The sequence below is a fragment of the Lewinella sp. genome, from assembly GCF_050633125.1.
In the GTDB taxonomy this organism is placed as follows: domain Bacteria; phylum Bacteroidota; class Bacteroidia; order Chitinophagales; family Saprospiraceae; genus Lewinella.
The window spans coordinates 1-49,829 of sequence record NZ_JBOEFX010000044.1 but is presented as its reverse complement, the minus strand read 5'-3'; the positions used below and the strand labels follow the sequence as shown (position 1 = coordinate 49,829).

The window sequence follows — 49,829 nt, the reverse complement described above, 5'->3', positions numbered from 1 at the left end:
ATTTAGCCGTAGTGGTGGAATAGAACTAGGTTGGACTGTTGGATCGTTAGCTGGTTCGATAGTACGATATAGAAAAACAAAAGCGGCAGTTCCTGGAGGAAATGGGGACTGCCGTTTTTTATTGAACCATCAGACAATTGAACTATCAAGCACTGAAGGTTTTTTGAACCATATAAGGGATTATAAGGGATTATAAGGGCATTTAAGGAGGGGTAATCAGATGGCGTAGGCGAAGCCGATGTCGAATAGGAAAAGGGAAATTAGATGAGCTAAATTCGCGAATTTAACTCATCTATTAACGATCCAGTAGAAAATCGACCAATTCTGACATCCTTCCTAGTTCTGTATAGGTGTAATCGGCTAGTTTGTGCTCGCTTACTTTCTCCAATTCCCAGGTTGTGTGATAGGGGATATGGATGGCTTGGGCGCCGGCCTGAAGCACCGGGAGTACATCGGATTTGAGGCTATTGCCGACCATAAGGAATTGTTCTGCAGGGATGTTGTGTCGTTGGAGGAGGCTGCGATAGGTGACCTCGTTTTTTTCACTGACGACTTCCACAATTTGAAAGTAATCAGCGATCCCAGATCGAGCGAGTTTATTTTCCTGGTCGAATAAGTCGCCCTTGGTGACGACCATGAGAACAAAGTGTTCACTGAGGGTTTTAACGCTTTTCTCTACGGTTTCCAGGAGATGCACCGGGTGTTCGAGCATTTCCTTGCCGAGATCAATGATCTGCTGAATTTCAGTGCCGTTTACTTTGCCGCTGCTAAGCTCTATCACTGTTTCTATCATCGACAGCATAAAGCCCTTAATGCCGTAGCCAAAAAGCCGCAGGTTTTTCTTCTCGTACTCGTAGAGTTTGCTGTCCATCTCCTTAGGGTCAGCCAAGTATTTGCCGATGATTTTCCTACAGGCATCCTGGGTGCGAACGAAGATAGGCTCATTCATCCAGAGGGTGTCATCGGCGTCGAGGGCGAGGTATTTGATAGTCGCGGAATCAAACATAAACCTTATTTTAGACGACCATCCTCCATCACCAAGCGGCGGTCACTAAGTTTAGCAAGTTCTTCGTTGTGGGTGACAATGACGAAGGATTGCTTGAAGTCTTTGCGGAGTTGGAAGATAAGCTCGTGCAATTCTTCGGAAGTTCCAGAGTCGAGGTTCCCTGTTGGTTCATCGGCGAAGACGATGGCAGGCTGATTCATGAGGGCCCGAGCTACGGCTACACGTTGTTGTTCTCCACCGGAAAGCTGGTTAGGCTTATGTGTCAACCGGTCTTTGAGGCCAAGGTAATCTAATAATTCTTTGGCTCTATTTTGAGCTATGCTTTGGTCCTTCTGTTGGATAAAAGCAGGAATACAAACGTTTTCCAGTGCGGTGAATTCAGGCAGCAAATGATGGAATTGAAAGATAAAGCCGATCTGCTGATTGCGAAAAGCGGCCAGTTTTTTTGTGGAGAGATCAAAAACAGATTCTCCCTTGATGAGCAGTTGCCCTTGGTCTGGGCTGTCGAGGGTGCCGAGAATATGGAGCAGTGTGCTTTTTCCAGCACCTGAGCGCCCCACGATGCTAACGATTTCTCCCTCGTCAATGCTAAGATTGACGCCTTTGAGTACCTCCAGACTTCCGTAGGATTTGCGAATATCCTTTGCTTCGATCACGTGTTTCCATTTTTGCGAGTCCAAAAGTAGGGATAATTAGTGGAAAGTAACAGATGAAGAGGAGGAGCTATAATCAATTGGTATAAAAGGAGTGTGCCCAAATGTTTTAACATCTGGGCACACTGGATTAATACGCTTTATATGTTTGCTTACTTCTTACCAGAAGTAACCCACTACAAAGAGTGTAATGATCAAAAGAATGACAGCTAGGTAACGATAGTTCTGGTACCATGGAAGGTCTTTCAATTCTTCGGTTTCTTCAGCAATGAGTGCTGGTGACCAGATCATGCCTTTTAGTTTGTTGGCAGCAGGTGGAGCCGTCGCTAAACTTACTACGATATGCACGATAAGACAAAGGAAGAACAAGACAGTAGTACGGAGTAAGAAGTGCATTTGGAAGAACCAGTGGTCAACCTCTCCGATGATTCCTGTTACCCAAATAATAGCCATGATCACACCAAACATGAGGCTGTAAAAACTTCCTTGACTATTACCTCTTTTCCAGAATAGTCCTAGGAGGAATGCCGAAACTATCGGCGGTGCAATGTAACCGAGTACATCTTGAAGGTATTTGAAAAGATCACCGTATTTGCCAATTTGGGGAGCCCACAGTGAAGCTAGAATTACGAGTACAAGCGTTGCGATCTGACCAGAGCGAACCAGCTGTTGACTGGTCATGTTAGGACGGAACTTATTGACAAAGTCCATCGTGATTAAGGTAGAAGCAGAGTTAAATGTGGCAGAAATACTACTCATCATTGCTGCGAGTAAACCGGCAACTACTAAGCCCAGTAGGCCAGTAGGGAGAAGACCGAACAAGAGGGAAGGATAGGTGAAGTCGGTACAATTGGCCAGGTCTGCACATGGGCCAGCGGCGGTTTGGTAAGCAAACTCCTGATCTTTGAAAATCAGAAACGCAATGGTGCCCGGAATAACCATGATGAGGATAACCGGTAATTTGAGGAAACCAGCAAACAGCGCACCCCAGCGGCCGTGGTTAAGGCTCTTGGAACTGAGTACCCGCTGAACCATAAACTGGTTGTTGGCCCAGAAGTAGAAACCCAGTAAGGGGACACCGGTAATGAGACCCCACCAAGGAACAATAGGACTGTCGTATTGACGCCACCATTCGCCGGAATTATCCCTTACAATACTTAATGCTTCCTTTGCATCTTTATCAATTACGCCAGCAGCTTTTAGGTTGTCAAGTTGCTCAACCATACCGCCCCAGCCGCCTACTTTTTGGAGGCCGTAATAGGTGAGGACGATCGAACCAAAAATAAGTACAATAGCTTGGATAACCTCCGTTTTTACTACGGAGTTTAGCCCTCCTGGTATCGTGTACGCAGCAGCTGAAGCAGCAAGAATAATTATGACTACCCATGGTGGCAGCGTTGGGAAAATTAGCCCCAGTACAATTGTTCCTACATACAGCGAAGCTGCGGTGTCAATCAGTACATTACCTACTACAGTAATAAAGGAAAAGTAGTAGCGTGACCGAGCATCATACCTCTTTTCCATAAACTCAGGCATGGTATAAACCCCGCTTTTTAGGTAGAATGGCAGGAAGAAAATGGCGAAGAATACCAAGACCAGCACCGCATACCACTCATAGTTATACACCGTCATGTCCAGCAAGTAGGCAGAACCCGCCAAGCCAATTAAGGTAGAACTTGAAATATTAGCCGCAAATAAGGAAATACCTACTACCGGCCAGGTAAGGCTACGCCCCCCAAGGAAATATTCTTCAGAAGTGGCTCTTTTGGATTGAGAAATCCCGTAAACGATAATGCCCACGAAGTAGACTATGATTACCAGGAAGTCAGTAATTGTAAGTGTAGTATTCATAAAACGAGGATAGTGTTAGAAAGTAGGTTCTTCATTCAATAAAGCCAAACAAGTCAGCGATAATGGGTTGTGCTAAACAGTAAATAGCCAAGCTAAAAAAAAGAGCGACTACCCGCAATGGATATCGCTCTCAAAAGAAATCACCCGACTGTTATAAAGTTATAATTCTTGTGGTCATTCGTCGTTCCTTGTAATCAGAGGAAACAATATAGTATCCTCAAGGAAGCGCCAAAATAGGGAATTCTGTGTTTTTACAGCAATTAAAGGTATTATTTTTGAAAAACGCCTTTATGCGGGGCTTTATTTCAATGTTGGTACGAATGAAAATGTCGTGGTACTTACTCTCGCCATTGCTTGTAAGTATTGATCAGCCCATTGGTTGAGCTGTCGTGGGCAGCAATAGGGGTGTCTCCTTTTAGCTCTGGCTGAATAGCTTTGGCGAGCTGCTTGCCTAGTTCTACTCCCCATTGGTCGAAACTGAAGATATTCCAGATGTGACCCTGAGCGAATATTTTATGCTCATACAGTGCGGTGATCAACCCTAGTGTGTAAGGCGTCAAGGCTTTTAGCATAATAGAATTAGTGGGCTTGTTGCCTTTAAATACTTTGAAGGGTAGGAGCTTTTCAATGGCTGCATCATCCATTCCCTGGTCTTTGAGTTCTTGACGTACCTCATCAGCTGTTTTACCTTTCATCAATGCTTCGGTTTGGGCAAAGAAGTTGGAAAGAAGAATAGGGTGGTGGTCGCCCATCGGGTTATGGGTGATGGCAGAAGCTATAAAGTCGCAAGGGATCAATTTTGTACCCTGGTGGATAAGTTGGTAGAAGGCATGCTGGCCATTGGTGCCAGGCTCTCCCCAGATGATGGGGCCAGTTTCGTAATCGACGGGGTTTCCCTCGCGATCAACGTATTTACCATTGCTTTCCATGTTGCCTTGCTGGAAATAAGCAGGGAAGCGGTGCAGGTATTGTTCGTAAGGCAAAATAGCCTCGGTAGCGGCCCCGAAGAAGTTGTTGTACCAGATGCCGATTAATGCTAAGAGGGTTGGCATGTTACGCTCAAACGGTGCTGTACGAAAGTGCTCGTCCATGGCGTGAAAACCATCGAGGAGCTGGCGGAAATTTGTAAAACCTACTGTACAGGCAATAGATAAACCAATGGCAGAGGTGAGCGAATAGCGGCCGCCGACCCAGTCCCAAAACTCAAACATATTGACGGGATCAATACCGAATTTGGCCACCCCGTCGGCGTTGGTAGAGACAGCCACGAAGTGTTTAGCTACATCTTCTTCCTGCGCAGGATGTTCCAGAAACCAGTTTCTAGCCGAATGTGCATTCGACATGGTTTCCTGGGTCGTAAAGGTTTTAGATGCAATGATGAAGAGGGTCTGCTCGTGATCTACTTTACGTAAAACTTCGGCCAGATGGGTACTGTCTACATTGGAAACAAAATGAACCTGGCGGCCTTCTTGCCAGAAAGGGCGCAGCGCTTCGGTGACCATAACGGGCCCCAAATCTGAGCCGCCGATACCTATATTTACCACATCAGTGATGGGCTTGCCGGTGTAGCCAACCCACTCGCCAGTAATGATCCGCCGGCTAAAATCTTCCATCTGATCCAGTACCCTGTTTACATCCGGCATAACATTCTCTCCATCTACCATCACGGGAGTATTGGAGCTGTTACGCAATGCCGTATGGAGTACAGCTCGGCCTTCGGTTTCATTAATCTTTTCACCAGCAAACAATTGCTCGATGCCTTTTTCCAACCCACATTCGCGGGCTAGATCCGTTAGTAATTTAAGTGTTTCATCAGTGATGATGTTTTTACTGTAATCCAGTAGGAGAATGCTTTCAAAATCCTGTGAAAAACGTTCAAACCGTTGCGGGTCTTTGGCAAAAAGGGTGGTCATTTGCTGGTCTTTCATCTGCTGGAAATGAGCAGTGAGTTTTTGCCAGGCTTGGGTCTTGGTCGGATTAATGTGCGGAAGCATAAGCGTAGATTGATCTATAATTTAGACCACAAGGTTAGCGCATTTTTGGTAGCTATACAAATAGGAAGAAGGCTAGGAGCGAAAAATTAAAGTAGGTTTTACGTTCTCCGAGGTTTACGGATTACAGGAACATAACGATCCGCAAAACGCTGAATAAAGCCTTGTCGAGACTTGGTGATCGAAGAAGTATCTTTTGTGTTGTCAAAATGAGCACCTCTGTATTCATTCTCCCACTGCTGGATACCCCAACAATTTGGACAATCAAAAGAAGTGTTGACAGGTATTGACTGGTTTTTTCTTAATAAAGATTGGAGGAATTGGAAAAAGGTCATGATGGGAATTTTTGATCAAAAAAAAGCTGCCTGTTCGTAATGAAAACCAACAGACAGCTCGATGTTAAGGCTACTGTCTCGTTAGTTTGCTATTAACTGTAGTTGCTTAAATTTACCTTCCAAAACGGTGGCGGATTGGTAGCCGACCATTTTATCTTGGATAGCCTGGTCACGCACCAGGAATAAAGCCGGGATACTTCTTACCCCGTACGCTTGGGCCAGTCCTGGATATTTGTCAACGTCAATTTTCAAGACCTCTAGTTGGTCGGCATATTTTTCAGAAAGCTGATCAACGACCGGTAACTGCATTTGACAAGGCCCACACCAGTCGGCATAGAAATCCAGTAAGACCGTTTTGTCTTGTGCCAGGATAGTGTTGAATTCGTCGGTAGATTGAATGATCTTTGCCATGATTTATCGTGTATTAAAGTTTTGATTACTGATTAATTACACAACAAAGATGCAGGCGAAATACTCCGAAAGGAATGGACAGCTTTCCCAACAGACAGGACAAATTTCCTTTTGCCGCCGTATTAAAGCTTAATGAGCTTACCCATAGCCATCTTAAGCCTAGCTTTGATTGAGGAAATGATCAATTAAAGCTAGACTTACTTCGTCTGGTAGCTTGAGTTATGTGAATAGAAAGATGTGCGTGGGCAAGAATAGAGTAAGTCTATTGCTTTAATAATTTGCCGCTGTCAACTTTTACTCCTTTCTGGTCAAGGATATGATAGAAATAAGTACCACTGGGAAAATTAGTAAGGTCAATAGCCTGGGGAGCTTCTTGCGTAATGAGTTTCCGACCAAATAGATCAAAAAATACGATTTGCAGGCCCTCCGCAGGTGATTTTACGTACACAAGGCCGCTGCTTGGATTCGGATAAAGCTCAATAGCTTGCAGTTGTGCCTCTTCCGTTTGGTCAATGATATCTCCGGAACAGTTTTCGTACGAAGGATTTCGATAAATCGGCTCCTCCTCATAATCATCATAGAAGCACAACAGTTGACTGGTGACAATATCGTAATAAGGACTTAGGTATTCCTCTGGGAATAGTGGATTTCGGATATCTCCAATGCCTTCCACCCATTGCACATTTTCCTGCCAGGGAGCCTGTGGTTCCGGATTGAAAAGGAACAAAGAGTTACGCTCTTCTCCGTTGTCTAAAACAAAAGGCGACGATCCGATGTGATAGTATTGTTCCGAAAAATCCATCGGGTAATTGCTTTCAAAGGTGTACGATAGATTCATTGGTAGCTCAAAGTCAAACAGTAGTTTTACGTCTTCGTCGTACATTGGATGATAACGATAAACCTTGGAGCCGACCTGTCGGTAGTAAATGTCTTCACTGATGGAGGGGCCGCTCAGTTTCCAAAATACCTTTTCATCGAAATGCACGGTGTCCTGAAAACGGTAGGAGAGGATAGCCGTTTCCCAGGGACCTTCAATATTAGGTATGAGGTAGCGCAGCGTAATCTGCCTCCGGTTATTCACCAGCCCATCTACCGCCACATGGCAATCCATTGCGGGGCGATTACAAAACTGGTACAGCTCAACGTAACCACCACTGATCAGGATTGTTATGCCTTCAAAAGGACCAGAGTTGGAGCCGATACCTTCCGTGATGGTTTGGCCATCATCCAGCGACCAAATGCGGCGGGATGCACCGTGTGAAAATTCAGTAGTAACCTGTACTACCTGATAGGGACCAGCGCCTACAAGGGAATCAAATACCATATCTCCCACCTCAAGATTGAAGTCATAAAGCAGAAATTCCCGGTCATTGATCCACGCGTCTTCGGAACGGAAATAGACTCGCTGTAGCGTGGTGTCTTCTCTAACAAAACCGACGAGTTCATCTTGAAAGCCAGGTTCAAAAGGCTGGATAATGGTCTCAAAGCCACCAATTTCACCGGTACGCGCATAGTAATTGCGCCAAACCATGGTGTAGGTGGTGTCGTTGATGAGGGTGTCTGCCCCGAAAACATTTTCGTAGAAATTATCGAAATCCCACAGGGTATTATCCAAGTCCCAGCTCACCATCCAGCGATGGTTGTCTTGAATAAATGGTTGATAAGCTTGAGTAAATAGAGAGCTTGAGAACAAAACAAGCATTAGTGTTGTGAAAGAGCGCATAGTAGATAGGTTTTGTGTATTCTGCTAAAATAGAGGAAAACGAGGTCGCGAGTAGCGTGTTTCCTTACCGTTATCTACCTTTGTAATTGCAATGACAAAAAAGCCTGGCATGAGTAATGTAAAAATTGAAGCATCTTGGAAAGTAGCTCTAACCAACGAATTTGAGCAGCCTTATTTTCAAACGGTAGCCCGGTATTTACGCCAAGCCAAGGCTGAGAATAAGCTGGTTTACCCTCCGGGTTCACTGATTTTTAATGCATTTGATACCACCCCCATTGATAAGGTAAAGGTGGTCATCCTTGGTCAAGACCCTTACCACAATCCGGGGCAAGCTATGGGGCTCAGTTTTAGCGTTCCCAAAGGCGTGAGTGTCCCTCCGAGCCTGCGTAATATGTACAAAGAATTGAGTGAGAGTACTGATTTTACTACCCCCCGCCACGGTGATCTTACTACTTGGGCTGAGCAGGGCGTCTTTTTACTGAATGCTATGCTCACCGTTGAGAAAAATAAACCTGGAAGCCATCGGGATATCGGCTGGCAAAATTTCACCGACGCAGTAATTCAGACTTTGTCTACACAAAAAGAACACCTGGTCTTCCTTCTTTGGGGGGCTTTCGCCCAAAAAAAGCGATCACTGATTGATGAAACCAAGCATTTGGTGTTAGCCTCTGCCCACCCTAGTCCTTTTTCCGCCCACCGTGGATTTCTTGGAAACGGACATTTTGTAAAAACCAATGAATATTTGAAAGCCAACGGTAAAGAGGCGATTCATTGGCAGTTGCCTCAGTAAGTACCCCAAACAAGCGCTAAAATGACAAAGCATCGCTAAATCAAATTCCATAGAGCAGGGAATTGTGTTTTACCTTCTGATTTACGGGGTTAATAATTTTATCGACATTGCCTTAAAGGAACAGCACGAAAACAAAATGCGATTCTGTTTTTCATAATAGCTGAATAAACGATTCATTTCCCCGAAGGGATGCCTATGGCAAAAGAGTTTTAACTATTTGAAAAACCTGAAAAGACCTCGCAGAAGCAGCGAAGCTAATCGCATTTTATTTTCTGCGCAATANNAAGTTGAGCCCCAGGCATATTTACCCAGGCTTGAAAAAACAGGAAAGGAACTGTTCCCTCTCCTCTATTTAGGGTAACCGGGCGAGCGGCTTCGCAAGCGTTGGACACTCACTGCCTATTTTTAGGTAAATGGTCATAAGCCTTGGGTTTTGCTTCTTTTTGCCAAGCAAAAGAAGATACAACACACTTTACTATTGGGTAACTTCCCAATAAGTTCTTAAATTTGATCTTTCTCTGATATTTATTGTGGTCAAGCTAAAGCCAAAATTATAAGCGACTGTTATAAGGAGCGTCATTGGGGCTTTACGATGGACTTTAAACACAGAAATATCAGAGAATTAATTGACGAGTGTTTCCCAAAAACAAAGGTCTCATGACGAATCGCTATCTACTATCGATCATAATTCTGCTATTTACCAATAGCATCCTTTCTGCTCAAATGCAATCAGGGGGGCTGCCACTAGGTCTTTCACAACCTGAATTGCTACTACCTGCACCATTACTAAGTGTTGCTGGCCCGGATGTAGCAGCGTTGAGAAAAGCAGACGAACGCAATCCTTCCAATCGTTTCGCTGCTCCCGTCGAGGTCGATGTTGATATCAATAGCCATGGTAATTGGACGTTACTCGACGATGGAACCCAAGTATGGCAACTCCGCCTCCGAGTTCCTGAAGCACAGGGATTACTCTTGTTTTACGAAGACTTCAATTTGCCTCTAGGCGCAAAAATGTTTGTGTACTCCCCATCCACCAACCAAGTTATGGGAGCTTATACCGGGCAGACGCGCCACCGTACCGATCGCTTGTTTACGGGTATTATCTATGGTGAAGAAGTGATTGTGGAATACCAGGCACCTGCCGACAATTTTACCGTTCCTTTTCATATCTGGCGGGTAGATGTTGTTTACAAAGATGACGGCCCAGATAAAGATTTACTGAATTTTGGCTTTGGCAGCTCTAGTGACTGTCACGATAATGTAGCCTGCCCCGAAGCAGATGAATGGCAAAATGAGCGCAATGCTGCTGCCCGTATTATTGTTGTGGTAGAGGAGGGAAGTGGTTACTGCACGGGCACCCTTGTCAACAATACTGCCCAGGATGGTCGCCTGCTGTTTTTGTCAGCTTTTCACTGTATGGATACCTATACCCCCATTTATGACCTCTGGCGTTTCGACTTTTACTATGCTTCCTCGGATTGTGAAAATCCAGCAGAAGAACCCGAGTTTCGGTCTGTCTTAGGTTGTGATTCCTTGGCGGGCCGTCGGGCAATGGATTTTCTGTTGTTGGATTTGTACACCGAGACGACCATCGGCATGGAGTTCCATTTTGCGGGTTGGGACCGCTCAGGCGTAGCACCTGATTCTAGTGCTATTATTCACCATCCTCGTGGTGATATTCAAAAAATTGGGCAGGCAAATACCACTGCTACCATTTTTCCCAACCAGATCACTTGGAGCAATGGAGTTGTCACTCCTCCTAACCACCATTACCGGGTTACCTACACCAACGGTACGACGGAAGTGGGTTCTTCCGGAGGTGCACTGTTAGACAAGCACCACCGTATTGTTGGGCAGTTGCATGGCGATGCGGGCACCACTACCTGCGACGGAACCATTGCTTATTTTGGTCGTCTATCAATGGCTTGGGAAGGCCCCGATATGGGCAGCCGACTCAAAGAATGGCTCGATCCATTGGGCCTTCTCCCTATGCAGTTGGATGCATTAGGTGGCTTGCGTTCAGCGCTGGTTACAACAGATGACAATGAACCGGTAGCCAACGTTGGGGTAGATTTCTACGTCGATGATCAATTCATCGCTACGACCTACACGGGCACAGATGGACGTCTTGCCATCCCGCAAGATATGCCTACCTCCGGAAATTTGCGGATGGAATTTGCGAAAGAAGGTAGCTACAGCAACGGCGTCACGATCACAGATCTCATCAAAATGCAGAAACATATTCTTGGTACAGAGTTGATGTCGTCCTACAAGTTACTGGCCTGTGATGTCAATAATAGCAACTCTTTGACGACCCTGGATATGATCCGTATTCGCAAACTCATACTTACGCTTACCCCCGATTTCGGCAGCGGGAGTGTAGCTTCTTGGCAATTCTTCTCAGCAGATCATACCTTTCCAGACCCCCTCAACCCCTGGTTTCCGGCACCGCGCAACAATATCTTTAATTTCAATATGGAGACAGGCTTCAGGCTGCCGGATTTCATTGCCGTAAAATCGGGTGATGCCAATGGAAATGCTTCGGTAGACTAAAGAAGGAAGTATTTCGATATTTTTAAATAGGGGCCTCCCCGCCCTTTGGGACGGGGCGCTACGCTACGCAGTTCGCTCTTCGCTCAGCCCTGCGGGCCTGCCCGTTATTCGGGCAGCTACTTCACATCGCTAGTCCGGGGGGCACTTTGGGTGATCGTACCATCTGCTTTCAAGAGTGAAATCATATCAAGTCAGCGTGAAATTGATACGGTACTAGAGCGGCACCTGGAACTTTATGAAAAGCTTGAAAATGGCTTTTTAGAAAATGAGCAAACGATTGGTGAATTCGTATCAAATTCAGGTGGATTTCAAGTTGCATCTGTCAAGAATATAAGCTTAAGGTTTTTTGTTGCTAATAAGGCGGAACTGTTGGAGTTTGAACTAATATCACAATTGTTGGACATTGAGTTAAAGACAACACTTCTTGCGACTAAAATGGAAAGGTTCGCCGATTTCGCCTACGAAAATGTTAACGAAAATGATGAAAAGGTTATGCTGAAATTCGCCTATTTACTAGTAGATGTCATTGACGGAGAACAAACGCTTTTGGAGTCCTACTCAGATTTATTAGATGAGAATAAAAAGTATTTGAATAGCAGGATGAAATAAGACCTATTATCCAATGGTGGTTATGGTGTATGGGAGATAAAGTGTTGAAAAACAATAGATTATCTGTCGTGAATTAGTCGCTCAACGGAAAGGGGAGTGCCTTGGGCTTCCTTACTTGTCGTAGGGTAGAAGTGCGATTGTACTTTTCAGCACCCCGCAGCTAAAGTCAGAAGCCGGAACTATTTTCGCACTTCGCACTCCGCACTTCGCACTCCGCACCTTCTCGCACTCCGCACCCCTAATCGTACCAGTGCGATCATACGATTGAGGCAGGAAACCTCCCCAAAAAAGAAAACGACCGCCACTGGCAGTCGTCTCGTGTGTGGTAGAAGTTCAATTCTCTTCTAAATTTAAGGATAATGTTGACTTTAGGTATTCCAACCTTTTCACCACGCTATTGTCCAGGGTTTCAAGCGCGTTTTTCGGACGTTGTGGTGGTGATCAGGATGAGTATTACCCTAATAATCGTCCTTTTTCTTTTTTAGTTCCTGTTGTTTCGATAAAAGGATAAAAAAACAAGACGGAAAACAAGACTACTCACATGAGTAGGTGAGAATGCGCTCGATAAAGGCAACTCCTTTAACCATCTGCTCTATGCTTACAAACTCGTTAGCACGGTGAGCTTGTGCAATCGAGCCGGGACCACAGATGACACTTTGATAGCCGCCTTCCGAGAACTGCCCGGCTTCGGCGGCATAAGCAACAGTCTGTAATTGGTCAACACCACTTAGTTGCTGAATCAATGGAACAATATCAAGGTGTTCGGGGGTGTCTAATGCCGGCACCAGTGGGTGGTACATTTCAGTTTTGATCTTTGCACCGGCAAACCGTTCTCTGAGCGAGGGTAGCACCTTGGCGCAATGCGCTTCAAAATCGAGATGGATATCCTCAATTTTGTCTCGGGGGATATTACGCACATCCCAAAGGAAAGAACATTCATCTGCGATGACATTATGTGCAATGCCACCGTTGAACATCCCTACGTGCAAAGAGGTATGGTTGGGGATGAAGCGATCGTCGGTATGGCCAGCATCAACGAGGGCATTCATCTTGTCTTCAAGCCAGATGACTAAACGTGCAGCTTCATGAATAGCACTTACTTCGTTGCGAATTCTGGAACTATGCCCAGCTGAACCATAAACGGTTGTTTTGTAAACACAGATGCCTTTTTGCCCCACAACAGGCTGCAATTCTGAAGGCTCACCGATGATCGCATACTTCGGTTGCTCTTCATAAAAATCCGTGATCGCCTGAATGAGTTCAGGTGCAGCTACACAGCCTACTTCTTCATCATAAGAAAACGCAAGGTAGATCGGTCGCTTGAGTTTGGCTTTTACCATTTTGGGAACTATAGCCAAGACACAAGCCAGGTAAGCTTTCATATCACAACTGCCGCGGCCGTAGAGTTTTCCATCTTTTTCTGTCAGCACAAAAGGATCGGTATGCCAATCCTGTCCTTCAACCGGCACAACATCCATGTGCCCGGAGAGGATGATGCCATCATTTACTGCCGGACCAATCCGGGCGTGTAAAGAGGCTTTGTTCCCTTCTTCGTTTGGCACAAGTTGGTAACTAACCCCATATTTGTCGAGGTAGTCAGTGATCCATTTAAGTATCGTAAGGTTGCTTTCTCCTCCCAGTACAGGAAAGGATACAAGTTGTGCGAGTATTTCTTGAGCGTTCATAAATAGTCAATTTTGGGCAAAAGTAAGTTGGCAAAAAGTAATAGCAATAAGCTTGGTCTGTTATTAAGCGTATCCAAACCAAACCGCTCCCATCAAAAACAACCATGACAAAATCAGCAACATCCCGGTTAAGGGGAGAATAAAGCGTAGCCAGCGATCAAAAGGCACACGGCACAGACTGAGCATAGCGATGAGTCCTCCTAAAGCGGGGTTGAAAAGGTTAGTAACACCGTCGCCAATCTGAAAGGCCAGGATGGTCGTTTGGCGCGTGAGGCCGAGCACTTCCCCCAAGGGCACCATAATAGGCAAGGTAGCAAGGGCCTGCCCACTTCCCGAAGGGATGAGGAGATTAATAACGCTTTGGCAGATACTCATTCCCCAGGCGGAAACAGTGGTGGGAAGATCCGTCAGTAGAAGAGATAACTGGTAGGAGATAGTATCATTGATTTGCCCCAGTTCCAGTACTTCTTTGATCGTAGTGGCATAGCCAACCATGAAGGCACCAGGAGCTACGACACCAATCGAGCGTAGCGCTGTTTCGCTAAACGCTTGTCCCGACATACGGTTGGCCACTCCTGCGGCAATGGCGATCATGATGAAGATGGCAGAAATTTCAGTAAAGTACCAATGGTGGACAAAAATGCCATAAAGCATAATGCCAATACCAGCCAGAAAAACACCACCGACCAGTGCGTTGTTTGGACTGATAGTGTAGTCCTCTAACTGTTTGGATAGCTTTAAGCCGGCTTCATCTAACCCATTTCCCAGACCATTTTCTGGCTGAGTAACCAGTTTACGGAAGTACCGGACATTGTACCAAGCCATCAACGTGAGGGCTAGAAAACATAAGGCCGTCCGTAGAGGAGCACCCGAAAAAAGGGGCAACTCTGCGATCTGGTGGCCAATGCCAACGGTATAAGGATTGACGGGTGACAATCCAAAACCTACGGTAATGGCGCCTACGGATAGGCCTGCCGCCAGTATCAGGTCTCCACCCAGCGCAAGTGCCACTACGGCAGCAATGGGAACCATCGCTATATTGTTTTCGTAACCAATAATAACCCCTAGTAAACCAAAAAGATAGGTGAGCAGGAAAACGAGCAGATAACGGCGCTTAAGTCCTAGTTTTTTGATGGCGGTACCCACCATGTTTTCAATAGTGCCGGTTTTTTCCAGGATACCAAACATGATACCGCTTGTCAGCACTACAAAAATGATAGATGAGGCTGTTTTGAAGCCTTCAGGAAAAGCTTTAAATAAGCCAAAGAAGCCCACCGGTGTGGACGCTACTGTGTGATAAGACCCAGGAATAACCCTGGTGCGTTCGCCAAATACCTCGCGCTCGTACAAGCCTGCTGGTAAAATATGTGTAAGAATGGCCGCTAAAACCAGAATGCCAAAAAGCATTACTACGGGATGGGGAATATAATTGTACCACTTTTTTTTATCCTTCAAAATTGTCATATAGTTAGTTCTTCTTTTAGGATGTTGACCAACATCTGGCCGTTGTTGCAAGTGCCTTTCAAGCCAAGAATGTTGGCTGCTTTTTGGAATAATTCATCTGGTTTGCGCCCTTGTTCGCGCCAGCTTTGCAGAGCGGTTGCTTTTTCGCTTTTGGATAGTTTTTTGCCTTGTTCATCAAGGATCATACCGTGGTGGTAAAAATAGGTGTTGAGAAAACCAGTTTTACCCATCAAATGAGCCAGATAAAGTTGATAATAGGTGGAGTCAAGGAGGTCTAAGCCTCGGATGATGGTGTTGATTGCAAAGTGTTCGTCATCAATAATAGAACCGAGTTGGTAGGCAGGAAAGCCATCTTTTTGTTTTACAATAAAAGCGTCAATTCCTTTTAGCTCCAGAGAGGTGTTGGTTTCTACGAGCTGATGAATAGGAAGTTGTAGTGGTTCCTGTGGAGGATGGACACGCCAGGCAATGTTTTTTTGATCAAAATCTAACTGCTGCTTGGTACAGGTGCCTGGGTAACGGCCATCTTTGGAAATTGCCTGGATGTCTTTCCGGCTGCATTTACAAGCGAATAAATGCCCCTGTTCTTTAAGTTCTAGGAGCGCCTTCTCATAAAGCTCCTGACGTAGATGTTGCGACCACTTTTTTTTAAAATCTTCGACACCTTGTGGGCCATCGTCGTAATCCAACCCCAACCAATCAATCGTTTGAAAAATATCTTTGATATACTTGTCCCTTCGGCGAGCTTTGTCGAGATCATCAATGCGTAGCAGAAGGTGTCCATTCTGTGCCCTTGTGATTGACCAAGTAAGGATAAAATTCAAAGCATTACCCGCGTGGAGCAACCCACTGGGCGTAGGAGCAAGGCGCGACCGAATTGGAATGGGCAACAATTTAAGTAACATGCGGCTAAAGATAGGAAGTTGCAGCACAAATTGGTAAGGGATTCAATTATGCTGTAGTTACACTGAAATTAATGGGGATATGCAGGTTTATTAAGCTAATTTTCCGACCTTCAAATTCCTAAAGGTGCTTTTAGGAATATATCGCAAAATTGCCCTTGCTATATTATCAACCAAAAAAACAACCATATTATGATTCGCTGGACCATCTGCTGTTTATTTCTATTGAGTACGGTTTCTTGCCAGACGCCTGCTCAGCCTAGTCCTCAATCGGAGGTAGCGACGACTGAACCTTTGACGGTCTTTTTAGTGCGTCACGCGGAAAAAGAGGCGGGCGATAATCCTGGCCTTACTTCTGAAGGGCAATTGCGCGCCCGTCAACTTGCTGATCTATTGGAGGCAGTACCGCTAGATGCTGTATTTAGCACCAAGTACCGTCGTACCGAACTTACGGCTGATCCTGTAGCTGTTTCAAAAGGCCTCCCTGTTATGGATTACGATCCAAGTGATTTACCGGCTTTCGCCAAAAAGTTGCAAAAGGAATATCAAGGTAAAACGGTACTGGTGGTAGGGCACTCCAATACGACGCCTACCTTGGCTGGATTGCTAGATGGCACCCAGGCTTATCCTGCTTTTGATGAATCAGAATATGGAAATATTATGATGGTAACCTTGCCATTGGTCGGGAAACACAAGACCATGTGTTTGAAGTATTAGGCTCGTTTTGTTGAGGGCATCGAAGAGCGTCGTTGGGCCTCATGGAGCAAGTTGTTCGAAAGATAAGAAGTCACCAAGCTCTGCTTGAGTGGCTTCTTGTATTTTAAGACCGTACGAGTACCAGCAAGTACAACGCTCTTTAGAAATTTAACATAAAATACAAGAACCCACAGGCAATAAGTTTCATTACTGAAACGCTTATTGAAGGATTTGATTTTTAAATAAAAGCGCTCTTATAATGCGAAACAATCTATTTTTAACACTGCTTTTGCTGTGTACGACTTCTCTATTATTTCTTGGTTGTAATGAAGATGACGGCCCTTCTATAAGTGGCACGATGACCGCTACTGTCAACGGTGAAAGCTGGGAAGCAGAGATGCCCGCAGGCTCCTATCAGCAAAGTCGAATGGGAATAGCTGGCACCTCTACTGATGACATGACCATCGTTATTTCACTCGATTATCCTACGTTAGAAGCTACTTCTTTTCAACTCAATCAAGGCTCTCTGTCTGCTATCGCCTATACCGAAAGTACGGGAGCTACTGCACACACCTCTAATGGCAGTGCCCAAGCAGGTGGTAATGTTGTAATTACCAGTGTAGATACTGCGAATATGCTCATCAGTGGTACTTTTGAGTCGCTCTGTTTTCGTGCTGTAGATCAATCGGAAGTAGATATTACCGATGGTGTATTTACGGATATCACCTATACTGAAACACTAAACCCGACTGATGATAGTATGCTAAGCGTTGACATAGATGGCCAACCCTGGACCGCCGTTTCTGTAACAGGAGGCGTATCTTTTGGGCGGCTAAGTATTTCTGCTAGTGATCAAGCCGTTGATCAAACCGTTGGTTTTAGTTTACCAGAGGATATCAGTGCAGGGACTTATTCATTTCAGCTGTTTGGTACAGTGACCGGGCTTTACAATATCAATAATCCAACACTTGTGACCTACGGTGCTACTAGTGGAACATTGACGATAAGTTCACATGATCTTGCGAATAAGACGATTAGCGGAACATTCGATTTTGAGGCTGCTGACGATGGTGGAACGGGCACCAATACGGTAAGTTTGACCAATGGAGAATTTAGCTTGGCCTACTAATTTGCCCCATCTATAACCAGTGACTAGTCATTAAATAGCTGAAAAGAGTGATTTATCTGACTATTTGTACGAAACCCCATGATTTCACTAATAGAAATCATGGGGTTTCGTTTCTAATTATAACGTGAGGTTTTTCGGTTGGTCAGCACGGTTTTTGATGACAATCAAAATTCGGGATGACTCATGTTTCTTTTGCCTAGGAATAATTTCGGAGCCTCTGTGGACAATTATTTTCAAAGTGAGAACAGCCCGTCTAATCCATAACAATCGGCGCTGCAATAAGTGACTCCGGAATGCCAAAAGCTTCCACCAGCGCTACCGCTTCGGGACGGAGTTCGCCACAGAGTTGATCTACCTGCTTACGGATGGCTTTACTTTTAGTGCCTGCAAGGTAATCTTGTTCCAGGTACCAGGCCGCGTGTTTTTCAATCGTATGCAGAGCGTAAAGTGAACGCAGTTTGCGAAGGATATTGTAAATAGAAGTTCCTTCCGCCTCACTTACGGCTTTAGCGGTAGCTTCCAGGGTTATACGTTCGACAAAGGCTTCGGCCAAGGCCAGCATATGGGTCTGACAAATAAGGCCAGCCTCGTAGGCGCTTTTACCCTCTTTGATGTGGCCGCGCAGACGCTGAGCGAGGGAGAAAAGCAGTCGTCTCTCACGGAATTGGAAAGCCGCTAATTGAAATTCAGTACTACGCAAGTGGCCTTCGTCGGTATTGCGGATGGCAAAGGGGTTGGTCTCGGAGAAGGCCGTGTTGACCCTTTGGCCTAGCATCCTCAAGATGGCCATGTTGCCATCTTCATGGAAAGACTGTTTGTAGTCGGTCAGCAAGCCCTTGGCTACAAGCTGCATCAATACGGTATTGTCACCTTCGAAGGTGGTGAAAATGTCGGTATCCCCTTTGAGTGCGGCAAATTGATTTTCGGCGAGATAGCCTTTCCCTCCACATGCTTCACGACATTCCTGGATGGCGGCGGTCGTAAACCATGTCGCGTAGGACTTCATACCTGCTGCTAGCGTTTCTATTTCACGCATTTCTCCTTCTTCCCGATGTAGGTAGCGATGAGCCAGGTGGTCTAAACCAAACTGCAAAGCGTATGTCTTTGCCAGCAAAGGCAAAAGTCGCCGTTGGTGACTAGGGTAGTCCAAAATCGGCGTTTCGGCAGCCATCGCAGACGGTGCAAACTGACGCCGTTGGGCAGCGTAACGAATGGCGATGGCGAGTGCTTTTTTGGTGGCACTCAATCCTGCCCTTGGGACACAAACTCGTCCGCCAACCAGTGTGCCCAACATGGTAAAGAAGCGCCTTGACGGGTTTTCGATGGGACTAGTGTACTGCCCCTCATCCGTTATTTTTCCAAAGCGATCCAATAGGTTCTCGCGAGGTACACGTATTTGATCAAACCAGATTCGGCCATTATCTACGCCGTTTAATCCTAGTTTGTAGCCATTGTCCATCACACGAATGCCCGGTAGCAATTCGTGCTGCTCATCCCGAAGAGGGACGACGATGGCATGAACGCCATGGTTTTCGCCATTCACAATCAGCTGAGCAAAAACGCTGGCTACCCGGCTGTGCAGCGCGTTACCAATGTATTCTTTACCCGCTTCTTCGCGAGGACTATGAACAATGAGTTCATCTGTGGTAGAATCGTAGGTGGCGGTAGTTTCCAAGCCACGTACATTTGAACCGTGGCCAGTTTCGGTCATCGCAAAACATCCGGCTAGTTCCAGTGTGCCGGTAGTCCGTAAGTACTTGGTGTGGTGCTTTTCGGTGCCTAGGTTGAGCACGCTACCTCCCCAAAGTCCAAACTGCACCCCAAATTTGATCGACAAGCTGAGGCTGTGATAACCGAGCGTTTCAAAAACAGCAGCGTAGAGGCCCATATCGCCTTTTCCGCCTTGTGCTTCAGGGTAGGAGAGGGCACCCATGCCTTGGTTGGCCAGGAGTTGGCACCATTGTAGAACCTGTTCGCGGTGGTCTTCCTTAACGGGGATATGTCTTAGCTGGAACTCAGGATCTTGGAGAATGGTGAGTGTTTGGGCTTTGGTAGCCGCAAAATCACCATCGAGTAGGGCGGCGAGTTCACTTACAGAGAAGGTAGCTTTGTCAGTCTCTTCTTGATGTACTACGCTGGTGTCAGGAAGGAACAGGTTGCGGAAAGTAGCAACATTGAGTTGCCCAAGTGATTGTTCGAGCTGTTGCAGATGCTTTTCATCTTGCTCATTTAACCAGCTGGGGCGAGTCGTGTTTTCTTCTGCCAACATAAGCCCCAAACTGACCAGGTTTTGCGCATCACCTTGTAGTTGGGTCGCGGCTTCTTGGCAACTTATTTCCCAGAATTTGAATAAATCTCGGGCAGGTGGCCGCCGCGGATTACTCCATTGCAATAGCTGCACCTTGTCTTTGTCTGTTAAGAAATTGAGCTGGGCAGCTTCTTCCTGGAGCGTTTTTACTTCCGATGGCGTAAGTACTCGGTCAGACCAGGCAGCATACAATAAGGGGATCATTACTCGAATACCGGGAGAAAAAGATAATTTGACTTGGGGGTTACGGCTCATCTGGTTAGGGAATTTCTTTCCAATATAAGGAGTAGGAACGTACTTTTGTTGTCATGAATAAAAAGTTGTTGTTGGATCAATTGGGGCGAACGGTTAGTTTAACCGTGTATCCTCCACAGCGGATTGTATCCTTGGTGCCTTCGCAGACGGAGCTATTGGCTGATCTTGGATTGGGGGATAGCGTGGTAGGTATAACCAAGTTTTGTGTTCACCCCTCCTCTTGGAGGCAAGAGAAAACAATAATTGGTGGAACAAAGCAGCTGCACCTCGACCGTATTCGTAGCTTAAAGCCTGATCTTATTATTGCCAATCAAGAAGAAAATGACCGCGAACAAGTAGAAGCGCTAGCTGTCGATTTTCCTGTATGGGTGAGTAAAGTTGTTGATTTACCAACTGCTTTGAATATGATCACCGGTATAGGCGAAGCAACGGACACAAGGACCTTGGTAGGGGATTTAATGCTAAAGATAAAAGCCTCTTTTGCTGATTTAAGAAGTTTTTCCATCCGCTCTTGTGCTTATCTGATTTGGCGGAAGCCTTATATGGCCAGTGGTGGAGATACTTTTATCCAGGCGATGCTGGAAGTTGCAGGCTTTGAAAATGTTTTTGGTCATCAAAATCGCTATCCAGAAGTTACTATGGAGGAACTAGCTGCTGCTGATCCTGAATGGATATTACTCTCCTCTGAACCATTTCCTTTTAAGGAGAAACACTTGGCTGAATTGTCAGTGGTGTGTCCAAATGCGAAAATTCGTCTTGTAGACGGCGAAATGTTTTCCTGGTATGGTAGCCGCCTGTTGCGTTCGGCAGACTATTTCCGTATTTTGCGAGAAGCAAATTGAATTGCCATCTCTGACGTTTTTTTGGCAGACTATAAATTAAGTATTGAATTTTACCACATGGATACGAAGCGCTTTTTCACTACACTATTATTGGTTACTACCCTTTTTTCTTTGTCAGCACAAATTGATCACCCGGATCGAATTAGAGGAGAACTCATCGTTCGATTGACAGATAACACCAATGTCGAGGATTGGGTCAAAGAAAACCTTTTACAAGATGGAGGAACCAGTTCTTTGAGTATGGTTAAGGAGCTAGGAATTCGCCACCCATTGATTTTATTGGCATTTGATGAAAGTCAAGTTGCTTCGGAAAAAGTACTTTTAGAAGTACAGAACTTAGCATCTGTAGATGCTGTACAATATAATTATGTTGTAGATTTTCGTACTGAACCAGATGATAATCAGTTTTTTAGGCAATGGGATATGGATGTTATTAATGCACCTTCAGCCTGGGCCCATACCACTGGAGGTACTACCGAAGGAGGAACAAACATTGTAGTAGCCGTTATGGATAGTGGTTTTGAGATAAGCCATGAAGACCTTGCGTCCAACCTTTGGGTAAATCCTGCTGAGGTTCCTGGTGATGGTATTGATAACGATGGCAATGGTTATGTAGACGATCTCATGGGCTGGGATTATTATTCAGATACACCCAATATAGCACCTGGAAATCATGGTTTGTCAACAGCGTCTATCATTGGTGCTCAAGGAGATAATGGCATCGGCGTTAGCGGTGTCAATTGGGATGTTGACCTGATGCTTTTTAGTTTTAGTAGTGTTGCCGATCTGGTAAGTGCCTATGAATATGTGATCGATCAACGTCAGCGTTTTAATGAGTCCAATGGTGCCTCAGGTTCATTTGTCGTAACGACCAACAATAGCTTTGGTCAAGGACGAATCTGGTGTGATCAACAGCCCGTTTGGGGCAGTATGTATGACCTTTTGGGGGAAGTTGGTATTCTGTCCAGTGCTGGTGTTGATAATAGCCGGTACAACGTAGATAGTGTAGGAGATATGCCAGCGACTTGTGCATCTGATTATTTACTGATTTCTTGTAATACGGATGAAGATGATAATCTGTATAACAACTCTGCTTATGGCGAGACTTCGGTAGATATTGGTGCGCCAGGGGAAGGGACTTTTACGACAAAACCAGGGAATAGCTACGGCGTTTTTGGTGGTAATAGCGCCGCTACACCGCATGTGACCGGGGCCATCGCCCTTATGTATAGCGGCCCTGTTGTGGGCTTGGAAGTAAACGCTATTAACCAACCGGCAGCGACTGCTCGCCTCGTTAAAGATCTACTTGTACAAAGCGGGGATTTACTCCCTTCTTTGGAAAATCGCACCCTTAGCGGTCGTCGCCTCAACCTGGGCATCGCCATGGAACAGTTAATTGCCACCTACAGCAATCAATTGGAGCCTTTGGCGATCAATAAAGTCTACCCTAATCCAGTGCAAGGGAACCTGACCGTTAATTATGATGCCCCGGAAAATGGAACCTATCGCGCAGAAATCTACAATGCACTCGGTCAGTTGGTACAACATCAAGAAGAGGAAGTAGGAGAGGGGGGCTTACGTGTTTTTACGATTGATACCGCCCCGCTACCCGCCGGGGTCTATTTTCTAAATTTTGGCCGAGGAGGAGAATGGGTGACGGAAAGGGTGATTGTGCTTTAACCCAGTATATCTTTTGCTGTGATGGATATAGGCAAATCAGTCATTATTTTTTCTTCACCATTAAATGAGTGCATCTTTTTGAATCCTTCTTCCAGGGGTTCTTGATAGACAATTACGCGTTCCTTTGCTAAGTCAATAATCCATACCTCTGGTATTTTTGCCAATGCGTAAAGCGGAAGTTTGATTTCTTGGTCTTTTTCTAAAGAAGAATCGGCGACTTCAATAAGTACTAAAATATCCTGGGGCTGAGGATGCCCTGATGCGTAGAAGTCTGTTTTGAATTTTAGAATAGCAAGATCAGGTTCAGGTTCTGAATTTTCGTTGAGAAGGACAGGGTTTTGAACACTAATAAGCAGATCATCAGTAACAATTGCGGAAAAAAAATGATTCAAGCGATTCACACAGGCAGCGTGAAATCTTTCAATAGGGCTCATACGTACTATTTGACCATCCAATAATTCAACATTATGATCGGTGGTGATAATACCCGTCTCTATCATCCGATGATAATCTTCAACGGAAAATGAGTGTGTTGCTACTCCTGGATAAATCTGCTTCGTCATTTTTCAAAATTAAGCAAATAGGATTACTTTCTCAAGTTCTGACCCATACTTCAATGAATTTGTTTTTATCGATTTTCCAAGGAGGAGTGGTTGATAAGCTTTATTTTTAGGACAAAATACGCAGCTCATGAAAAATCTTGTAGCCTTACTTTTTCTGTCAATTTTTGTTTTTTCGAACCTCAATGCTCAGCGCATCAGCTTACGGAATCCGAGTTTTGAGGATACTCCTGCTCACAGTACTACTCCAAAGCATTGGATCAATTGTGGTACACGGGGAGAATCACCTCCTGATGTTTTTCCTGAAAGATCGCCTATGTTTGGAGTGAATTATCGCCCTTACGCAGGCAATACCTACCTGGGTTTAGTGACGCGTGACAATGAAACCTGGGAGTCCGTAGCTGCCAACCTCACCTCGCCCTTGGAGGCTAATGTTTGTTATCGTTTTAGTCTTGCACTGGCACGTTCTACGACCTATATGTCGATGAGTAGAGCTACTGGCCGCCCTGCCAACTATACCGACCCTGCCCGCCTAAGAATCTGGGGTTCTAATGGCAATTGCCGACAAGAAGAGTTATTGGCCGAATCACCGCTTGTTGAGCATGAAGACTGGCGGTTGTATACCTTTATTTTAAAACCACAGCAGAACAGTTACGCGTCGATCATTTTGGAAGTGTATTATCCAGACAATATTCTGAAAGCTACAAATGGTAATTTGTTGTTAGATGCCGCCTCGGCCTTTGACCGCTTGCCCAATTGTGAATTGGAAGGGTTTACGATGCCGGAATTGTCAACAACTTCGGAAGTGGTTAATATTTCTGACGATAATACAAGGGACAGTCGTTCCAATTCAGAAATAGTTGCGCTAAAATTACCGACGGCTACTTATTTCAATAATGAAGAAACACTCCGTTCTTTTGCTGCCAATGCTTTAAATGACCTAGCTTTTGATGATAGTAACCAACTGGCTATCCGCCAATTTCAGCTGGCTGGCGAACAACAAGTTCGTAATGGCCATCCAGCTTGGTATGCTTTGCAGCATGGGCTACAGTTTTACCCTGGTAGGAAATGGGAGTTGGTGGTCTATGCTGATGATGGATTGGGAAGTGATATGCGGGTACTTGAGCTTGGCCGACAATTGGCAGGTGTTGGTAATATCAGTTTGGCCGTAAGTGCTTACGATGCAGAAAAACACGATGGGGTGTCCTGGTTCTGTATGTCAGTGGCCAATGGCTTGTATCTTCGTTCGCTATAAAAAATAAATAAATAGAAATTATTGATAATCAAATTGTATTTATGTTACGCGCTTCTTTACTGACAACGGCTCTCTTGGCCACATTTTTGCTCTCTGGGCAAGTGATTACGATGCTGAACCCTGGATTTGAGGATATGCCTAGGCATAGCCACGTACCTCGGTTTTGGACTAATTGTGGACCACCTGGAGAAAGTCCCCCTGATATTCAACCCGAACTTACGTTTCAAGTAAACCTACCTGCTTATGAGGGCAATACCTACCTTGGTTTAGTGACCAGGGATAATGATACTTGGGAAGGAGTAGGAACAACACTTAGCCAGCCTTTGGAAAAGGGGAAATGTTATGCTTTTAGTATTTCTTTAGCTCGTTCCTTGAGTTACTATTCCGTGAGCCGCGAAAAGAATGTGCCCGCAAATTTTATTGCACCAACTCGTCTGAGAATCTGGGGCGGCAATGACCTTTGTGAAAGGAGCGAATTACTGGCTACATCTTCTGTTTCTGACCGTGGGCTATGGGCTGTTTATACCTTTATCTTATCACCATTAGAAGAGAGCTATTCTAATATCGTATTTGAAGTGTTCTACGAAGAGAATATTCTTTTTCCTACCAATGGCAATCTATTGTTAGATGATGCTTCTGCGTTTGTGTTTTTACCTGACTGTGGTGCAGAAGCATATGGTATTCAAGAGGATACCAATATTGCAAAAGAGGTGACAACTACCCCAGCAAAAGTCTTTTCGGTGCGAGAGGATAACACGCTTAATTTAATATTACCGAGCCTGGACTACTTTTCTGGCCCCGAGTCATTGAAAGGTTTTATATCAAATGTATTTGCTGAGATAGAGTTTAATGCTAAGGGGGAATTGGTGGAGGAATTTTATCAGGTAGAGGGAGAAAAGGAACTGCGCAGCGGCTATCCAGCCACCCACGCACTAGCTTATGCATTGAATGCTTACCCTGGCGAGGAGTGGGAATTAGTGGTGTTTGATCAGGATAAAGAACGCCAACAACAACGGGTAACTTCCCTGAAAGCAGTGATGGATGATTGGCTGTTTAGCTATATCTTTGACTGTCAAGTTACTGGTTATGATACTGCTTTGGATGATGATACAGGCTGGTTCTACAGATCTATGGCCAATGGTTTGTACCTCCGGATGCTGTAGGGGTGAATTGAAATTATTCATTATCAACTCTTATTTATGTTACGCGCTTTTTTACTGACAACTGCCGTCCTTGCCACATTTGTGCTCTCTGGCCAAGTGATTACGATGCTGAACCCTGGCTTTGAAGGGGAACCCAAATTTAGTACGATTCCACCCAGTTGGATGAACTGTGGACCTGTAAATGAGTCTCCTCCTGATACAGGGCCAGTGGCGGCTTTCCAGGTATCGACCGTTCCATACGAGGGGAACTCTTATATGGGTATGGTGACGCGAGATAATAATACTACAGAATCGGCATGTACTTACCTGACGGAGGTATTGAAACAAGGTCAATGTTATCAATTTAGTCTCGCTGTAGCGAAATCGGGTACTTATTATTCAGTGAGTAGGACAAGAAAGACGCCTGCCCGTTATAATAATCCTACGCGGCTTAAAATTTGGGGCGGGGTAGGCCAGTGTGGGAGGGAAGAATTATTGGCAGAATCTCCAATCATTAATCACGAGGACTGGCAAGTGTATACATTTATTATCAAGCCAGAGATGGCGAGCTATTCGGTGATAACACTGGAGGCTTGCTACCCAAAAGATGATCCTGCTTTTTTTACCAATGGGAATATGCTTTTGGATGAGGCCTCTGCTTTCATCATGTTGCCTGACTGCGGAAAAGAGGCGTTTGGGATTGACCAGCGTTCTAATCTTAGGAAAACAGTGATAATAACCCAAACGGAAGCCCCCTCGATGATGGAGGATAATACCATTTACCTTAAGCTACCTCCTGAAAGTTACTTTACAGGAGCTGAACCTTTGAAGATTTTTCTGTCGAATGTATTCTCTGATATTGAGCAGTCTGCCTCTGGGAGGTTGGTAGGAAAAAGTTATCAGCTAGACGATGAAAAGGAGGTGCGTACGGGATATCCATCTGTTCATGCGATGCTTTATGCGCTGAATGCTTACCCAGGAGAGAAGTGGGAGCTGGTGGTTTTTGATCGGAATACAGAACGACAGCGACAGCGTGTGATCTCCCTGAGTGAGGCGGTGAATAATGGGCAGCCTCATTATGTTGTAGACTGCCAAGTCCGTGGTTACGACGCAGCATTGGATGATGGTACGGACTGGTTTTGTATGTCGGTGAACAATGGCCTGTATTTGATTAAGCGTTGAATTTTTTGTCCGCTATTTTTTGTACAGTTTTAGTATTAGCGCGCAGGCCGTGAGGCCGGAGCTCGGGGCGCGGAGCGGGCAAGGACAAGGGATGGGCAGGAGCGGTAGCGACCGACAGCCCGGTGCCGTAGTGGCGTTTGCGCAGCAACGCCAGTAATGGCATGGCCCCAAAGCAGTCAGGTGATCAAAAATTTAGAGCCAAACCAAAAGAATGGTTAACAGGTCTTCAAATTGGTGAATTTATTCCAAAGGCAACATCCACCCACAAAAAAAACGGCTAGCCAGGAGCAATTCCCGACTAGCCGTTTTTTCATTACAGACGCTTAGTCAACCCGCTTAATTTCGCCGGATTTGATGCGTGCCATATAATCGTTGAATGCCCGCTTTACGTTAGGCATCAAGACATAAAGGCCGAAGACGTTAGGGAAACACATGGCAAAGATCATTGCGTCTCCAAAGTCAAATACTGCTTTTGCAGAAATGGCAGAACCTACGATCACAAAGCCACAGAATAGTACTTTGTAGATAATTTCATTGGTTTTGCTTTCGCCAAAAAGGTAGGTCCAAGACTTGAGGCCGTAGTACGACCATGAGATCATGGTAGAAAGTGCGAACAGGATTACTGCCACACCAAGTACAGCAGGGAACCAGCTGATTACAGATTCAAAAGCTGCAGAGGTAAGGCCGATGTCACCCACTACTTCACGACCGTGGAAAGAAGCTTCTGCACCTGCGCCACCATAGTTGGTAACAATAATGACCAAAGCCGTCATGGTACAAATTACTACGGTGTCAATGAAAGGCTCAAGCAATGCAACGATACCTTCACTCACTGGCTCATCGGTCTTTACTGCAGAGTGAGCAATAGATGCAGAACCTACACCGGCTTCGTTGGAGAATGCTGCACGACGGAAACCTTGGATAAGGACGCCAATCAAACCACCATAGAGTGCATCACCACTGAAAGCGCTAGAGAAAATGGTGCCAAAAGCAGCAGGAATATCAGCAAAGTGATAACCTAAAACGATAATTGCTCCCAAGACGTAGATACCTACCATGAAAGGAACAATCTTATCGGTTACTTTAGCAATTGACTTGATACCACCAATGATAACAACACCAACAACAACAGCCATAATGGCACCGAAAATCCAGCCATTGTTGTAGAAAATGCTGTTTTCTCCTCCGGTGATTTCAGCAAGCTGAAGGGTAGCTTGGTTGATTTGTACCATGTTGCCACCACCGAAACTACCTCCGATACAGGCGATAGCAAACAGAACAGCAAGTACCTTACCGATAATTGGCCAGGAGCCTCCTTTTTCTTTAAATCCTTTTTCCAGGTAATACATAGGCCCACCAGATACGCTGCCATCAGCGTTGACATTGCGGTACATTACACCTAAAGTACATTCTGTAAATTTGGAAGCCATACCTAATAGTCCAGCCAGAATCATCCAGAAGGTAGCACCAGGGCCACCAATGGCTACAGCAAAGGCTACGCCGGCAATATTACCTACACCAACGGTACCGGATAGTGCCGCTGTGAGTGCCTGGAAGTGCGAAACTTCTCCGGGATCATTGGGATCATCAAATTTGCCGCGAACGACATCAAGCGCATGGCCAAAAGCTTTAAATTGAATAAAGCCCATGTAAATGGTAAATACTAATGCGCCAACGACCAGCCATATAAGTACAAATGGAATGCTGAGCTTCTCTCCTAAAGGAATAGAAACGAAAACAACGGATTCTATTGCTTTAGTAATGGGTTCAAAAAAGGAATTGATTTTTTCGTCAATCGTCAGTGCAGCTTCACCATTGGCCTCCTGTGCAAAGCTTAGCAGCGGGAGTACGAGGGTAGCGAGTAATGCGAGTACAGTCTTCTTCATCTGTGGTTTTTCTAATTCAAATTATTTCAGAGGGGACACCATAAATGGCACCCCAGGATTGTTAAAACGTTCGGGAAGGTATTGGTTTCCGAGGAATCGCCAAAATAATGTTCTGCATATTTTACCAGAGAGAGGACTTGTTATGACTTCTGACAGCCATTTTTAACACTTGTTGCCCAACAAGTGGGCAACATTGCTCATGATTGCTTAACTTTCTCCCTTTATTCATCAATTCAATAGTTTCGTTGTTGACAAATCCCCCGGAAGAAGCCGTCTTAGCTGCCCTTAACAAAGGGGAGGAATGGGCCTTGGATAACTTGTTTCGTGCACATTATTCCTTCTTGTGCCAGGCCGTATTTCGGGTAATTGGTGATCGGGATCTAGCGGAAGATTTGGTGCAGGAAGTTTTCTATGAATTGTGGCGTAAGCGGGCAACATTGAAGATAAACCAGTCATTGAGGGCCTACCTGAAAAGATCGGCCGTGAATCGGACGCTCAATTATATTAGAGATCAAAGGCTGATAGTGGATGATGAAAGTGCCATGCCTTTTGATGTAGCCAGCGATCAAGTAGGAGCGGTGCAGCAGCTAGAGGCCGACGAACTACAGGTGCAGATTGAAGCTGCCATAGGTGACTTGCCGGAACGTTGCCGTCTAGTATTTGGCCTGAGCCGGTTTGAAGAGATGAGCAATAAAGAAATAGCAAGTCATTTAGATATCAGTGTGAAAACAGTGGAGAATCAAATGACCAAAGCTTTGCGGATGCTGAGGGAAAAATTGAGCCCCTATCTATTGATTGCTTTTTTAGGGTTTTTCGAGGCTTTGCTGCTTATTGTAAGCCAGCCGACAACCGTAGGGTAGGGGCTATGATTGAGTTTGGTGTCTTTATCAATGGAAGGTAGGATACCATTTACCTTCAATCTACTGAGATACTACGCATCTCAGTAGATTGAACTAAGGAACAGCACGAAAATAAAAAGCGATTTCGCTTCGCGTCTACATACGTGGTTGTTTTTCATAATAGTTAAATAAGCGATTCATTTTAAGCGNNATTTTCTGCGCAATACTAAGAATTACGTACGTCTGGAATGAAGAATAAAGATACTATGAGATCCTGGGAACAACTTCGTAAAAACGGAGGGCAGTCCGCTGAAGCCCCTGAAGGGCTTTGGCAGCAGTTATGGGCTGGCAGTGCCAAGGTGGGCGATGACTTTGAACCTGATGTGGAAGCTGGTCTTGCCCGTCTCAAGCATCGAATGGCTCAGGAGGAGACACCTCCCGCTAAGGTGGTGCAAATGAGTTCTACCCGGTGGTTACGTGCTGTTGCAGCTGCGGTTGTTTTGGCATTAGTGGCTTGGGGTACAACTACCTTCTTGGCAGATACTACTCCCACTTTCGCATGGGCAGAGCTTCATACCGGAGAGGGGGAAACCCGCGAAGTTGTATTGCCTGATGGTTCTACCGTTACCCTCAATAGCAATACCTACCTTAGTTATCGTAATGACCTTGATGAAGCAGATATAAGAGCTATTCGCTTGGAAGGGGAGGCTTTCTTTGATGTTGACCGTCGCCCCGAACAGCCTTTCGTTATTCACACCACCAATGCTGAAGTAAAGGTGCTGGGAACGAGCTTCAATGTTCGTGAAATACCCGGGCAGACACGTACGGAAGTAGAAGTGGCTACCGGTAAAGTCGCTGTGAAAAGCTTGACGGATAAAAGCCAGGAAGTTGTGCTTGTAGCTGAGCAAGCCGTGGTTTTGGAAAACAGCACATTGTCTACCTATACGACTGCCGACCGGCCTTTTTACGGCGTAAACTGGCGTATGGGGCAGTTGAGTTTCAAAAATACACAACTAGAAGAAGCTTTACTACAAATCGAGCGCGCCTATCAAGTAGACCTTGTCTGGCAATCCGCAGCGATTCAGAATTGCGAGATTACAGGTAATTGGCAAGAAGAAAACTTCTCAACTGTTGTAAGCATCCTAGAAGGTCTCACCGGTCTTTCTATTAATGATGTTGGAGGCAACAAGTATGAGCTAAGCGGTAGTTGCGACTAAAGCCCAAGTAAATCTTGGTGTTTTAAACCACGCTTTTCGTTTGCTAGACAGGTTTTGTATCTATTTCCTGTTTTTCGAAAACCTAGTAATGCGTACTCATTAATCTTCCAAAAGCCAGCGAGGCCTTTGGAAGATTTTTGTATTAGCTAGTACGTAAGTCACAGATTGGTGATATTTTTTTACACCATTCTATATAGCCTTTGGCGCTCTGCCACCGGCGACTTATCTTTGGATAGTGTTGTATTTTACAGCAGAGGACTTATCCAGATGAAAAAAAGCTTAATAATTCTTTTGGTATTTGGCTGTTGCGTGTACTCCCTTAAGGCCCAAGAAGTGCTGAATAAGAGAGTGAACCTGCAAATAAAGGAACAACCTTTTGAGGTTGCCCTCTATCAGTTGATTGACCAAGAGGAAATAAAGCTTAGTTTTCGCAATGATATCCTTCCTGAAGGACTCTTTTCCTTTGATTTTCAGCAACAACGACTTCGGATAGTTCTACCTACCATATTGGAAGGGACAAACTTAGGGTATCGCCTCATTGGCGAACAAATACTACTAATTCCCTTAGCTCCTAGCCAAGTAGATACATATTATACCATTAGTGGTTATATCACTGACCGAGAAACCAATGAACACCTTATTGGTGCCAATGTTTACGATCGCTATTCCCAAAGAGGAACCGTAAGTAATGAATATGGCTTTTTTAGTCTCCAATTGCCAGGAGGTCCTGCGCAGCTTCGGCTTTCCTACCTTGGATATGAGAGTTTTGAAGAACCTTTGAATATTACAAATAACACGGTGCTGAATAAAGCCTTGCAAGGCAGTATTACCTTGAATGAGGTAGTGGTATATCCTCGTGATACTTCGGCAAACCCTATTGCCGGACTGGCTACAGGCCAATTGATAGGCTTGCGAGAAACCCAAATGCTGCCCAGCTTGGTTGGCGAACAGGATGTAATTCGTACGGCTTTTCTTTTGCCTGGGGTCACAACAGGTGCTGATGGTGCCGAAGGCCTGCAAATCAGAGGTGGTGATGCTGGTCAAAACCTGGTGTTATTAGATGGCGTCCCGGTGTACTATGTGAACCATGCGATTGGCTTATTTTCTATTTTCAATAGCGATGCAGTAAGGTCAGCTCAGTTATTGAGGGCCGGTTTCCCTGCCCGCTACGGTGGTCGCCTTTCCAGTGTACTTGATATCCGGATGAAAGAAGGCAATCAACAGGCCCTGTCAGGTAAGGCATCCACAGGTTTATTGACCTCCCGTTTTACGCTTGAAGGACCAATCATTAAAGAGCGATCTTCCTTTCTGCTTTCCGGTCGCTGGTCTTTTGTTCATCTTTTATTAAAAGAGCAATCACGTAAATTTAAAGAATCAAAAGGTGATGATGGTGCCACTGATTATCGCTTTTATGATATCAACGCCAAATATAATCACACTTTTTCTGACCGTAACCGGGTGTTTTTAAGCCTTTATCGAGGGCGTGATAATTATGATGACCTTACTACGAACTCAAGTGTGTTAAGCTTGACAAGCCAGGGCGGTGAACCGCTGAATTATGATATCGACAAATCTTATGGCGAAGGCTTTAGCTGGACAAATACGGTAGGCAGTTTTCGTTGGAATCACCTGTTTTCTGACCAACTTTTTGCCAATTTTAGTTTAACCTACAGCGGTCTTGATCAAGAGTCTTTCTATAACCTTGAAGAACTTTCTTTTGAACCTTCGATCAACCAAAGGGACTCGCTGTTGATCAAGGGCCTCTTTCGTTCTGGTATACAAGATTTGGGACTAAAAGCCGATTGGCAATTGATCGTGAGTCCACGGCAAGAATTTCGTTTTGGTATAGGAGCCAATCGCCGGATTTTCAAACCTGGGGCTTTGATTGTTGATTTGCCGGTTATTAGAGAAGAGCCCTTTGCCAACAATACCATTAATACAACAGAACTGAGTACCTACCTGGAAGGCAAAGGTAAGTTTAGCAGCGACTGGGAGTGGAATGCCGGCGCACATCTTGCGTGGTGGTACGTACGATCTAGAGGGCATCTTTCGGTGCAACCCCGGATGAGTGTAAATTATTTTCCCGACCAGCGCTGGACATTAAGTGCCTCCTTGAGTAGAATGGTGCAAAATCTACACTTTCTCAGAAATACAACAGTGAATTTGCCTACTGAAATATGGGTGCCAAGTACCGATAAGATAAGACCTTCCGAAGCGTGGATGTCGAACCTGGGATATCAGTATAAGATTAGCCCCTTTTGGGAATTACAAGGCGATGTGTATTATAAAAAGATGAATAGAATCCTTTCTTTTCTTGAAGGAGTAGAAGGGTTTGAAGACTGGGAAGACAATGTAGTTGCCGGTGAAGGAGAAGCATATGGGGCCGAATGGCAATTGCGAAAAGTAAAAGGGAAATTGACAGGGTGGGTGAGTTATACACTGTCAAAATCTGAGCGTCAGTTTGAGGAATTGAACCTTGGTAGGGTCTATCCTTTTCGTTATGATCGACGACACAATTTTCAGTTAGCGGCTATTTATCAGATTTCACCAGCGTGCTATTTTTCTGCTAATTGGGGGTATGCCTCGGGGTTTGCGATCACGCTGCCACTCGTGAAATTTGCCTCTATTGTCCCAGGGGAGATAACCCCTCCTTATCCTATTGCGATAGACCCGGAAAGAAAGAACAATATCAGAATGCCAGCTTATCACCGCTTGGATGTTAATGTCCACTTTGAATGGAACCGACAAAAGCGCTACCGGCACGAACTAAACCTCGGGATTTATAACCTTTATAACCGAAATAACCCACTCTATTACGATGTCCGCCGTTCTTTAGTCAACCAACAGAACACGCCAAGTACGCAGTACGATTTTGTAGAGGTTCAATTGGCGCCAATATTACCCTCTATAAGTTATAAGATCAGCTTTTGATTATCGTCTGCATAAGTTATAACCTAAAAGGTTTGAATTGGTTTATTTGAAAAACTGTATATTTGAAGGGTTAAAAATAGCGAATGTCCATTTTTCGTCAAATATTACCTTTTGGTTTTTTGGTATTCCTCTGTATGGGGGCCACCTGTGAACGCACGGTAGACTTGGACATCGACGAACCACCACCAAGGTTAGTGGTCAACAGTAGCTTTACCTTAGGAGAGTTGGTTAAGGTTTCAGTAGCTAAAAGTCAAAGTATCCTAGACAATAGTTTGCCCGAATATTTAGCTGATGCTAATGTTACCCTTTATAAAGGAGATAAGTTTATTGAAAAACTGACCTTATACGTTGATCCTGCCCCACGGATTGCGCCCTATTATATAACCCAGTCTTTTACGCCGGAAGCAGCTACCACTTATACCATTCGGGTAGAGGCTTTGGGTTTTGAAGCTATTGAGGCGCATAGTTTTATCCCAGAGCCGGTGTCTCTTTCAACCTTACAAGTCTCTAATTTTAATGAAGAAGAAGGGAGCGGGCCATTCAATATGCGCTACAGCTATCAGATAGATTTGAACTTTGAAGACCCCCGTGAAGAAGATAACTACTATCATTTGAACATTTTTCAGGAAATTCTGAATGTCACGATAGTAGGAGCAGATACGCTTATTGATGGTCGATATTTGAAACGTATTGATCTCATGCAGGATAACCCCAAGGTTATCTCCGATGCCATGATTGGTGGCTTATTACTGAAAAATAACCCTAGTGAAGAAGGTTTTCGATTTCAGGTTGACCTGGAAATTGTTCCTGATTTTGAGGCTTTGGGCCAAATATATGTGGAGCTGCGCACTGTTTCAGAAGAATACTATCTCTATTATTCTACTTTTAGTCGCCAGCAAAATCAGTCTGATGGCCCCTTCAATGACCCAATCGTAATCTTTAACAATGTTGAGAATGGGCATGGTTATTTCGCTGGATATAACTTTACACAGGATTCGGTGAGTCTCAGTTTTTAAATAGCATATCTATCCTCGGTTATTACACCTCTTTTATCCAATTACTTAGTATCTTTGCGGCTTTAAAGTCAAAATGTTTCCTTTTGGGGCAATTTTTATTTGCACCTGAGTATAGGTACAAAAAGGTCATAGAATCAAATGTTTAGTAGCGGTAGAATAATTTATCTGGCCAATACTTAGCGTATTAATCACTCTTCATGACAGAAGCGGAAAAAGAACTTGAGGGGGTCCGGATGTTGGGGCTTAAACTTCCAACAGATCCTCGTTGGGTGAACTTGGCAGAGATGGACTTGGGCGAGATTCTTACTGATCATGCTTATTGCGAACAAAAAGCAGCGACCAGCTGTATTTCGCTTATTCAGGCTTATCCGGAAAGAGAGGAGCTTGTGCGCGAATTGGCACCTATTGTGACGGAAGAGTGGGGGCATTTTCGTTCTGTATTACGAGAAATGGATAAACGCCAATTGAAGTTAGGGCGCCAGCGTAAAGATGAGTACGTTAATAAGCTTTTGGCTTTTCAAAAGAAAGGAGGCTCTCGCGATGATAAGTTATTGGAAAAGCTGCTGGTTTTTGCCTTGATTGAGGCACGATCCTGCGAACGATTCCGTTTGATGAGTTTACATATTTCAGATGAGGACTTAAAGGATTTCTATCATCGCTTCATGATTTCTGAAGCAGGTCATTATCGCTTGTTTATTGATTTGGCTAGAAAGTATTTTGGTGAAGAAAGGGCTAATGCCCGCTGGCAGGAATACCTTACCAAAGAAGCTGAAATCATGGAGGAATTAGACCTTCGAGGGGACCGGATGCACTAAGAGTTAGGAACAGCACGAAAATAAATAGCGATTTCGCTTCGCGTCTACATACGTGGTTGTTTTTCATAATGGTTGAATAAACGGTTCATTTTAAGTGTTTTAACTATTTGAAAAACTTAAAAAACCTCGAAGAAGCAGCGAAGCTAAATCGCGTTTTATTTTCTGCGCAATACTTAAGGTCTTACAGATTAACAAAAACTTACTTCATAATAATTCTTTTAATGAAACAATTAATTTTTCTTTTTAGTATCCTCGCACTAGTGTCATCTTGTGGCGGCGGTGGTGGTATGAAAGGTACCAGCAATCTTGAAACAGAGATGGATAGTATCTCCTACTCCGTAGGACGCTTCTTTACCGGCCAGTTCCAAGATTTAGGAATGGATGTTAACGCAGCCGAGTTGGGCCAAGGTTTGGAAGATGTAGCAATGGACGCAGCAACCATTTCGGAAGAAGACGGCCTTGCTATGATGAATACTTTTCAGCAGACGTTGATGATGCGTCAGGGGGCTCCATTTACAGACGAAGACCCCGCTCCTTTTTCTGTAGATTCTATCTCTTATGTTATCGGTGCTGATTTTGCCCGCAACATGAAAGAGTTTGGTATTAGCCTTAGTAGTAATGCCTTCTTTCAGGGTGCTAAAGATCAACTGGATGATGCAGAAAGTATGGTAGGTGACAAGGAAGATGCATTGATGCAAAGTCTTACCGATGTCATCACTAAGCAGCAAGAAGCTGAAGCTAAAGTTGCTGCGGAAGCGTCTATTGCAGAAGGAATCGCCTTTATTGAAGAAAAAGCTGCCGAAGCTGATGTGATGAGTACGCCAACCGGGCTTCACTATAAAGTGATCAAAGAAGGTACGGGCAAAATGCCTACGGCAACAGATCGGGTATCGGTACACTACCATGGTATGCTTATCGACGGAACAGTATTTGACAGTTCTGTTAATCGTGGCGAACCTGCCGAGTTCGGTTTGAACGAAGTAATTGCTGGTTGGACCGAAGGTGTAGCACTGATGAAAGAAGGTGCTAAGTACCAGTTTTATATTCCTTATGATTTAGCTTATGGCCTACAAGGTTCTCCAGCTATCCCTGGTGGTTCTACGCTCATTTTTGACGTAGAATTACTGGAAGTTAAATAGCAGCTGGTCTGTTTTTTGATTTCAGTACCGTCCCAAATTTTACCCAATGGTAGAATTTGGGACGTTTTTTTTTGCGGAAGCTTGAGAAGCTAAACGTTAGGGAATAGCACGAAAAACAAAATCGTATTTTATTTTCTGCGCAATACTAGATCGTTTTGATAAAAAAAGACCATGAAAAAAACTAAACCTATTGCTTTTCTCTTCTTCGTTTTGTTGCTTGCACTACAAGGTAATACCCAGAATTACCATCTGGATTCCCTGACAACGATGGCAACTTCCGTTCCAGAAAGCTCTGGTTTAATTTACAAAGATGGGCGCTTGGTTACGCACAATGACTCAGGAGATCAACCTAAGCTCTACGAAATCGATACGCTAAATGGCTTTGTACAGAGAGAGGTGTTTGTCAATAACGCAAGTAATGTAGATTGGGAAGACATCACCTCAGATGCAGACCACCTCTACATTGGAGATATAGGTAACAATTATGGTAGTCGGACGAATTTGAAAATTTATAAAATAATGTGGTCCGATTTTTTTGAAAGGGATACGGTTGAAGCCCAGGAAATCACTTATAGCTATGCTGATCAGGTTGATTTTTCAAACAATCAATTTTTTACTCCTTATGATGCAGAAGCACTAGTAGCAATAGGGGATAGTTTGTTCCTTTTTACCAAAGATTGGTCAGCGGCCCGTACCAAGGTATATGCCATGCCCAAAACACCTGGTGCTTATAATTTGATAGCAGTAGATAGCTTTTTTGTGCCGGCTTTAATTACAGGTGTTGATATTGCTCCAAGTGGCAATCAATTATTGTTCTCCGCGTATTCTGGTCAAGAAGCTTTGGTTTTTACGCTGAACGATTTTACAGCGCCTCATTTTTCCGATGGAACACCAACAACATGGCCACTCCCTTTGACGGGCTCTATAAAGTCTGAAGGTATTTGTTGGCGTAATAGCCGCTTTGCCTATGTCAGCACGGAACGGGTTGGTACTCTTCCCGCAGTGCTCTATCGTTTGGATACAGATTTCTCTAGTAAGTTGGGTTTGTTGTATGAACACCCTCTGGTCAAAATATATCCTCAACCGGCCACGGATAAAATAAGGGTAGAAGCAGAGAAAGTTGAAAGCCTTCAACTATTTAGTGCAAATGGAGCATTGGTCCTCCAAACGGGAAAAACTTACCTAGAGGTAAGCCATTTACCCGAAGGCATTTATTCTCTTGTTATCTTAATTGAGAGGCAAAGTTTTGCAAAACAGGTGATTATCGCCAGATGATCGTTGAGGTTTGTTTTAACGACCGTTGAACAGCTCCTTAGAAACCTTTAGGTCCAAAGATGCCTGACCCTACTAGCAAAACCAACAAACCATCTAACCAACAACCTTCAAATATCAATCCCCCAAACACTGAAACTGCCGCTGGAAAAAATCCATTTGATGGATAGGGTATTCTTCAAAGCCACTGCTCCAGAAGACGCGTAAAAGGTCTACCTCGCTGGTTTTCAATAAGCCAATGTAGCTGCGGTCGATGGGGTAGTAGACCGAATAAGTAAGCTCTTTTTTTACAGTGTTGTATTGGCCTCTGTCCATCTTGCCTGACCTTAAGTTAAGAACATCGCCATTGAGAAGCTTGATAGTCAATACACTGTTCTGGTCAATAAAACCATAAGCTTCCTGAGCGTTAGGATAAGCAAAAGTGAAGTTGAGGGTGAGGTATCGGAAACCACCAGCACTAGAAATATAGGCTTCGCAAACAAGGTATTCTTTGTCTTGGAGATAAGGCCTTAGCCGCTCATCAGTATAACTGAACAGAAGCTCTGGTTGCAAATCACGACGATAGCGCCCAGTCTCAGCATCCTGCCCGTCGAAAGCATAGCGGCATTCCCGACGTGGAGGGCGAAGCATCAAATCTTCAAAACTACTGGCAGCAGTATTGTTAGTCAATGGAATGAGTTGAGCATAAGATTGATTACTAACACTCCGAATGCGTTGTGAATTTGCTTCTCGCAACCTGTTCTCTCGAACACGTTGATTGAAACTTTCAATAAACCCACCTTTTTTAACGAGTTGATCGTCTTGTTGTGCTGCTCGCTGACTTTCGTTGAGCTGAACTTGACTTTGTTCTAGGGTACGCCTTGCTGCAGCGATTTGCTTTTGTAAAATGCCTCTACGGGCTTCATCCCCGGATGTTGCATTGTAACTGTCCTGTAACCGTTGCAGGTTTTCCTGGGCTTGGGTTAATCGTTGCTGAGCAAGTTCGGCAGCGGTACTGGAGAGCTGAGAACGGCGTTGAGCAATTTTGTAAAGGTCTACCTCATTCACACTCACTTCTCCATCCAAGGGTTCAATGTAACCTTGGAAAACAGGATAGGTGATTAAGCCATCCTCTTCCGTCGGTTCATAGGGGTCACCGTTGAAGTATTCGATCCGCCCGTCCGGGTATACTTTTAGCTTTTCTCCTCTAAAGTTTTCACGAATGACAGCCCCCTGCCCACTACAGACAAAAGGGAAGATCAGAAAAATGATAATGACCAGAAGAAGGTGGCTTTTGGAAAACATTGACATTATTATCGCTTTTGGGGAACCGCTCTGTATTTACTCAACAAAGTTATAAAACTTCCATTGGATTCAATCCTATTGAGTCCAAACGCTTTGAGGAACAAAACCTTGCTTAATATCGCACCCATAAATAACTTATTTTTAGGCCATTTGATCAGTTTCCACACATTCGCTTAAATTTGCAGCGATAGCGTGCAGGATATTTTTTCGTTTAATTGGACTTTCAGCAAAAAAACGAAAGTCTTTTTTACCCAAAATGCCGGTCGTCGGTAGCGTATTATGCTGGATTTCAGTATAGGTTTTATGAAGGTTAGTGTTTGGGATATACTGGATATCGGTATTGTAGCCTACCTATTGTACCAACTCTACAAGCTGCTCCGTGGCAGTATCGCATTCAATATCTTTGTAGGTCTGCTCTTGTTATACATCAGTTGGTTTGTTGTAAACCAATTGAATATGGACCTACTATCCAGTATTCTGGATCAGTTTGTGAAGGTAGGTATCATTATTCTCATCATCATTTTTCAGCCCGAGGTGAGACGATTTTTGCTTTTGTTGGGCAACACCACCTTACGGCAGCGATCAAACTTTTTGGACCGTTTTCTGGATCGTAATGCCATGAGTAGTTCCGCCGAGGCACATCGTGCTGCCCAGGAGGCACTGTCTGAGGCCATTCTTAGAATGAGTAGAAGAAGAGTAGGGGCACTGATTGTTTTTTGTCAAAACTTCAACCTGCAAGGTATAGTCAGCGGCGGCGTAGAGCTGGATGCAAAAATTTCGCAGGCAATTATAGAAAGCATTTTTGCCAAAGAAAGCCCCCTTCACGATGGAGCCGTACTGATAGACAACCTGAAAATCTTGTGTGCAAGTGCGATCTTGCCTGTTAGCGAGCAAACCAATTTGCCCAAAAGCGTCGGCTTGCGGCACCGGGCTGCTGTAGGACTCACCGAACGCTCTAATGTTGTAGCCTTGGTGGTTTCGGAAGAAACCGGCGCAATCAGTTTTGCCAAAGGTGATAAACTCGAACGTAAGATCAAAGAATAGCGCTTGATGAAGATTTTACAGGAATATGTTTGAACAATAGCGACTTTTTTCGTGTAGCTAGTCGCAAAATTATATATTTGCCCTCAGCCGATTTAAAACCGAAGCAAATTTACATGCAAGCAGCACAACAATACATCAAAGATAATCAGGATCGTTTCTTAAATGAATTACTCGACTTGTTGAGAATTCCCAGCGTCAGCGCTGATCCTGCCTACAAAGAAGATGTTCAGCGTACCGCCGCCTCTGTGGCAGATCACTTGCAAAAAGCAGGTGCTGATAATGTAGAGATCATCCCCACTGCGGGCCACCCTATTGTTTACGGTGAAAAAACCATTGATGCTACGCTTCCTACAGTAATGGTTTACGGTCATTACGACGTTCAACCAGCCGATCCTATCGATTTGTGGGACAGTGGCCCCTTTGATCCTGTAGTGAAAAAGACGGAAGCGCATCCTCAAGGTGCAATTTACGCCCGTGGTTCTTGTGATGACAAAGGACAGATGTTTATGCACGTCAAAGCTTTTGAGGCAATGATGGCAACCAACTCTCTCCCTTGTAACATCAAATTTATGATTGAGGGTGAGGAAGAAGTAGGCTCTGAGCATTTAGGCCATTTCCTCGAAACACACAAGGAAAAACTTTCTTGCGATGTTATTCTGATTTCAGATACAAGTATCATTGATAACGACACGCCTAGCATTACTACCGGATTACGTGGCCTTAGCTACGTAGAGGTAGAAGTAGTAGGCCCTAATCGCGACCTGCACTCTGGTGTTTATGGTGGCGCTGTAGGTAACCCGATCAACGTTCTCTGCGAGATGATTGCAGGAATGATGGACGAGAACAAGCACATCACTATTCCCGGCTTTTATGATGATGTAGAAGTTGTTTCTACAGAAGAGCGGGTAGAAATGAATAAAGCTCCCTTTAACCTGGAGCATTACCAAAAAGATTTGGGTATTAATGCGGTACGCGGAGAAGAAGGCTACACCACGGCCGAGCGTACCAGCATTCGCCCAACGCTTGATGTAAACGGTATCTGGGGCGGCTACATTGGCGAAGGGGCCAAGACTGTACTGCCTAGCAAGGCTTTTGCAAAAATTAGTATGCGCCTGGTGCCCAATCAATCACCAGATAAGATCACCGAACTCTTTAAAGCTTATTTCGAGAGCATTGCTCCTGCTGAAGTAAAAGTAGTAGTAAGGCCGCATCACGGTGGTGAACCTGTCGTTACACCTACAGATACGCCCGAATACCTGGCTGCTCATCAAGCTATGGAAAAGACCTTTGGCAAAGCTCCTATCCCCAAGCGTGAGGGTGGAAGTATTCCAATTGTTGCCCTATTCGAGTCGGTACTTGGCGTAAAGAGTGTCCTCATGGGCTTTGGTTTGGATAGCGACGCTATCCACTCACCCAATGAGCACTATGGTCTCTTCAATTATTACAAAGGCATCGAAACGATTCCTTATTACTACCAGTATTACACGGCTTTGAAGTCGTAAGATTTATACAGCTTTATAAGGAAAAGGTCTATTGCTATCTATTAGCAGTAGACCTTTTTTGATTAGGTAACCAATCCTCCCAAGTCTTCAATAACCCTATCAGGGTTTACTCCCCAAGGATCAAAAACAGCCTGCGCGTCGCGCTGTACCCAAATGGCTTGCATACCTGCCGCTTTGGCGCCTAGTACATCAAAAGAATTCCCCGATACCAATGCACATGCAGAAATCGATGTTTGAGCCATTTCCGCAAAATATTGATACACCACAGGACTAGGCTTGAAAACCTGGGTAGCTTCCACACTTACCACACCATCAAAATAGGAGAGAAGTTGTGCTTGTTCCAGCAATGCACTCACAATGGATTTTGGCCCGTTTGAAAACGCAAAAAGCTTTTGTGCTCCGCCCGCAAGTGCTTTGATAGCCGCTAAGGCATCTGGGAAAGCGGGGAGGTCTTGGTAGCTGTCTAGCAAGATTTCGTATTCACTTTCCGTCAAACGGATCTTATGAACAGCCAGTGCATAATTCAGCGCTTCTGCCGTCACTAAAGGAAAGGGCATGTACTGTTGCATCAACCCATGTCGAAAAGAATACTCCAATTGCTTGCTCCGCCAAGTGGCACTGACCTGCTCTGCTTGATCACCGGTTATCTGTCGCAAAGATCTCAGTACACCATCGGTGTCGATGAGTGTCCCGTAAACATCAAAAGCATAGGTTTGTATAGGCATGAACCAGGAATATGTTTTGTGAAAATCGGGAATAACCCTTACACCTTTATACTTGTTAAAACCCCTACACCCTTACTTTCGCTTAGGTACCCATGCCCAGCATACTTCACAAAGTACGGGTTCCTCGCCGCTTTCATCGGTAACTTTTACTTGAATGATGACGTCTCCCTTTTCTGTAGTCATAATATGCTGCTGCTGTTCTTTATTGAGGGTGGCTTCGGCTTGCATCCGGCCCTGTGAGCGACGGACGAACTTGGTGTTCATAGACTTTAGCAGTGGGATTTTGTCATCAGGGACATTCATGCCTAGCACCATACCGGTGGCTGTTTCTGCCAATAACATCATGGCTGCGGCATGAATTTGCCCAATATGGTTGCGCACTTTGGGGCGATTTTTCATACTGACGACGACCTTGTCTCGGCTCATCAAGTCATACGATATTCCGGCGGTACCCGTAAATTTTACAATTCGCCCAACAGCAAAGGAAAGCAGCCAGCTTGGATAAACTTTGAGTTTGTTGACCGTACGTTCTAATCGATTCATCTATATTAATTTGCGCAATACTAAGTTATGAATTAAGGTAATACCTGCTCAACACTTCTTCCGCAGGTTTGCTGTATGGAGTGTAGCCTCGGCCTCTGTTTTCATTGTGGTCAAGGTCACAAGACCATTTCCACCAGAAGAAGCCTAATAGCCAATTTTGACCTTCACAAGCGGCTAGCATGGCATTGTATGACCTTGCCTGTGCTTCGTCATCAATGGCGCGGTCGCCGGCTTCCTCATGAGGCTGCTGCCAGGGGGATGTAGCACTGCGATAGCCGATTTCTGTGAGCCACACCGGGCGACCGACTCGTTTGGATATGGCTTCCATTTTCTCGACGACCCTTTCTGCTCCTTTCATCAAATCGCTGTCCGTAGCGGTAGCACCTTTATGAAGAGGGTAGTAACAATTGATACCAATGAAATCAAAGACTTCCCAAAAACTCAGTTCTTCACATTCTTCACCCCAATTGGCAGCATAGGTGAGAGAGCCATTGTAGACCTTTCGAATAGCTTGAACAAGTTTACGCCATTCATCAGGTTTTTTTAGGGTAGTGTAGCGGAGTTCGGTGCCAATGCAATAGGCATCAAAACCATACATTTCTGCCAATAATGCATAGTGTAAGGCCCATCTGCCGTAGTTGGTGAAAAAGATTTGCCAATCCCGGTCATTGTCAAAAGTAACATCTCCGGGCCAGCTTCCTCCGCCCAGCCAGACTTGAGGTTTGAGCAAAGTGAATTGGCCGAGTGATTTTGCCGAAAGGTGGGCAAACAATACCGCCTCGTCATTCTCTGAACCTGCATGCTGAGATACCGGAATAGGGTCTGGTCGGTGAGCATCAGACATATAGCTATATGGAACAACGGCAACGGCTTCAATACCAACCTGCTTCATCACCGTAAGCGACTGGCGAGCTCGGGAACTACCATAACCATTATAAATTCGATAGCCTTCGTGAGCGAGTGTAAACCCATTCAAACGTTGGTCAGGAACGGCTTGCTTGGCGACAGATCGGAGCGGATAGTTGTGCTTGATCCACTTGATCCAGTTGTTGTACATTTTGCTTTGGGGAGGCGGTGTACCTTTTCGATATTCGATCAAAAAAGCAGCCTTGCCGAGGGTTTTCAGGCGATAGTCCACCCATGCTGCCGCCGCTAGTTGACCGATAAGGGGAGCGAGACTTTGTCGGTTGTTTTCATCAAAAAGTAATTCCGCAGAAGGCATTGCGCCTGCTTCTGCCAGTGATCTAACCCAGCTGCGCCAGCTATCTCCTCTGATGTTGTCAATCCATTGAAGAGATAGTCCTTCTTCATACAATGGATAAAGCGGTTGTCCCAATGCTTCTCTTAGCCATGGGCGGTATTGTACACCCCATTCTTGCCCCTGGAAGTTATCATTGATGACCAAATGCGTAACCGTTTCATTGTCTGCAAGGTTAGCTTGCTTCATTGATTTGGTTCGGAGCGCCTTGCGTTCTACGCTGGGGTAAAGTTTAATACTTAGTGGGAGCAGAGAAGCAACGTCTGTAAATTCCTGGATAGCTAACTGTGCGGCATCCAATTCTTTGAGCCATTCCGAAGAAGGGGCTTCTGCACCGTCGTAAGCTTGGATATTAGCGCTATTCGTTACCCAGCTGTCTTCTGGGGTAGGCGGAAATTCAAAATGAATTTGTTTGTCCATTACCCAAGTACTGTCGTTGAAGTAACCTTGCTGTAGAATATGCCCGGATCGTTGTGCTTCGTAACCCCAAGCAGACCATAGAAAAGAGCGTATTCCTCGACTTAACCGTTCCTTCAGATGAGTTTGAATAATGGTGTCTTCTTTGGCCCAGATCAGGTGCATGGGTAAAGTATCTTGCCAGTAGCTGGGTAAATACGTGAGTTGCAATAAATCCTCTTGCTGGTCTAGTTTTGTTGCTCCTAATTGGGCATAAGTACTGTCAAATTGAAGAGCTGGTAAAGTGTTTAAATGTTTCCTTAACGTAAATGGAAGGTCTTTGCCAATAATCATCAAAGGATAGTTATGTAATAGACTGTCTGGCGCATTTTCGTAAGCAAATACTTTTAACTCAATTCCACGAAATGTTTTTTCATCTAACGGTCGGAGTATTTCTTCATAAGTCTGTTGCTCCTCTTTCGTTTCTGCTAGATAGACAATTAGCCATGCACCGCTATTCCAGGCTGCTCGCTGCAACTGCTGGCGATGTGGTAAAGGATCTGAATCAGGAGGGCTGGTGGCTGGCTGCAGCCAACGTTGCCCTAAGAACAAGGAGGTTACTAACGCAATAAGGCCTATTAATAGACGAAACATGGAGCTTTTTTTGATCAATGGAGGATGTTCTGATAAATATAACACCCTTTAGTTGGACTTTCGCATTTTGCAGAAAGCAGTAGGAAGATTTACAATGGATATTGAAACGGTGTAAATTAGCTACGCTGTTCCTTCGGGGGCGTCTGATCCGTTAAACCTGTGTTCTATCAAGAGAATGTTGTTCTTGACAAACGACGAGCCAATAGTCAAAAATAAGTCCCTTTTTCCAGGTAAGCTCCTGCGTGATTTGCCATCCTCTGTCATTCAAGGCCTTGCGATAATCCTCTCGGTCGTGTTGGTGAGGATGGAGCACATCGCCGGGGAGTAGCCTAAATAAGAGTTTTAGAAATTGATTACGGTGCACATCAATTCCGAGAACAAGTGTACCATCAGTCTTGGTAAGTTTGCTTATTTTATCAAGGCCCTGATCCCAATTTGCTACGTGGTTGATGGCATTAAGGCAAAAGGTAGTATCGTAGCGTTTTTCTATTGAATAAGCTTCAATACTAGAGGTGTAGAATTGAACCCAAGGGTAAGTAGCTGGCGAGAAATGTGCCAATTGCCGCTCGTATTGATCCAGAAGAGGGTCTACTGCATCTACCTGATGATCTTGCAATATCATGAAAATGCCGGCAGGGCCACAGCCAGCATCAAGCATTGTTTGCCGATTTGTAAAACTTAGATTTAGGGCAGCTAAAAGGCGCTGCCAGTAGTCTCTTTTTTGTTGGGCATAAGTAGTTACGTCTTGTTTGCGCAGGTAGTTACGCCACCAACGAATTTCTAACCACTGGGCGATTCGCCAGCGGAGCGTAGGCTTACTATTCATAAACACGAAGGTAAGTGACCACAGAGGAATAATGGAATCAAATTCCTATTATAGAAATAGGTGAATTGTTTTTTGCGCAATACTTATTCCCTATCTTTCGCGAACAATAAACGAGGACGAACAATTATGGTTTTCTCCATTGGAACGAAGGTGAGGTTGATCTATACTGGTGATGAAGGTGTAGTGGAGGAGCTATTGGAGCACGGTCTGATTGCCGTACGCCTCAACGATGGTGAAGTGATTCCTGTTGGGGCGGATGCGCTGGAACGTTCTTCAGAAGTAGCAGCTTCACGTGTGAAGGCCAAGTTTGTACCAGGAAAGAAAAAGGTAGAGTCACTTCCGTTGCAGCCCTTACCTATTGATAACCAGTATACTGTGCTTAAGCCGCAAGGCCTGCAGCTGGCTTTCGATCCCGTCTTTCGGGCCGATGGAAGCACCGATTATTACCGTATTTATCTCATCAATGATACCCAGCTTAATTTTTTGTACCAACTAGGCCTGCATTTGGATAAAAGAGGTGTTTGGAATACCCAAGGCCGACTAGGACCCCGTACGATGATCGAAGCGGGTAGCCTCCAATACAGTGAACTCAACAATAGTGCCGAAGTACATATTGAAAATTGGCGATTACTGCCCGATGGCAAAGGGACAGGTGGGAAGCTCACGCGTATCCTCAAGTTGAAGCCCACACAGTTCTTTAAAAAAATCACTACGGCTCCTTACCTTAATCGGCAGGTTTATCTGTATCAATTGTTTACACCAAAGGAGATGACCGAGAAGCAAGCGTCTCCCAAACAGTTGCCTCCTAAAGAGTCTTTAAAGGATTATACCTCGCGGGAAACGCAAAACAAATCAGGTGGTTCGCAGTGGTTTAATCTTCAGGAGATGCCCCACGAGGTATGGGAGATGGCAGCGTTTAAAAACGAAATTGATCTTCACATTCAAAGTCTCGTTGATGACCCGGCAGCAGTGCCACGTAAGCAAATACTGAGTACACAGCTCTATCATTTTGAGCGTTTCATGCAGGATGCTATCCGTATTGGTGTAGATCGCGTTTTTGTTATCCACGGGATTGGTGAAGGAAAACTACGAGAGGCAGTGGAGACACGACTGCGAGCCATGTCGGAGGTAAAGTCATTTAAGAATGAATACCATGCCCGGTACGGCTACGGCGCCACCGAGGTTCTCTTTTAGCCCTCCTTAGGGATGAGGAAATAAATAATCTACGTAAAAGACGTAGCAAATTTTTCTTTAAATAAGTCAGGTTTTTCGCAGCATAGCTGGCTACGCAAGGAAAACCTGATGATGAATAAAGGGAAATTTTGTAGGAAGGTGTGTAGATTATTTTTTGCGAACTCCCTAAACTACCGAATTATCACTTCCCTCTGTCAGTGCTTTAAATGTAGCTTCGTAATCAGGGTGGTTGGTACCCAGCCAGCGGTCCCACCAGTTGAAGTAAAGACTGTAGTTTCCTTTTGAATAATGGTGGTGCATATTGTGATGTGTAGAAGTGTTTAGCCACTTTAGCATTGGATGGTCTAGCCAGCCAGCAGGAAACAATTCGAAACCAAGATGGCCAACGACGTTCCAGGTAAGGGACCAAGTAGCAAAAGCAAAAAGTACAATAGGGTGCAGCGGCATTAAAATTACTAATACGGGAATGATCGCTATTTCAACTAGTGCTTCCAGTGGATGAAAAGCCAGGCTCGCCCAAGGTGTTGGGTTGTTGGAGCGATGGTGTACCAAGTGCAACAACTTGAATAAACGCGGGTGATGCATCAAGCGATGCATCCAGTAGAAATAAGTATCGTGGACAACGATGAGCACCAAAAAGCTGAAGACCAGATAGAGCGCCCCGTATTCAGAAGTATCCGTATATACCTGCGACCATCCTGCTAGTTTAAGTCCGTAAATCCCCAGACCTACTAGTGCAAATATAGCTGCCGAAAGTAACGAGTGACCTATTTCATGACGAACTGCGTACCAACTGGGGAGTCGCTGCTGTATTTTTCTATGGATAAACCGCCGCCGCTTCCAACTGTAAAAAATAAGGTAGCCAAACCCAGCCATAATTGCGTAACGGAAAAAGATGAAAAAAGCGCTGATTAATGCTCCTGTTAGCCAGCCAAATTGATCGATTAGGATATGCATGAGAGGGGATATTTGTAAGGTGAAAGAGGGGAGCCAGTTTTGGGATCTTACTGGCTCCCAGAGGGAAGATTAAAACAAGTCTACGGTATAGGTATTGCCGTTGAAGATGATGTTAGCCTGGCCATCACCAAGGAATACAACCGTTCCTGTTTGGGAAAAGCTGGTTGTATTGTTTATGTTACCATTCAAGGTAAATGTTGCTATGCCGCTGACGATTTGCTTCTCACCTTTGTCTATATTCAGGTCTTCTATTTCCAGCAAGACGGTTGATGTAAACGCGTGCATTTCGCGGACCTTAGATTCCTGGGTGCCATTGCGTTCATAGCTGCCATTCAAAATGTAGTTGGGCCCAATGAATAAAGATTCCATCAGCCAGTCACTACTAGCTTCGTCTTCGCTTAATAGCCGCTCTGTTTCATAGTCGCCATCCATTTCTCGCCCGTAGAAAATGCTGATAGGAACATTATTGTCATTGCAATTGAGCCCCCATGTTAGTGCGTTCTCGTAAGCACCCGTAATCCAGCTTTCGTTGATGCTAGTAATGAAGGTAGAATCCGACGTTTCACCACAGGCTATCGAGGCAGTACTGGGTTCCAGTTCCTTTTCTGCGACGTAAGCCATTTCTACTGCCTCGGCAGTAGCACCTTCGCTATCGGCGACTAAGGCAACACTAACGATGGCCAAAATTTCTTCGTCTTCAATGGTTGTTGTGTCGGGTTCTTCTTCGTTTTCGTTTTCACAAGAAAAGGAAGTGAAGCCTACAGAAAGTAAAATCATAAAAGTGAAAAGTGACATCCAAGAATTTTTCATAGTTCTGGTTTTTTGATGTTTAAAAATTCCTTTCGGTTGATGTCACAAAAGTGTAGGCACAGGGGCCGGTCTCCAAAACTGTTCAACATTTGGCATAAAAGTTTCAACCAATGGAGAAAAGCGACTTTTATTCATTTCGTTGAAGCGCTGTTACCATTCGTTGAAATGGCTTCGATCCTTACTGTAAAAAATCATTAATTTGGAGCTATGGCTAACGAACAGTACCCAAGAGGCAGCACCAGCAGGTTGCTACGACTATTACACTTGTGTGTATGGCTCTTTATATTTGCGCTCTCCTGGGCAGCCTTTATCAAAATGATGCCTCTGGGCGACAGTTTTTTTAGGGCAGTACTGAATACGGGCTTATTAGCCGTTCTTTTCTATGGTACAGGAATGACCTATAGGTATTATTACGAACGGAGAAAGTATTGGCAATTTGGGACCGGACTAGTTATTGTTTTTGCGGTGGTGACAATAATCCGCTTTTATGTCAATCGTC

42 protein-coding genes are annotated in these 49,829 nt (G+C 44.8%); 22 read left to right on the top strand and 20 right to left on the bottom strand.

What is annotated here, in order from left to right; translation table 11 throughout:
• Positions 1-196 (top strand): hypothetical protein (locus ACRBG0_RS10490; protein WP_431486850.1); only part of this gene is annotated, 196 nt, incomplete at its 5' end.
• 99 nt (positions 197-295) lie between these two features.
• Here the strand turns inward: ACRBG0_RS10490 and ACRBG0_RS10485 are convergent.
• The 7 genes from ACRBG0_RS10485 to ACRBG0_RS10455 form a co-directional block, all read right to left on the bottom strand.
• Positions 296-1,006 (bottom strand): HAD family hydrolase, encoded by a 711-nt coding sequence (locus ACRBG0_RS10485; protein WP_431486849.1) that lies wholly within the window; start codon positions 1,004-1,006, stop codon positions 296-298.
• Positions 1,007-1,011: 5 nt separating this feature from the next.
• Positions 1,012-1,662, bottom strand: a complete 651-nt coding sequence (locus ACRBG0_RS10480) for an ABC transporter ATP-binding protein (RefSeq protein ID WP_431486848.1) — start codon at positions 1,660-1,662, stop codon at positions 1,012-1,014.
• 156 nt (positions 1,663-1,818) lie between these two features.
• Positions 1,819-3,510: a sodium:solute symporter gene (locus tag ACRBG0_RS10475; protein ID WP_431486847.1), complete on the bottom strand. Its 1,692-nt coding sequence runs from the start codon at positions 3,508-3,510 to the stop codon at positions 1,819-1,821.
• Between the two features lie 338 nt (positions 3,511-3,848).
• Positions 3,849-5,504: a glucose-6-phosphate isomerase gene (pgi, locus tag ACRBG0_RS10470; RefSeq protein ID WP_431486846.1), complete on the bottom strand. Its 1,656-nt coding sequence runs from the start codon at positions 5,502-5,504 to the stop codon at positions 3,849-3,851.
• 98 nt (positions 5,505-5,602) lie between these two features.
• Positions 5,603-5,836, bottom strand: a complete 234-nt coding sequence (locus ACRBG0_RS10465; protein WP_431486845.1) for a hypothetical protein — start codon at positions 5,834-5,836, stop codon at positions 5,603-5,605.
• A gap of 81 nt (positions 5,837-5,917) precedes the next feature.
• Complete coding sequence (gene trxA / locus ACRBG0_RS10460) at positions 5,918-6,247, bottom strand: thioredoxin (protein ID WP_431486844.1); 330 nt, start codon at positions 6,245-6,247, stop codon at positions 5,918-5,920.
• Positions 6,248-6,509: 262 nt separating this feature from the next.
• Positions 6,510-7,970 (bottom strand): T9SS type A sorting domain-containing protein, encoded by a 1,461-nt coding sequence (locus ACRBG0_RS10455; RefSeq protein ID WP_431486843.1) that lies wholly within the window; start codon positions 7,968-7,970, stop codon positions 6,510-6,512.
• A 109-nt stretch (positions 7,971-8,079) separates the two neighbouring features.
• Here ACRBG0_RS10455 and ung point away from each other — a divergent pair, with 109 nt between their 5' ends.
• The 3 genes from ung (at position 8,080) to ACRBG0_RS10440 (ending at position 11,922) form a co-directional block, all read left to right on the top strand.
• Positions 8,080-8,760 carry a uracil-DNA glycosylase gene (gene ung / locus ACRBG0_RS10450; protein WP_431486842.1) on the top strand — a complete coding sequence of 227 codons (681 nt, stop codon included), beginning with the start codon at positions 8,080-8,082 and terminating at the stop codon, positions 8,758-8,760.
• Between the two features lie 657 nt (positions 8,761-9,417).
• Positions 9,418-11,313 (top strand): hypothetical protein, encoded by a 1,896-nt coding sequence (locus ACRBG0_RS10445; protein ID WP_431486841.1) that lies wholly within the window; start codon positions 9,418-9,420, stop codon positions 11,311-11,313.
• A gap of 150 nt (positions 11,314-11,463) precedes the next feature.
• Positions 11,464-11,922 carry a hypothetical protein gene (locus ACRBG0_RS10440; RefSeq protein ID WP_431486840.1) on the top strand — a complete coding sequence of 153 codons (459 nt, stop codon included), beginning with the start codon at positions 11,464-11,466 and terminating at the stop codon, positions 11,920-11,922.
• A gap of 533 nt (positions 11,923-12,455) precedes the next feature.
• On the opposite strand, the gene argE is transcribed toward ACRBG0_RS10440, so the two are convergent.
• The 3 genes from argE to ACRBG0_RS10425 all read right to left on the bottom strand — a co-directional run bounded on the left by argE (position 12,456) and on the right by ACRBG0_RS10425 (position 15,976).
• A complete protein-coding gene (gene argE / locus ACRBG0_RS10435; RefSeq protein WP_431486839.1) occupies positions 12,456-13,607 on the bottom strand; it encodes an acetylornithine deacetylase in 1,152 nt (383 codons plus the stop codon).
• A gap of 63 nt (positions 13,608-13,670) precedes the next feature.
• Positions 13,671-15,071: a YfcC family protein gene (locus ACRBG0_RS10430; protein ID WP_020534470.1), complete on the bottom strand. Its 1,401-nt coding sequence runs from the start codon at positions 15,069-15,071 to the stop codon at positions 13,671-13,673.
• Positions 15,068-15,976 (bottom strand): glutamate--tRNA ligase family protein, encoded by a 909-nt coding sequence (locus tag ACRBG0_RS10425; RefSeq protein ID WP_431486838.1) that lies wholly within the window; start codon positions 15,974-15,976, stop codon positions 15,068-15,070. The genes ACRBG0_RS10430 and ACRBG0_RS10425 overlap by 4 nt, the downstream gene beginning before the upstream one ends.
• 189 nt (positions 15,977-16,165) lie before the next feature.
• Here ACRBG0_RS10425 and ACRBG0_RS10420 point away from each other — a divergent pair, with 189 nt between their 5' ends.
• Both ACRBG0_RS10420 and ACRBG0_RS10415 read left to right on the top strand, forming a co-directional pair.
• The gene (locus tag ACRBG0_RS10420) at positions 16,166-16,690 is read left to right on the top strand and encodes a SixA phosphatase family protein (RefSeq protein ID WP_431486837.1); all 525 of its coding nucleotides are present in this window, start codon (positions 16,166-16,168) and stop codon (positions 16,688-16,690) included.
• A gap of 238 nt (positions 16,691-16,928) precedes the next feature.
• On the top strand, positions 16,929-17,798 hold the full coding sequence (locus ACRBG0_RS10415; RefSeq protein WP_431486836.1) for a DUF6252 family protein: 870 nt from the start codon (positions 16,929-16,931) through the stop codon (positions 17,796-17,798).
• Positions 17,799-18,051: 253 nt separating this feature from the next.
• Here ACRBG0_RS10415 and ACRBG0_RS10410 read toward each other — a convergent pair whose 3' ends face one another.
• On the bottom strand, positions 18,052-20,361 hold the full coding sequence (locus tag ACRBG0_RS10410) for an acyl-CoA dehydrogenase (protein WP_431486835.1): 2,310 nt from the start codon (positions 20,359-20,361) through the stop codon (positions 18,052-18,054).
• Positions 20,362-20,414: 53 nt separating this feature from the next.
• On the opposite strand from ACRBG0_RS10410, the gene ACRBG0_RS10405 reads away from it, so the two are divergent.
• Together ACRBG0_RS10405 and ACRBG0_RS10400 are read left to right on the top strand one after the other, a co-directional pair.
• Positions 20,415-21,203: a helical backbone metal receptor gene (locus ACRBG0_RS10405; protein ID WP_431486834.1), complete on the top strand. Its 789-nt coding sequence runs from the start codon at positions 20,415-20,417 to the stop codon at positions 21,201-21,203.
• Positions 21,204-21,260: 57 nt separating this feature from the next.
• Positions 21,261-22,883 carry a S8/S53 family peptidase gene (locus ACRBG0_RS10400; RefSeq protein WP_431486833.1) on the top strand — a complete coding sequence of 541 codons (1,623 nt, stop codon included), beginning with the start codon at positions 21,261-21,263 and terminating at the stop codon, positions 22,881-22,883.
• Here the strand turns inward: ACRBG0_RS10400 and ACRBG0_RS10395 are convergent.
• Positions 22,880-23,446: a Uma2 family endonuclease gene (locus tag ACRBG0_RS10395; protein WP_431486832.1), complete on the bottom strand. Its 567-nt coding sequence runs from the start codon at positions 23,444-23,446 to the stop codon at positions 22,880-22,882. The two genes, ACRBG0_RS10400 and ACRBG0_RS10395, sit on opposite strands and share 4 nt — an antisense overlap.
• Positions 23,447-23,573: 127 nt before the next feature.
• Between ACRBG0_RS10395 and ACRBG0_RS10390 the strand changes: the two genes are divergently transcribed.
• From ACRBG0_RS10390 to ACRBG0_RS10380, 3 genes are read left to right on the top strand one after another with little or no spacing between them, the layout of a single operon-like run.
• Positions 23,574-24,698: a hypothetical protein gene (locus ACRBG0_RS10390; protein WP_431486831.1), complete on the top strand. Its 1,125-nt coding sequence runs from the start codon at positions 23,574-23,576 to the stop codon at positions 24,696-24,698.
• Positions 24,699-24,739: 41 nt separating this feature from the next.
• The gene (locus tag ACRBG0_RS10385; protein ID WP_431486830.1) at positions 24,740-25,861 is read left to right on the top strand and encodes a hypothetical protein; all 1,122 of its coding nucleotides are present in this window, start codon (positions 24,740-24,742) and stop codon (positions 25,859-25,861) included.
• Between the two features lie 36 nt (positions 25,862-25,897).
• Complete coding sequence (locus ACRBG0_RS10380) at positions 25,898-27,022, top strand: hypothetical protein (RefSeq protein WP_431486829.1); 1,125 nt, start codon at positions 25,898-25,900, stop codon at positions 27,020-27,022.
• 323 nt (positions 27,023-27,345) lie between these two features.
• Here the strand turns inward: ACRBG0_RS10380 and ACRBG0_RS10375 are convergent, their stop codons facing one another.
• On the bottom strand, positions 27,346-28,908 hold the full coding sequence (locus tag ACRBG0_RS10375) for an alanine/glycine:cation symporter family protein (protein WP_431486828.1): 1,563 nt from the start codon (positions 28,906-28,908) through the stop codon (positions 27,346-27,348).
• A gap of 245 nt (positions 28,909-29,153) precedes the next feature.
• On the opposite strand from ACRBG0_RS10375, the gene ACRBG0_RS10370 reads away from it, so the two are divergent.
• The 7 genes from ACRBG0_RS10370 (at position 29,154) to ACRBG0_RS10340 (ending at position 38,140) form a co-directional block, all read left to right on the top strand.
• The gene (locus ACRBG0_RS10370) at positions 29,154-29,768 is read left to right on the top strand and encodes an RNA polymerase sigma-70 factor (RefSeq protein ID WP_431486827.1); all 615 of its coding nucleotides are present in this window, start codon (positions 29,154-29,156) and stop codon (positions 29,766-29,768) included.
• Between the two features lie 245 nt (positions 29,769-30,013).
• Positions 30,014-30,964, top strand: coding sequence for a FecR family protein (locus ACRBG0_RS10365; protein ID WP_431486826.1), 951 nt, complete (start codon positions 30,014-30,016; stop codon positions 30,962-30,964).
• 267 nt (positions 30,965-31,231) lie between these two features.
• Entirely contained in the window at positions 31,232-33,895 is a 2,664-nt protein-coding gene (locus tag ACRBG0_RS10360; protein ID WP_431486825.1) for a TonB-dependent receptor, read from the top strand.
• 83 nt (positions 33,896-33,978) lie between these two features.
• Entirely contained in the window at positions 33,979-34,911 is a 933-nt protein-coding gene (locus tag ACRBG0_RS10355; protein WP_431486824.1) for a DUF4249 domain-containing protein, read from the top strand.
• Positions 34,912-35,108: 197 nt separating this feature from the next.
• Positions 35,109-35,726, top strand: a complete 618-nt coding sequence (locus ACRBG0_RS10350) for a tRNA-(ms[2]io[6]A)-hydroxylase (protein WP_431486823.1) — start codon at positions 35,109-35,111, stop codon at positions 35,724-35,726.
• A 221-nt stretch (positions 35,727-35,947) separates the two neighbouring features.
• Positions 35,948-36,865 (top strand): FKBP-type peptidyl-prolyl cis-trans isomerase, encoded by a 918-nt coding sequence (locus tag ACRBG0_RS10345; RefSeq protein ID WP_431486822.1) that lies wholly within the window; start codon positions 35,948-35,950, stop codon positions 36,863-36,865.
• A gap of 171 nt (positions 36,866-37,036) precedes the next feature.
• Entirely contained in the window at positions 37,037-38,140 is a 1,104-nt protein-coding gene (locus ACRBG0_RS10340) for a T9SS type A sorting domain-containing protein (RefSeq protein WP_431486821.1), read from the top strand.
• 114 nt (positions 38,141-38,254) lie between these two features.
• On the opposite strand, the gene ACRBG0_RS10335 is transcribed toward ACRBG0_RS10340, so the two are convergent.
• The gene (locus ACRBG0_RS10335) at positions 38,255-39,427 is read right to left on the bottom strand and encodes a hypothetical protein (RefSeq protein WP_431486820.1); all 1,173 of its coding nucleotides are present in this window, start codon (positions 39,425-39,427) and stop codon (positions 38,255-38,257) included.
• A gap of 297 nt (positions 39,428-39,724) precedes the next feature.
• On the opposite strand from ACRBG0_RS10335, the gene cdaA reads away from it, so the two are divergent.
• A complete protein-coding gene (gene cdaA, locus ACRBG0_RS10330; protein WP_431486819.1) occupies positions 39,725-40,465 on the top strand; it encodes a diadenylate cyclase CdaA in 741 nt (246 codons plus the stop codon).
• Between the two features lie 113 nt (positions 40,466-40,578).
• On the top strand, positions 40,579-41,967 hold the full coding sequence (locus ACRBG0_RS10325) for a dipeptidase (protein WP_431486818.1): 1,389 nt from the start codon (positions 40,579-40,581) through the stop codon (positions 41,965-41,967).
• A gap of 62 nt (positions 41,968-42,029) precedes the next feature.
• Here ACRBG0_RS10325 and ACRBG0_RS10320 read toward each other — a convergent pair whose 3' ends face one another.
• The 4 genes from ACRBG0_RS10320 to ACRBG0_RS10305 form a co-directional block, all read right to left on the bottom strand.
• A complete protein-coding gene (locus tag ACRBG0_RS10320) occupies positions 42,030-42,692 on the bottom strand; it encodes a haloacid dehalogenase type II (protein WP_431486817.1) in 663 nt (220 codons plus the stop codon).
• Positions 42,693-42,764: 72 nt separating this feature from the next.
• Positions 42,765-43,235 carry a DUF4442 domain-containing protein gene (locus ACRBG0_RS10315; protein WP_431486816.1) on the bottom strand — a complete coding sequence of 157 codons (471 nt, stop codon included), beginning with the start codon at positions 43,233-43,235 and terminating at the stop codon, positions 42,765-42,767.
• A gap of 25 nt (positions 43,236-43,260) precedes the next feature.
• Complete coding sequence (locus ACRBG0_RS10310) at positions 43,261-45,543, bottom strand: glycoside hydrolase family 113 (RefSeq protein ID WP_431486815.1); 2,283 nt, start codon at positions 45,541-45,543, stop codon at positions 43,261-43,263.
• Positions 45,544-45,694: 151 nt separating this feature from the next.
• Positions 45,695-46,369 carry a class I SAM-dependent methyltransferase gene (locus ACRBG0_RS10305; protein WP_431486814.1) on the bottom strand — a complete coding sequence of 225 codons (675 nt, stop codon included), beginning with the start codon at positions 46,367-46,369 and terminating at the stop codon, positions 45,695-45,697.
• A 126-nt stretch (positions 46,370-46,495) separates the two neighbouring features.
• On the opposite strand from ACRBG0_RS10305, the gene ACRBG0_RS10300 reads away from it, so the two are divergent.
• On the top strand, positions 46,496-47,563 hold the full coding sequence (locus ACRBG0_RS10300) for a Smr/MutS family protein (RefSeq protein WP_431486813.1): 1,068 nt from the start codon (positions 46,496-46,498) through the stop codon (positions 47,561-47,563).
• A gap of 165 nt (positions 47,564-47,728) precedes the next feature.
• Here ACRBG0_RS10300 and ACRBG0_RS10295 read toward each other — a convergent pair whose 3' ends face one another.
• Together ACRBG0_RS10295 and ACRBG0_RS10290 are read right to left on the bottom strand one after the other, a co-directional pair.
• Positions 47,729-48,520, bottom strand: coding sequence for a sterol desaturase family protein (locus ACRBG0_RS10295; RefSeq protein WP_431486812.1), 792 nt, complete (start codon positions 48,518-48,520; stop codon positions 47,729-47,731).
• A 69-nt stretch (positions 48,521-48,589) separates the two neighbouring features.
• A complete protein-coding gene (locus ACRBG0_RS10290) occupies positions 48,590-49,330 on the bottom strand; it encodes a hypothetical protein (protein WP_431486811.1) in 741 nt (246 codons plus the stop codon).
• Between the two features lie 207 nt (positions 49,331-49,537).
• Here ACRBG0_RS10290 and ACRBG0_RS10285 point away from each other — a divergent pair.
• Positions 49,538-49,829 (top strand): hypothetical protein (locus ACRBG0_RS10285; protein WP_431486810.1); only part of this gene is annotated, 292 nt, incomplete at its 3' end.

Bases quoted from the DNA above. Each gene is read 5' to 3' on its own strand.
- ACRBG0_RS10485 (WP_431486849.1), bottom strand. From the start codon at position 1,006: ATGTTTGATTCCGCGACTATCAAATACCTCGCCCTCGACGCCGATGAC.
- ACRBG0_RS10475 (WP_431486847.1), bottom strand. From the start codon at position 3,510: ATGAATACTACACTTACAATTACTGACTTCCTGGTAATCATAGTCTAC.
- pgi (WP_431486846.1), bottom strand. From the start codon at position 5,504: ATGCTTCCGCACATTAATCCGACCAAGACCCAAGCCTGGCAAAAACTC.
- ACRBG0_RS10465 (WP_431486845.1), bottom strand. From the start codon at position 5,836: ATGACCTTTTTCCAATTCCTCCAATCTTTATTAAGAAAAAACCAGTCA.
- trxA (WP_431486844.1), bottom strand. From the start codon at position 6,247: ATGGCAAAGATCATTCAATCTACCGACGAATTCAACACTATCCTGGCA.
- ACRBG0_RS10455 (WP_431486843.1), bottom strand. From the start codon at position 7,970: ATGCGCTCTTTCACAACACTAATGCTTGTTTTGTTCTCAAGCTCTCTA.
- ung (WP_431486842.1), top strand. From the start codon at position 8,080: ATGAGTAATGTAAAAATTGAAGCATCTTGGAAAGTAGCTCTAACCAAC.
- ACRBG0_RS10445 (WP_431486841.1), top strand. From the start codon at position 9,418: ATGACGAATCGCTATCTACTATCGATCATAATTCTGCTATTTACCAAT.
- argE (WP_431486839.1), bottom strand. From the start codon at position 13,607: ATGAACGCTCAAGAAATACTCGCACAACTTGTATCCTTTCCTGTACTG.
- ACRBG0_RS10430 (WP_020534470.1), bottom strand. From the start codon at position 15,071: ATGACAATTTTGAAGGATAAAAAAAAGTGGTACAATTATATTCCCCAT.
- ACRBG0_RS10425 (WP_431486838.1), bottom strand. From the start codon at position 15,976: ATGTTACTTAAATTGTTGCCCATTCCAATTCGGTCGCGCCTTGCTCCT.
- ACRBG0_RS10420 (WP_431486837.1), top strand. From the start codon at position 16,166: ATGATTCGCTGGACCATCTGCTGTTTATTTCTATTGAGTACGGTTTCT.
- ACRBG0_RS10415 (WP_431486836.1), top strand. From the start codon at position 16,929: ATGCGAAACAATCTATTTTTAACACTGCTTTTGCTGTGTACGACTTCT.
- ACRBG0_RS10410 (WP_431486835.1), bottom strand. From the start codon at position 20,361: ATGAGCCGTAACCCCCAAGTCAAATTATCTTTTTCTCCCGGTATTCGA.
- ACRBG0_RS10405 (WP_431486834.1), top strand. From the start codon at position 20,415: ATGAATAAAAAGTTGTTGTTGGATCAATTGGGGCGAACGGTTAGTTTA.
- ACRBG0_RS10400 (WP_431486833.1), top strand. From the start codon at position 21,261: ATGGATACGAAGCGCTTTTTCACTACACTATTATTGGTTACTACCCTT.
- ACRBG0_RS10395 (WP_431486832.1), bottom strand. From the start codon at position 23,446: ATGACGAAGCAGATTTATCCAGGAGTAGCAACACACTCATTTTCCGTT.
- ACRBG0_RS10390 (WP_431486831.1), top strand. From the start codon at position 23,574: ATGAAAAATCTTGTAGCCTTACTTTTTCTGTCAATTTTTGTTTTTTCG.
- ACRBG0_RS10385 (WP_431486830.1), top strand. From the start codon at position 24,740: ATGTTACGCGCTTCTTTACTGACAACGGCTCTCTTGGCCACATTTTTG.
- ACRBG0_RS10380 (WP_431486829.1), top strand. From the start codon at position 25,898: ATGTTACGCGCTTTTTTACTGACAACTGCCGTCCTTGCCACATTTGTG.
- ACRBG0_RS10375 (WP_431486828.1), bottom strand. From the start codon at position 28,908: ATGAAGAAGACTGTACTCGCATTACTCGCTACCCTCGTACTCCCGCTG.
- ACRBG0_RS10365 (WP_431486826.1), top strand. From the start codon at position 30,014: ATGAGATCCTGGGAACAACTTCGTAAAAACGGAGGGCAGTCCGCTGAA.
- ACRBG0_RS10360 (WP_431486825.1), top strand. From the start codon at position 31,232: ATGAAAAAAAGCTTAATAATTCTTTTGGTATTTGGCTGTTGCGTGTAC.
- ACRBG0_RS10355 (WP_431486824.1), top strand. From the start codon at position 33,979: ATGTCCATTTTTCGTCAAATATTACCTTTTGGTTTTTTGGTATTCCTC.
- ACRBG0_RS10350 (WP_431486823.1), top strand. From the start codon at position 35,109: ATGACAGAAGCGGAAAAAGAACTTGAGGGGGTCCGGATGTTGGGGCTT.
- ACRBG0_RS10345 (WP_431486822.1), top strand. From the start codon at position 35,948: ATGAAACAATTAATTTTTCTTTTTAGTATCCTCGCACTAGTGTCATCT.
- ACRBG0_RS10340 (WP_431486821.1), top strand. From the start codon at position 37,037: ATGAAAAAAACTAAACCTATTGCTTTTCTCTTCTTCGTTTTGTTGCTT.
- ACRBG0_RS10335 (WP_431486820.1), bottom strand. From the start codon at position 39,427: ATGTCAATGTTTTCCAAAAGCCACCTTCTTCTGGTCATTATCATTTTT.
- cdaA (WP_431486819.1), top strand. From the start codon at position 39,725: ATGAAGGTTAGTGTTTGGGATATACTGGATATCGGTATTGTAGCCTAC.
- ACRBG0_RS10325 (WP_431486818.1), top strand. From the start codon at position 40,579: ATGCAAGCAGCACAACAATACATCAAAGATAATCAGGATCGTTTCTTA.
- ACRBG0_RS10320 (WP_431486817.1), bottom strand. From the start codon at position 42,692: ATGCCTATACAAACCTATGCTTTTGATGTTTACGGGACACTCATCGAC.
- ACRBG0_RS10315 (WP_431486816.1), bottom strand. From the start codon at position 43,235: ATGAATCGATTAGAACGTACGGTCAACAAACTCAAAGTTTATCCAAGC.
- ACRBG0_RS10310 (WP_431486815.1), bottom strand. From the start codon at position 45,543: ATGTTTCGTCTATTAATAGGCCTTATTGCGTTAGTAACCTCCTTGTTC.
- ACRBG0_RS10305 (WP_431486814.1), bottom strand. From the start codon at position 46,369: ATGAATAGTAAGCCTACGCTCCGCTGGCGAATCGCCCAGTGGTTAGAA.
- ACRBG0_RS10300 (WP_431486813.1), top strand. From the start codon at position 46,496: ATGGTTTTCTCCATTGGAACGAAGGTGAGGTTGATCTATACTGGTGAT.
- ACRBG0_RS10295 (WP_431486812.1), bottom strand. From the start codon at position 48,520: ATGCATATCCTAATCGATCAATTTGGCTGGCTAACAGGAGCATTAATC.
- ACRBG0_RS10290 (WP_431486811.1), bottom strand. From the start codon at position 49,330: ATGAAAAATTCTTGGATGTCACTTTTCACTTTTATGATTTTACTTTCT.